Source organism: Burkholderia catarinensis (assembly GCF_001883705.2).
Taxonomy (GTDB): domain Bacteria; phylum Pseudomonadota; class Gammaproteobacteria; order Burkholderiales; family Burkholderiaceae; genus Burkholderia; species Burkholderia catarinensis.
In genome coordinates, this window is record NZ_MDEQ02000011.1 from 169,273 (window position 1) to 225,292 (window position 56,020).

At 66.7% G+C, this 56,020-nt stretch carries 56 protein-coding genes and 1 tRNA gene (2 of these 57 running past the window's edge); 23 read left to right on the forward strand and 34 right to left on the reverse strand.

What is annotated here, in order from left to right:
- Window positions 1–205: the start of a transketolase gene (gene tkt / locus BFF94_RS19495; protein WP_128851432.1), read on the reverse strand. 1,823 nt of this gene lie to the left of the window's left edge; 205 of the gene's 2,028 nt are visible here — the first part of the coding sequence; the start codon lies at window positions 203–205; its stop codon lies off the left edge, out of view.
- A 262-nt stretch (window positions 206–467) separates the two neighbouring features.
- Here tkt and speE point away from each other — a divergent pair, with 262 nt between their 5' ends.
- From speE to BFF94_RS19510, 3 genes are all read left to right on the forward strand, one after another.
- Entirely contained in the window at window positions 468–1,325 is an 858-nt protein-coding gene (gene speE / locus BFF94_RS19500) for a polyamine aminopropyltransferase (protein ID WP_128851434.1), read from the forward strand.
- A gap of 325 nt (window positions 1,326–1,650) precedes the next feature.
- Window positions 1,651–2,067, forward strand: coding sequence for a VOC family protein (locus BFF94_RS19505; protein ID WP_128851437.1), 417 nt, complete (start codon window positions 1,651–1,653; stop codon window positions 2,065–2,067).
- 17 nt (window positions 2,068–2,084) lie between these two features.
- On the forward strand, window positions 2,085–2,852 hold the full coding sequence (locus BFF94_RS19510; protein WP_219139687.1) for a 16S rRNA (uracil(1498)-N(3))-methyltransferase: 768 nt from the start codon (window positions 2,085–2,087) through the stop codon (window positions 2,850–2,852).
- Window positions 2,853–3,212: 360 nt separating this feature from the next.
- Here BFF94_RS19510 and BFF94_RS19515 read toward each other — a convergent pair whose 3' ends face one another.
- From BFF94_RS19515 to BFF94_RS19525, 3 genes are all read right to left on the reverse strand, one after another.
- Entirely contained in the window at window positions 3,213–3,776 is a 564-nt protein-coding gene (locus BFF94_RS19515; protein WP_128851440.1) for a barstar family protein, read from the reverse strand.
- Window positions 3,777–3,792: 16 nt separating this feature from the next.
- On the reverse strand, window positions 3,793–4,224 hold the full coding sequence (locus tag BFF94_RS19520) for a guanyl-specific ribonuclease (protein ID WP_034182701.1): 432 nt from the start codon (window positions 4,222–4,224) through the stop codon (window positions 3,793–3,795).
- Window positions 4,225–4,602: 378 nt separating this feature from the next.
- Window positions 4,603–6,945, reverse strand: a complete 2,343-nt coding sequence (locus tag BFF94_RS19525) for an NADP-dependent malic enzyme (protein ID WP_281426159.1) — start codon at window positions 6,943–6,945, stop codon at window positions 4,603–4,605.
- A 135-nt stretch (window positions 6,946–7,080) separates the two neighbouring features.
- Between BFF94_RS19525 and thiL the strand changes: the two genes are divergently transcribed.
- From thiL to BFF94_RS19540, 3 genes are read left to right on the forward strand one after another with little or no spacing between them, the layout of a single operon-like run.
- Window positions 7,081–8,079: a thiamine-phosphate kinase gene (thiL, locus tag BFF94_RS19530; protein ID WP_219139688.1), complete on the forward strand. Its 999-nt coding sequence runs from the start codon at window positions 7,081–7,083 to the stop codon at window positions 8,077–8,079.
- Window positions 8,069–8,614 carry a phosphatidylglycerophosphatase A family protein gene (locus BFF94_RS19535; protein ID WP_219139689.1) on the forward strand — a complete coding sequence of 182 codons (546 nt, stop codon included), beginning with the start codon at window positions 8,069–8,071 and terminating at the stop codon, window positions 8,612–8,614. Before thiL ends, BFF94_RS19535 begins: the two co-directional genes overlap by 11 nt.
- A gap of 31 nt (window positions 8,615–8,645) precedes the next feature.
- Entirely contained in the window at window positions 8,646–9,146 is a 501-nt protein-coding gene (locus BFF94_RS19540; RefSeq protein WP_111015333.1) for a CinA family protein, read from the forward strand.
- Window positions 9,147–9,464: 318 nt separating this feature from the next.
- On the opposite strand, the gene pyrF is transcribed toward BFF94_RS19540, so the two are convergent.
- From pyrF to mpl, 17 genes are all read right to left on the reverse strand, one after another.
- A complete protein-coding gene (gene pyrF / locus BFF94_RS19545; protein ID WP_128843770.1) occupies window positions 9,465–10,292 on the reverse strand; it encodes an orotidine-5'-phosphate decarboxylase in 828 nt (275 codons plus the stop codon).
- 39 nt (window positions 10,293–10,331) lie between these two features.
- The gene (locus BFF94_RS19550; protein WP_219139690.1) at window positions 10,332–11,393 is read right to left on the reverse strand and encodes an aldose 1-epimerase; all 1,062 of its coding nucleotides are present in this window, start codon (window positions 11,391–11,393) and stop codon (window positions 10,332–10,334) included.
- A 50-nt stretch (window positions 11,394–11,443) separates the two neighbouring features.
- Window positions 11,444–12,268, reverse strand: coding sequence for an SDR family NAD(P)-dependent oxidoreductase (locus BFF94_RS19555; protein WP_128843769.1), 825 nt, complete (start codon window positions 12,266–12,268; stop codon window positions 11,444–11,446).
- Window positions 12,269–12,297: 29 nt separating this feature from the next.
- The gene (araH, locus tag BFF94_RS19560; RefSeq protein ID WP_128843768.1) at window positions 12,298–13,314 is read right to left on the reverse strand and encodes an L-arabinose ABC transporter permease AraH; all 1,017 of its coding nucleotides are present in this window, start codon (window positions 13,312–13,314) and stop codon (window positions 12,298–12,300) included.
- Window positions 13,315–13,390: 76 nt separating this feature from the next.
- Window positions 13,391–14,902, reverse strand: coding sequence for an L-arabinose ABC transporter ATP-binding protein AraG (araG, locus tag BFF94_RS19565; RefSeq protein WP_128843767.1), 1,512 nt, complete (start codon window positions 14,900–14,902; stop codon window positions 13,391–13,393).
- A 70-nt stretch (window positions 14,903–14,972) separates the two neighbouring features.
- Window positions 14,973–15,968 (reverse strand): arabinose ABC transporter substrate-binding protein, encoded by a 996-nt coding sequence (locus BFF94_RS19570; protein WP_128843766.1) that lies wholly within the window; start codon window positions 15,966–15,968, stop codon window positions 14,973–14,975.
- Window positions 15,969–16,070: 102 nt separating this feature from the next.
- Window positions 16,071–16,850, reverse strand: coding sequence for an SDR family oxidoreductase (locus tag BFF94_RS19575; RefSeq protein WP_128843771.1), 780 nt, complete (start codon window positions 16,848–16,850; stop codon window positions 16,071–16,073).
- A complete protein-coding gene (locus BFF94_RS19580) occupies window positions 16,850–17,527 on the reverse strand; it encodes a 2-dehydro-3-deoxy-6-phosphogalactonate aldolase (RefSeq protein ID WP_219139691.1) in 678 nt (225 codons plus the stop codon). The genes BFF94_RS19575 and BFF94_RS19580 overlap by 1 nt, the downstream gene beginning before the upstream one ends.
- A gap of 23 nt (window positions 17,528–17,550) precedes the next feature.
- Window positions 17,551–18,576, reverse strand: coding sequence for a 2-dehydro-3-deoxygalactonokinase (locus tag BFF94_RS19585; RefSeq protein ID WP_219139692.1), 1,026 nt, complete (start codon window positions 18,574–18,576; stop codon window positions 17,551–17,553).
- Entirely contained in the window at window positions 18,573–19,472 is a 900-nt protein-coding gene (locus tag BFF94_RS19590; RefSeq protein ID WP_128848126.1) for an IclR family transcriptional regulator, read from the reverse strand. The genes BFF94_RS19585 and BFF94_RS19590 overlap by 4 nt, the downstream gene beginning before the upstream one ends.
- Before the next feature lie 350 nt (window positions 19,473–19,822).
- Window positions 19,823–20,221 (reverse strand): EF-hand domain-containing protein, encoded by a 399-nt coding sequence (locus BFF94_RS19595; RefSeq protein WP_219139693.1) that lies wholly within the window; start codon window positions 20,219–20,221, stop codon window positions 19,823–19,825.
- Between the two features lie 82 nt (window positions 20,222–20,303).
- Entirely contained in the window at window positions 20,304–21,914 is a 1,611-nt protein-coding gene (locus BFF94_RS19600; protein ID WP_128847574.1) for a S10 family peptidase, read from the reverse strand.
- A gap of 426 nt (window positions 21,915–22,340) precedes the next feature.
- Window positions 22,341–23,078: a monofunctional biosynthetic peptidoglycan transglycosylase gene (gene mtgA, locus BFF94_RS19605; protein ID WP_219139694.1), complete on the reverse strand. Its 738-nt coding sequence runs from the start codon at window positions 23,076–23,078 to the stop codon at window positions 22,341–22,343.
- Window positions 23,079–23,092: 14 nt separating this feature from the next.
- Window positions 23,093–23,959, reverse strand: a complete 867-nt coding sequence (gene aroE / locus BFF94_RS19610; RefSeq protein WP_219139695.1) for a shikimate dehydrogenase — start codon at window positions 23,957–23,959, stop codon at window positions 23,093–23,095.
- Complete coding sequence (locus BFF94_RS19615) at window positions 23,956–26,049, reverse strand: RNB domain-containing ribonuclease (protein ID WP_219139696.1); 2,094 nt, start codon at window positions 26,047–26,049, stop codon at window positions 23,956–23,958. The genes aroE and BFF94_RS19615 overlap by 4 nt, the downstream gene beginning before the upstream one ends.
- An 80-nt stretch (window positions 26,050–26,129) precedes the next feature.
- Window positions 26,130–26,699 (reverse strand): YqiA/YcfP family alpha/beta fold hydrolase, encoded by a 570-nt coding sequence (locus tag BFF94_RS19620; protein ID WP_128843091.1) that lies wholly within the window; start codon window positions 26,697–26,699, stop codon window positions 26,130–26,132.
- Window positions 26,696–28,081, reverse strand: coding sequence for a UDP-N-acetylmuramate:L-alanyl-gamma-D-glutamyl-meso-diaminopimelate ligase (gene mpl, locus BFF94_RS19625; RefSeq protein ID WP_128843090.1), 1,386 nt, complete (start codon window positions 28,079–28,081; stop codon window positions 26,696–26,698). The genes BFF94_RS19620 and mpl overlap by 4 nt, the downstream gene beginning before the upstream one ends.
- 245 nt (window positions 28,082–28,326) lie before the next feature.
- Between mpl and BFF94_RS19630 the strand changes: the two genes are divergently transcribed.
- The 10 genes from BFF94_RS19630 to BFF94_RS19675 all read left to right on the forward strand — a co-directional run bounded on the left by BFF94_RS19630 (window position 28,327) and on the right by BFF94_RS19675 (window position 36,609).
- Window positions 28,327–28,971, forward strand: coding sequence for a UDP-N-acetylmuramate--alanine ligase (locus tag BFF94_RS19630; RefSeq protein ID WP_128843089.1), 645 nt, complete (start codon window positions 28,327–28,329; stop codon window positions 28,969–28,971).
- A 7-nt stretch (window positions 28,972–28,978) separates the two neighbouring features.
- The gene (locus BFF94_RS19635; protein WP_128843093.1) at window positions 28,979–29,530 is read left to right on the forward strand and encodes a TlpA family protein disulfide reductase; all 552 of its coding nucleotides are present in this window, start codon (window positions 28,979–28,981) and stop codon (window positions 29,528–29,530) included.
- Window positions 29,531–29,724: 194 nt separating this feature from the next.
- The gene (gene aroQ / locus BFF94_RS19640; protein WP_128843088.1) at window positions 29,725–30,177 is read left to right on the forward strand and encodes a type II 3-dehydroquinate dehydratase; all 453 of its coding nucleotides are present in this window, start codon (window positions 29,725–29,727) and stop codon (window positions 30,175–30,177) included.
- A 66-nt stretch (window positions 30,178–30,243) separates the two neighbouring features.
- Entirely contained in the window at window positions 30,244–30,717 is a 474-nt protein-coding gene (gene accB / locus BFF94_RS19645) for an acetyl-CoA carboxylase biotin carboxyl carrier protein (protein ID WP_128843087.1), read from the forward strand.
- An 84-nt stretch (window positions 30,718–30,801) separates the two neighbouring features.
- The gene (gene accC, locus BFF94_RS19650) at window positions 30,802–32,169 is read left to right on the forward strand and encodes an acetyl-CoA carboxylase biotin carboxylase subunit (RefSeq protein ID WP_128843086.1); all 1,368 of its coding nucleotides are present in this window, start codon (window positions 30,802–30,804) and stop codon (window positions 32,167–32,169) included.
- 2 nt (window positions 32,170–32,171) lie between these two features.
- Window positions 32,172–33,074: a 50S ribosomal protein L11 methyltransferase gene (gene prmA / locus BFF94_RS19655; protein ID WP_128843085.1), complete on the forward strand. Its 903-nt coding sequence runs from the start codon at window positions 32,172–32,174 to the stop codon at window positions 33,072–33,074.
- A 45-nt stretch (window positions 33,075–33,119) separates the two neighbouring features.
- A complete protein-coding gene (locus BFF94_RS19660) occupies window positions 33,120–34,502 on the forward strand; it encodes a zinc-ribbon and DUF3426 domain-containing protein (RefSeq protein WP_128843084.1) in 1,383 nt (460 codons plus the stop codon).
- Between the two features lie 73 nt (window positions 34,503–34,575).
- Window positions 34,576–35,079: a thiol peroxidase gene (tpx, locus tag BFF94_RS19665; protein WP_128843083.1), complete on the forward strand. Its 504-nt coding sequence runs from the start codon at window positions 34,576–34,578 to the stop codon at window positions 35,077–35,079.
- A gap of 98 nt (window positions 35,080–35,177) precedes the next feature.
- The gene (locus BFF94_RS19670) at window positions 35,178–36,116 is read left to right on the forward strand and encodes a carbohydrate kinase family protein (protein WP_128843082.1); all 939 of its coding nucleotides are present in this window, start codon (window positions 35,178–35,180) and stop codon (window positions 36,114–36,116) included.
- A gap of 19 nt (window positions 36,117–36,135) precedes the next feature.
- Window positions 36,136–36,609 (forward strand): outer membrane lipoprotein, encoded by a 474-nt coding sequence (locus BFF94_RS19675; RefSeq protein ID WP_219139697.1) that lies wholly within the window; start codon window positions 36,136–36,138, stop codon window positions 36,607–36,609.
- A gap of 212 nt (window positions 36,610–36,821) precedes the next feature.
- On the opposite strand, the gene BFF94_RS19680 is transcribed toward BFF94_RS19675, so the two are convergent.
- The 7 genes from BFF94_RS19680 to BFF94_RS19710 all read right to left on the reverse strand — a co-directional run bounded on the left by BFF94_RS19680 (window position 36,822) and on the right by BFF94_RS19710 (window position 44,786).
- Window positions 36,822–37,508 (reverse strand): histone H1-like DNA-binding protein, encoded by a 687-nt coding sequence (locus BFF94_RS19680; protein ID WP_128844960.1) that lies wholly within the window; start codon window positions 37,506–37,508, stop codon window positions 36,822–36,824.
- 28 nt (window positions 37,509–37,536) lie between these two features.
- Complete coding sequence (locus BFF94_RS19685; RefSeq protein WP_075122923.1) at window positions 37,537–37,863, reverse strand: hypothetical protein; 327 nt, start codon at window positions 37,861–37,863, stop codon at window positions 37,537–37,539.
- A gap of 82 nt (window positions 37,864–37,945) precedes the next feature.
- Window positions 37,946–39,157 (reverse strand): ribonucleotide-diphosphate reductase subunit beta, encoded by a 1,212-nt coding sequence (locus tag BFF94_RS19690; protein ID WP_219139698.1) that lies wholly within the window; start codon window positions 39,155–39,157, stop codon window positions 37,946–37,948.
- A 363-nt stretch (window positions 39,158–39,520) separates the two neighbouring features.
- Entirely contained in the window at window positions 39,521–42,523 is a 3,003-nt protein-coding gene (locus BFF94_RS19695; RefSeq protein WP_128844965.1) for a ribonucleoside-diphosphate reductase subunit alpha, read from the reverse strand.
- Between the two features lie 451 nt (window positions 42,524–42,974).
- On the reverse strand, window positions 42,975–43,565 hold the full coding sequence (gene ampD, locus BFF94_RS19700) for a 1,6-anhydro-N-acetylmuramyl-L-alanine amidase AmpD (protein WP_219139699.1): 591 nt from the start codon (window positions 43,563–43,565) through the stop codon (window positions 42,975–42,977).
- Window positions 43,562–43,879: a PP0621 family protein gene (locus tag BFF94_RS19705; RefSeq protein ID WP_219139700.1), complete on the reverse strand. Its 318-nt coding sequence runs from the start codon at window positions 43,877–43,879 to the stop codon at window positions 43,562–43,564. Before BFF94_RS19705 ends, ampD begins: the two co-directional genes overlap by 4 nt.
- A gap of 13 nt (window positions 43,880–43,892) precedes the next feature.
- Complete coding sequence (locus BFF94_RS19710; RefSeq protein WP_128842157.1) at window positions 43,893–44,786, reverse strand: cytochrome C assembly family protein; 894 nt, start codon at window positions 44,784–44,786, stop codon at window positions 43,893–43,895.
- An 89-nt stretch (window positions 44,787–44,875) separates the two neighbouring features.
- Here BFF94_RS19710 and ffh point away from each other — a divergent pair, with 89 nt between their 5' ends.
- Together ffh and BFF94_RS19720 are read left to right on the forward strand one after the other, a co-directional pair.
- Window positions 44,876–46,243, forward strand: a complete 1,368-nt coding sequence (gene ffh, locus BFF94_RS19715; RefSeq protein ID WP_128842158.1) for a signal recognition particle protein — start codon at window positions 44,876–44,878, stop codon at window positions 46,241–46,243.
- Window positions 46,244–46,337: 94 nt separating this feature from the next.
- Window positions 46,338–46,889 (forward strand): hypoxanthine-guanine phosphoribosyltransferase, encoded by a 552-nt coding sequence (locus tag BFF94_RS19720; protein WP_128842159.1) that lies wholly within the window; start codon window positions 46,338–46,340, stop codon window positions 46,887–46,889.
- Window positions 46,890–46,974: 85 nt separating this feature from the next.
- On the opposite strand, the gene BFF94_RS19725 is transcribed toward BFF94_RS19720, so the two are convergent.
- The gene (locus BFF94_RS19725) at window positions 46,975–47,577 is read right to left on the reverse strand and encodes a MarC family protein (RefSeq protein ID WP_128842160.1); all 603 of its coding nucleotides are present in this window, start codon (window positions 47,575–47,577) and stop codon (window positions 46,975–46,977) included.
- Between the two features lie 21 nt (window positions 47,578–47,598).
- Window positions 47,599–49,335 carry a proline--tRNA ligase gene (locus BFF94_RS19730; protein ID WP_219139701.1) on the reverse strand — a complete coding sequence of 579 codons (1,737 nt, stop codon included), beginning with the start codon at window positions 49,333–49,335 and terminating at the stop codon, window positions 47,599–47,601.
- Between the two features lie 218 nt (window positions 49,336–49,553).
- On the opposite strand from BFF94_RS19730, the gene BFF94_RS19735 reads away from it, so the two are divergent.
- Both BFF94_RS19735 and BFF94_RS19740 read left to right on the forward strand, forming a co-directional pair.
- Complete coding sequence (locus BFF94_RS19735) at window positions 49,554–50,201, forward strand: RNA pyrophosphohydrolase (RefSeq protein WP_128842161.1); 648 nt, start codon at window positions 49,554–49,556, stop codon at window positions 50,199–50,201.
- A gap of 13 nt (window positions 50,202–50,214) precedes the next feature.
- Window positions 50,215–50,823, forward strand: a complete 609-nt coding sequence (locus BFF94_RS19740; protein ID WP_128842162.1) for a CNP1-like family protein — start codon at window positions 50,215–50,217, stop codon at window positions 50,821–50,823.
- A gap of 96 nt (window positions 50,824–50,919) precedes the next feature.
- On the opposite strand, the gene proB is transcribed toward BFF94_RS19740, so the two are convergent.
- The 4 genes from proB to rplU form a co-directional block, all read right to left on the reverse strand.
- A complete protein-coding gene (gene proB, locus BFF94_RS19745) occupies window positions 50,920–52,038 on the reverse strand; it encodes a glutamate 5-kinase (protein WP_128842163.1) in 1,119 nt (372 codons plus the stop codon).
- An 88-nt stretch (window positions 52,039–52,126) separates the two neighbouring features.
- Window positions 52,127–53,236: a GTPase ObgE gene (gene obgE / locus BFF94_RS19750; RefSeq protein WP_128842164.1), complete on the reverse strand. Its 1,110-nt coding sequence runs from the start codon at window positions 53,234–53,236 to the stop codon at window positions 52,127–52,129.
- Window positions 53,237–53,424: 188 nt separating this feature from the next.
- Complete coding sequence (gene rpmA / locus BFF94_RS19755) at window positions 53,425–53,688, reverse strand: 50S ribosomal protein L27 (protein ID WP_006476999.1); 264 nt, start codon at window positions 53,686–53,688, stop codon at window positions 53,425–53,427.
- Window positions 53,689–53,712: 24 nt separating this feature from the next.
- Window positions 53,713–54,024 (reverse strand): 50S ribosomal protein L21, encoded by a 312-nt coding sequence (rplU, locus tag BFF94_RS19760; RefSeq protein WP_006025184.1) that lies wholly within the window; start codon window positions 54,022–54,024, stop codon window positions 53,713–53,715.
- A 210-nt stretch (window positions 54,025–54,234) separates the two neighbouring features.
- Between rplU and BFF94_RS19765 the strand changes: the two genes are divergently transcribed.
- The 3 genes from BFF94_RS19765 to BFF94_RS19775 form a co-directional block, all read left to right on the forward strand.
- A complete protein-coding gene (locus tag BFF94_RS19765; protein WP_128842165.1) occupies window positions 54,235–55,230 on the forward strand; it encodes a polyprenyl synthetase family protein in 996 nt (331 codons plus the stop codon).
- 177 nt (window positions 55,231–55,407) lie between these two features.
- A tRNA-Pro gene (locus BFF94_RS19770) sits at window positions 55,408–55,484 on the forward strand.
- A 143-nt stretch (window positions 55,485–55,627) separates the two neighbouring features.
- Window positions 55,628–56,020, forward strand: the 5' end (the start) of a protein-coding gene (locus BFF94_RS19775) for an HlyC/CorC family transporter (RefSeq protein WP_128842166.1). 900 nt of this gene lie beyond the right edge of the window; the window shows 393 of its 1,293 coding nt (coding positions 1–393); it begins with the start codon at window positions 55,628–55,630; its stop codon lies off the right edge, out of view.

The window sequence follows — 56,020 nt, forward strand, 5'->3', positions numbered from 1 at the left end:
TCGACAGCACGAAGCGGTCGCGGTCTGCCCAGTGCGGGTTCGTCGGGTTGTGCTTCAGATGACGCGACCAGAGCGCAACGCCGATTTCGGCCATGCCCATCGGCATGCCGGGGTGGCCGGAGTTTGCTTGCTGGACGGCGTCCATCGCGAGCGCACGGATCGCGTTGGCCATCAGGGTGGTGGAGGCGGGAGACGAAGTCGTCATGTCGAGTCCGGAGAACGAGTCGAGGAAACGGGGAGCACGGCGGCATCCGGAAGCTCGAGCGTCAATCGTTCCCGGCGCGCGGTGCGGCGCCTGACGGACGCGAAGCGGACGGAGCCTACGGACGGGGCTGCAAAGCTCGTCATTTTAACAGATGGGCTGACATTTCCCTTGTCGGCGCGCGGTGTTCCGGCACGGTTTTCCGCCAAACCGCCCGCCTCCTATAATTCAGGCGTCGGAACTGCCTGCCCCTAGGGGCCCGCCCGTGAGCACCACACTTCTCTTTCACCCTACGCCCGACGCCACTTACGGCTTCCCGAATGCGCGGCGGCTCGCGCGCGTCGCGTCCCCGCACCAGCAGATCGAAGTCTGGGAAACCCCGCAGCTCGGCCGCCTGTTTACGCTGGACGGCCGGCCGATGACGTCGGTCGGCGACGAGTACGTCTATCACGAGTGCATGACGCACCCGGCCGCGCTCGCGCATCCGTCGCCGCGCAAGGCGCTCGTGCTGGGCGGCGGCGACGGCGGCGCAGCCCGCCAGTTGCTCAAGCACGCGTGCATCGAGCGGATCGTCGTCGCGGAACTCGACGACGAGGTGGTCGGGATGGCGCGCCGCTATCTCGACGACGTGCACCAGGGCGCGCTCGACGACCCGCGCGTCGACGTCGTGATCGGCGACGCCGCGCATTTCGTCGAGTCGACCGTCGAGCATTTCGATCTCGTCGTGTTCGATCTCACGCCGCCCGATTCGCCGGCGGCCGGCCTCTATACGCGCGCGTTCTACGCACGGCTCAAGCGGATCCTCACGCCGTGCGGCGCGATCTCGATGCACCTCGGCTCGCCGCTGTTCCACGCATCGCGCATCGCCGCGCTGCTCGACGACCTGCGCGCGAGCTTCGCGGTCGTCGATCCGCTGTCCGCGCACGTGCCGCTGTACGGCTCGCAGTGGCTGATGGCGATCGCGAGCGACACGCTCGATGCGGCCGCGCTGTTCGCGCACGACATCGACGAACGGCTCGCCGACCGGCACGTGCAGGGCTTGCGCTACTACGACGCGCGGCTGCATGCGTCCCTCTTTGCCCTGCCGCACGCGCTGCGCGATACACTGGGCGTTCGCCGCTGAGCGCCCGGGAGGCCGCATCGCTCCGTGTTCCATCGTGTTCCATCGCGGCTTCGCAGGATTCGTCATGCGCAGCACAGGGCCGGAATGGCCCGAACGCAGCGCCGCCACGCTGAACGAACGTCGAAGCATCGGATCAGAGCAGGCGCTGCAGCGCCAACACTGTTCGACCGCGAAGCATGGGACCAGAGCAGGCGCTGAAGCGCCAACACTGTTCGACCGCGAAGCATGGGATCAGAGTAGGCGCTGAAGCGCCAACACTGTTCGACCGCGAAGCATGGGACCAGAGTAGGCGCTGAAGCGCCAACACTGTTCGACAGGAGATTTTATGACCGATCCACGTCCGGCCAACGTGCCTTGGTTGACGCCCTACCTGGCCGTACGCAACGCGCGCGCGGCCATCGATTTCTTCAAGGCCGCATTCGGCTTCGAGCTGCGCGACATGCACGACGAGGACGGCGCGATCATGCACGTCGAGATGGCCTACCGCGGCCAGCTGATCGTGATGTTCGCGCCCGAGGGCGCGTTCGGCTCGACCGCGCTCACGCCGAAAAGCGCGAACGCCATCGCGCCGCAATCGTTCTATCTGTATGTCGACGATGTCGACGCCACCTGGCAGCGCGCGCTCGACGCGGGCGCGAAATCACTGAGCGCGCCGCAGGACCAGTTCTGGGGCGACCGGTTCGCACAGATCGAGGATCTCGACGGCTACCGGTGGGCGCTCGCGCGCCGCCTCGACACATGAGCACAACCGCCACACGCATGACCGAAACCACCACCACCGCGGCCGTGCCGCGCTTCTTCATCGACGCGGCGCTGCGCGCCGACGCCACGTTCGCACTGCCGGCCGACGTCGCGCGCCACGTACAGGTGCTGCGCCTGCAGCCCGGCGATGTGCTCGCGCTGTTCGACGGCACGGGCGGCCAGTACCGCGCACGGCTCGTCGAGATCGACAAGCGCAGCGCGATCGCGCAGATCGATACGTTCGAGCCGGCCGAGGCCGAGCCGCCTTACCGCGTGACGCTCGCGCAAGGCATCGCCGGCGGCGACAAGATGGATTGGGTGATCGAGAAGGCCGTCGAGCTCGGCGTCGCGGCGGTCGTGCCGCTGTCGACCGCGCGCGGCGTCGTGAAGCTGTCCGGCGAACGCGCGGACAAGCGCGTCGCGCACTGGCGCGGCGTCGTGCGCGCGTCGTGCGAACAGTGCGGGCGCAATCGCGTGCCCGACGTCGCGCAGGTAGCCGGCTTCAACGCGTGGCTCGAGGCGCTGCCGGCCGCGCCGGCCGACGGCGAACTGCGGCTGCTGCTGTCGCCGCGCGCGAGCATCCCGTTCGCGTCGTTGCCGGACGCGCCGCCCGCGGCCACCGTCACGCTGCTGATCGGACCCGAAGGCGGGCTGTCGCCCGACGAGGAAAACGCGGCGCGCGCACGCGGGTTCACCGCGCTGTCGCTTGGCCCCCGCGTGCTGCGCACCGAGACGGCAGGCGCGGCCGTGCTCGCGGCGCTGGCGGCACGCTGGGGCGGGTGGTGACGAGACGGGCGTGCCGCCCGCGCAACGCGGCACGGACTGCCCGGCCCGCGCGGCAATCGGCCGCGACGTGATGCGCGGCCGGCGTCACCGCAGGCATGCGGCGCGTTTCAACGCAGCGGCTCATCGCGACTTGTCGCTCGACGAACCGTGCGGCATCGAATCGGACAACGTGTCGAGGGCCGGCGTCAGCACGTCTTGCGGGCTGCCGGTCATCCAGCCGCCGTCATTCAAGCTGAGGTGCCAGATAAAAGGCCCGTGTCGGCGAGCGGCGTGCAGCGCCGGCCTTTACGTATCGCGCGGACGCAAAAAAGCCCGCTCGAAGCGGGCTTTTCGACGGATCAGCCGCTGGCCGATGCGCGCTTACGCGAACGAGTAGAACACGCGGAACGCGACCTTGCGCTCGGCCCAGAATTCGGCCGCCTCGCGGAACACGTCGAGCAGCGTCTCGCGCCCTTCCTTGTCGAATTTCTGCGCGATCGGCAACCCTTCGAGGACGATCACGAAACCGGGCTGCGCGCCGGCCTTCGCGACGAGGTCGGTCAGGCAGTCGTACAACGCGTCGTAGTTCTTCCCGAAATGCTTCGGGAACAGGAACGACGTCGCGATCGTTTCCATCACTTCCTGCTTCGACTGCGCGGCGCCGCAATACGCGTACAGAAAGTGCTGGCCGAGCCGGCTGGCTTCGTCGGCGAGATCCTGCACGCGGAACGCGCGGATCGACTGCACGAGATTGGGTCGCACGGTCGTGAAAAGGCTCATAGGCTCCTCGTTCGATGAAAGCCCGGGCTCGGCTTCCTGTTGCTCCGGCGTGCCGCCAGCCTGTGCCGCCGCGTGCAGTTGAATCACGCGCTGAAACAGATTGCCGTCGCCGGCCGCGAACAGTTCCGCCGCCGCCGTATCGTGCGCGTAGATGGAGTCGCTCATGCCATTCGTCCCGAAGTCATTCAACAATACGTTTAAAACTGTTGTAGTGGTCGCCCGTGTAATAACAGTTGTCGATCCGGCGCAATGGCCCGCCACAGACGATCCGGCGCGCACCGCGATTGCGGGCACGCGGCGTCGGCACCGTGTACTCATGGTAGTAGCCGCGCTTCGCCTTTGGCAGGATCCGCTCGCGGTTGCCAAACACGACGCCGTCTTTCTCGTACGGATAGGGGCCGCCGGCGCCGATCAGGCCCAGCGTGGTCACAGCCTCGCGCGGAAGACGGGCGGTCGGAATCGTATCGAGCCCGCTCGCCGCCACGTCGGCCGAAACGGCCTCCCGTGCGTAAGCGGCGGAAACCAGACTGCCCGTCGGCGTGCCGACGATACCCATCGCGAACATCGCGAAGACGGACGCGAGCGCGCCGTTGCGGAGCCACTTGCGTGCCATGAACCAGGGTTCCCGCTGTTAAATCAAGTAGTTGACGACCAACAAAGGCGTTAGCGTAGCGTTATTGTCCGCGCGAATCAATGTCCGTTTGGGAATCGAAAGTCTCCCGATACCCGGAATCGCGTATTTCTTACCGAATTTACACTACATTTATCCTACATGAGATAAAATGCAGGCCGCATCTCTCGAATGGCAAGACCCTGCCTCCTTGCCACGCTCGCTACCCGGAGTGGAGAGATGCTGCTGTTGCTTTGAGGGAAGCGCGTTTGCGCCCTGCCCGGCGGCGTGCCCATTGCGGGCACGCCTCTTTTTGCTTTTGTTTACAATTTCGCCCGACGCGCCACGCCGGTTCGACCGGCCTGGCGCGTTCGTTTTTGCTCAGCGCGCGGCGTTCACGTCGGCAACCAGCAGCGCTGCCATGTTGACGATGCGGCGAACGGTCGCTGACTCGGTCAGCACATGCACCGGCTGGGCGGCGCCCAGCAGGATCGGCCCGATCGCGATATTGTTGCCCGCGGCCGTCTTCAGCAGGTTGTACGCGATGTTCGCGGCGTCGATGTTCGGCAGGATCAGCAGGTTCGCATCGCCTTCCAGCGTCGATTCCGGCAGGATTTCCTTGCGCAGCGCCGCGTCGAGCGCGACGTCGCCGTGCATCTCGCCATCGACCTGCAGCTCCGGCGCGCATTCCTGCAGGATTGCGAGCGTATCGCGCATCTTCTTCGCCGAAGGGGCGTTGCTCGTGCCGAAATTCGAGTGCGACAGCAGCGCGACCTTCGGCTCGATGCCGAAGCGGCGCACCTCTTCCGCCGCCATGATCGTGATCTCGGCCAGTTGCTCCGGGGTCGGATCGACGTTCACGTGCGTATCGACGAGGAAAATCTGGCGGCCCGGCAGCACGAGGCCGTTCATCGCCGCGTACACGCTGCAGCCCGCGCGCTTGCCGATCACCTGGTCGATGAAGTGCAGGTGACGGTGCGTGGTGCTGATCGTGCCGCAGATCATCCCGTCCGCCTCGCCCTTCTTCACCAGCATCGAGCCGATCAGCGTCGTGCGGCGGCGCATCTCGACGCGCGCGAGCTGCTCGCTGATGCCCTTGCGCGCCATGAGCTTGTGGTACGTCTGCCAGAAGTCGCGGTAGCGCTCGTCGTGCTCGGTGTTGACGACCGTGAAGTCGGTGCCCGGCGTCAGGCGCAGGCCGTAGCGCTGGATACGGTGCTCGATCACCGACGGGCGGCCGATCAGGATCGGCTTCGCGAGTTTTTCGTCGACGATGATCTGAACGGCGCGCAACACGCGCTCTTCTTCGCCTTCCGCGAACACGACGCGCTTCTTCTCTTCCGGCGCGGCGCGCGCGATCTGGAAGATCGGCTTCATCGTCGTGCCGCTGTGATACACGAACTGCTGGAGGTGAACGCGATACGCGTCCATGTCCTCGATCGGGCGCGTCGCGACGCCGCCGTCCATCGCGGCCTGCGCGACGGCCGGCGCGATCTTCACGATCAGGCGCGGATCGAACGGCTTCGGAATCAGATAGTCGGGCCCGAACGACAGGTCCTGGATGCCGTACGCGGTCGCGACGATGTCGCTCTGCTCGTGCTGCGCGAGCTCGGCGATCGCGTTGACGGCCGCGATCTCCATTTCACGCGTGATCGTCGTCGCGCCGACGTCGAGCGCGCCGCGGAAGATGAACGGGAAGCACAGGACGTTGTTGACCTGGTTCGGGTAATCCGTACGGCCCGTGGCCAGCACGGCGTCCGGACGCACTTCGAGCGCGAGCTCCGGCAGGATCTCCGGCGTCGGGTTCGCGAGCGCCAGGATCAGCGGGCGCTCGGCCATGCCCTTCACCATGTCCTGCTTCAGCACGCCCGCGGCCGACAGACCGAGGAAGATGTCCGCGCCGTCGATCACTTCGGCCAGCGTCCGCGCTTCGGTTTCGCGGGCGAAACGCTCCTTGTCCGGATCCATCAGCTCGGCACGGCCCTTGTAGACCACGCCGGCCAGATCGGTCACCGTGATGTTCTCGAGCGGCAGGCCGATGTCGACGAGCAGGTCGAGACACGCCAGCGCGGCCGCGCCCGCGCCGGACGCGACGAGCTTCACCTTCTTGATGTCCTTGTTCACGACCTTCAGGCCGTTCGTGACGGCCGCGGCCACGACAATCGCGGTGCCGTGCTGGTCGTCGTGGAACACCGGAATCTTCATCCGCTTGCGCGCCTCGCGCTCGACGATGAAGCAGTCCGGCGCCTTGATGTCTTCCAGGTTGATCCCGCCGAAGGTCGGCTCCAGCGCGGCGATCACGTCGACGAGCTTGTGCGGGTCCGACTCGTTCAGCTCGATGTCGAACACGTCGATGCCCGCAAACTTCTTGAACAGCACGGCCTTGCCTTCCATCACCGGCTTCGACGCGAGCGGGCCGATGTTGCCGAGACCGAGCACCGCCGTACCGTTCGTGACGACGCCGACCAGATTGCTGCGCGCGGTGAAACGCGCCGCGTTGAGCGGATTCTCGACGATCTCCTCGCACGCGTACGCCACGCCCGGCGAGTATGCGAGCGCGAGGTCGCGCTGGTTGATCATCTGCTTGGTCGGGGCGATCGCGATTTTCCCGGGGGTCGGGAATTCGTGATAGTCGAGCGCGGCTTCGCGGAGCTTGGCTTTGGAGGAGGCTTGGGTGGACATGTGTCTCGTGGCGGGCGGATTAGAATGACTGTTCGACGGCATTGTAGCGCCAATCACCGGCCGCCAGACCGGCGATTCGGGTGCAACAGCCGCGACAAAAATGCGCCGAACGGTGCAGGAACGTCGCCGTTCGCCTCGTACAATGCCGTTCCCTCAATCGTTTCGGATCCATCCGCCGTGCCAGCCGCCCTCTCCGAGTTTTCGCTGATCGAACGCTTCTTCACGCGCCGCGCCGCGCAGGGCGCGCGCACGTCGACGCTCGGCATCGGCGACGATTGCGCACTGATCACGCCCCGCCCCGGGAAATTGCTGGCCATTTCGACGGACATGCTGGTGGAAGGCCGCCACTTCTTCCCCGACGTCGCGCCCGGCGCGCTCGGCCACAAGACGCTCGCGGTCAACCTGTCCGACCTCGCGGCGATGGGCGCCGAGCCGCGCGCGTTCACGCTCGCATGCGCGCTGCCGCGCGCCGACGCGGCGTGGCTCGAGGCGTTCAGCAACGGGCTGTTCGCGCTCGCCGACCGGTTCGGCTGCGAGCTGATCGGCGGCGACACGACGAGCGGGCCGCTGAACCTGTGCGTGACCGTATTCGGCGACGTCGCGCCCGACGCGGCGCTGCGGCGCGATGCCGCGCGCGACGGCGACGACGTCTGGGTGTCCGGCACGCTCGGCGACGCGCGCGCCGGCCTCGGCGTCGCCCGCGGCGAATGGGCGGCCGGCACGAACGAAGCGACCGCGTTCCGGCACGCGCTCGAGCGGCCCGAACCGCGCATCGCGCTCGGCCTGGCGCTCGCGGGCGTCGCGCACGCGGCGCTCGACATCTCGGACGGCCTCGCCGGCGACCTTCAGCACATCCTGACGCGCTCGAACGTGCGCGCCGAAATCGACGCCGACGCGGTACCGCGCTCGGCCGCGCTCGCGACGCTGCCGCCCGACGTGCAGCGCCGCTGCACGCTGGCGGGCGGCGACGACTACGAACTGTGCTTCACCGCGCCGGCTGCGGCCCGCGCGGCGGTCGAAGCGGCCGGCGCAACGGCCGGCGTGCCGGTCACGCGAATCGGTACAATACGCGCGTTGTCCGCGCCGTCGGCGCAGCCCGCGATCGCGTGGCGCGATGCCGCCGGCGCGCCCCTGGCTCTCACGTTGCACGGCTTCGACCACTTCCATGCAGACTGACCCGACGCCCGCGCACGCCGCGGCCGAGCCCGGCGCCGCGCCGAACACGCCGAAGCGCGCGACCGCGCGCTTCATGCTGTCGCATCCGGCGCATCTCGTGTCGCTCGGCTTCGGCAGCGGGCTCTCGCCGATCATGCCCGGCACGTTCGGCTCGCTGTTCGGCTGGCTGACGTTCGTCGTGCTCAGCCGCTACCTGACGGTGCCCGAATGGTGGGCGCTGATCGCCGTCGGCTTGGCGGCGGGCACGTGGATCACCGGTTTCACCGCGAGGAAGATGGGCACGTCCGATCCGGGTGCCGTCGTCTGGGACGAGATCGTCGCGATCTGGCTCGTGATGCTGTTCGTCACGCCGGCGACCTTCGTCGGCCAGTTGTGGGCGTTCGTCGCGTTCCGCTTCTTCGACATGCTCAAGCCGCCTCCGATCCGCTATTTCGAGCGCCGCCTGAAAGGCGGGCTCGGCATCATGGCCGACGACCTGGTCGCCGCATTCATGACGCTGCTCGTGATCGCCCTGTGGCGCTCCGTCGTCAGCTGACCGATTTCCCGACTCCCGTTTCCCGACGCGCATGCCAACCGATTCCGTCGTCCACCAGCTTGCGATCCGCGCAGGCAACAAGCTGCGTGACGAGCACCTGACGCTCGCCACCGCCGAATCCTGCACCGGCGGCATGATCGCCGCGGCGATCACCGACATCTCGGGCAGCAGCCAGTGGTTCGAGCGCGGCTTCGTCACGTACTCGAACCAGGCCAAGATCGAGATGATCGGCGTGCCGCCCGACCTGATCGACAAGCACGGCGCTGTCAGCGAGCCCGTCGCGCGCGCGATGGCCGAAGGCGCGCTGCGCAACAGCCGCGCGCAGGTCGCGCTGTCCGTCACGGGCATCGCGGGCCCGGCGGGCGGCAGCGAGAAGAAGCCGGTCGGCACCGTGTCGTTCGGCTGGAGCAACCGGCTGCATACCGACGTCGAGACGCTCGTGTTCAAGGGCGACCGCGAACAGATCCGCACGCAGGCGGCCGTGCATGCGCTGCGCGGGCTCCTGAAGCTGCTCGACGAGCGCGAGCGCTGAACGAGCGTCGATTCGCGGGCGCCCGCGGCGCCCTCGCATGCACAACGACGCGGCGAACGCGCTCAGAAGACGGCGGGGCAGTTTGGGCATGGCGTCGCTCCCTTTCTTGACATTCTGGTGACGGATCGATGACAAGCAGCATCGCGCGATTGCCGTGCGGGCATGCGGCGCGGAAGCGACGGGAAGTTGTTATTGCGCGCCAGTGCGGCGGCAATGAATGCAGGGGAAACAGCGGCAACGCGGAGAAAGCGGCACGGGCCCACGGGTGCGGGCCTGCCGGCACCGGCCGCCTGCGCGGGCGGCCGGTGCGATCAGCGATCAGCGATACGCGTTGATCGTATCGCGGGTCTTTTGCGCGGCGAGCGCCGCGGCTTCGGCGAAATCCTCGCCCTTGCTCGCGTACAGGATCGCGCGCGACGAGTTGATCATCATGCCCGTCGAGTCGGCCGTGCGGCCCGCGTTGACGGTCGCCTGCACGTCGCCGCCCTGTGCGCCGATGCCGGGGATCAGGAGCGGCATGTCGCCGACGATCCCGCGCACGATCTCGATTTCGTTCGGGAACGTCGCGCCGACCACGAGGCCGAGCTGGCCGTTCTTCGCGTTCCACTTGTTCGCCGCGAGATCCGCGACGACCTGGTACAGCGGGCGACCGTTCGTTTCGAGGAACTGCAGGTCGGAGCCGCCCGGGTTCGACGTGCGGCACAGCACGATCACGCCCTTGCCTTCGTGCTCGAAGTACGGCTCGACCGAGTCGTAGCCCATGTACGGGTTCACCGTGACGGCGTCCGCGCGATAGCGCTCGAACGCTTCACGCGCGTACTGCTCGGCCGTGCTGCCGATGTCGCCGCGCTTCGCGTCGAGGATCACGGGCAGGCCCGGATGCTGGAGGTGGATGTGCGCGATCAGCCGCTCGAGCTGGTCTTCCGCGCGATGTGCGGCGAAATAGGCGATCTGCGGCTTGAACGCGCTCGCGTATTCCGCGGTGGCGTCGACGATCTGCCGGCAGAATTCGAAGATCGCGTCGGGCTGGCCGTCGAACTGCACGGGAAAGCGCGACGGCTCGGGATCGAGGCCGACGCACAGCAGCGAATTCGTACGCTGCCACGCGGCGCGCAGCGATTCAATGAAAGTAAGCGGGGAAGACATGGCGGGTACTCGCGGCAAACCGTTGGTAGACCGCGTATTTTACCCGCGTCGCCGGCGTCCCTCGCGTGTCGCGGCATTGCCGCGCGCATCGGCGCGCTCGACGGTGAACGCGAAACGCCGCGTGAGCCGCTCGCCTGGCGCGAGCAGCGTCATTCCGTGCGCGGTCGCGCCGCCCGGCAGGTTCACCGCATTGATCGGATGATCGACCGGCTCGAAGCAGAAGAAATCCTCGCCGGGCGGCGTATAGAGCACGTACGCGTCGGTGTCGGCCGCGACGGTCAGCGAAAGCCCGCGGCGCGGCCAGCTCACCGCCGCATGGCCGCCCCAGCCGGTGAATGCATGATTGACGAGCGTGGCCGGCAGCGGATACGCGACGCCGAACTGCCAGGCCGGCGGCACGCTCACGTGCCGCACCGGCAGGAAATCGGCGCCCGACAGCCACAGCCCGCCGGCCGCCGCGGCCAGCTCGGTCGCGGCATCGCGCACGAGGAACGGATGCACGCCGAGCCCGAACGGCAGCCGGGCGCGCCCGGCGTTCTCGATCGTCAGCGCGATCGACAGCGTCGCCCCGTCGAGTTCGAACGACTGGATCGCGCGGAACGCATACGGCGCGCCGCCGGTGCGATCGAGCGACAGCTGCAGCGACATGTCGGTCGCATCGTCCACCTGCCACGGCGCGAGCCAGCCGTCACCGTGAATCGGCAACGGCTCGTCGCGACGGTTGCGCGGCACCGCGACGCTGCGCCCGTCGCATTCGAAGCGCCCGTCGCCGATCCGGTTCGAGTAAGGCAGCAGCGGATAGCACGCGAGCTCGTTCGGGTCCGTCGCCGTCTCCGGGTGCTCGCAGCGGCGGAACACCGGCATCAGCGCGCCGTTGTCGCCGCGCCAGTCGAAGCGCGCGATGCCGCCGCCCAGGTGCGGCAGCACATCGAGCCGCAGCGACGTGTTCGACAGCGTGACGGCCGCCGCATGCGCGGCGCCGATGCCCTGCGCGAAGGCAGCCGTCTGCGGGCCGGGGCTGACCGGCTGCGCGGCGGCGGCCAGGCGCGCGCGGCGCGACTGGCTGGTGGACGACGATGCTTGCGAGGACGTGGCGGTCATGATGAGCTCCTTTCCTTCGTCGAAGAAACGATGCAGGTCGGTGCGAACGGTCAGGCCCAGCCGCCGTCGACGATCACGTCCTGCGCGGTGATCATCCGGCTGTCGTCGGCTGCGAGGAACAGCGCCATCCGTGCGAGATCGGCGGGCAGCAGTTCGGCGTCGATGCACTGGCCGGCCTTGATCGTCGCGCGGCCCGCGTCGTCGAGCCACAGCCGGCGCTGCTTGTCGGTCATCACCCAACCGGGCACCAGCGAATTCACGCGGATGCCGAACGGGCCGAGGTCGCGCGCGAGGCCGCGCGTCAGGCCCTGCACGGCCGCCTTCGCCATCACGTAGACGGGGTAGCCGCCGTTCTTCAGCATCCAGCTGATCGAGCCGAGATTGATGATCGCGCCGCCGCCCTGCTGCTTCATGTCGTCGATCACCGCCTGCGCGGCGAAGAACTGGTGGCGCAGGTTCACCGCGATGCCGGCGTCGAACGATTCGGGCGTCACGTCGCCGATCGCATGGCGCGCGTCGTTCGCCGCGTTGTTCACGAGCACCGCGATCGCGCCGATCCGTGCGCGGATCGCGTCGATCGCATGGCGCAGCGCGTCGATATCGGTCAGGTCGCACTGGATGAACAGCGGCGCATGACGCACGTTCGGCACGTGCGCGAGGCTTTCCGCCAGCGCGGCGCCGGCGTCCGCGTCGAGGTCGACGAACGCGACGCGCGCGCCCTGCTGCGCGAAGTGCTCGACGAACGACGCGCCGATGCCGGTCGCGCCGCCCGTGATCAGCACCGCGCGATCCTCGAGGCTCGGGTAGCGCGCATAGCGCGCATGGCTCGCATGGCTCACGGCGTGCGGGTCGTGCGCGGAAGGGTCGATGGTCATGCGGTTCGTCTCCGTGGAAGCAGATCGGGTCAGTCGCGTACGCCGCGGTTCTTCAGCTGGTCGAGCAGCACGGCCGCGAGCAGGATCGCGCCGCGCACGAGGTACTGATAGAACGCGTCGATGTTCATCAGGTTCATCACGTTCTCGACGGTACCCATGATCAGCACGCCGATCACGACGCCCGAGATCGTCGCGCGGCCGCCCATCAGCGACACGCCGCCGAGCACGCACGCGGAGATCACGTTCAGCTCGAAGCCCTGCGCCGCGTTCGGCTGGCCCGACGTGATGCGCGACGCGAGGATCACGCCCGCGAGCGCCGTCACCGCGCCCTGGATCAGGAAGATGGTCACGCGCGTGCGTTCGACGTTGATCCCCGCGAGCCGCGATGCCTCGGGGTTGCCGCCGATCGCGAGCGTGTTGCGGCCGTACACGGTCTGGTTCAGCAGCACGCCGAACGCGATGAAGCACAGCAGCGTGACCCAGATCGGCAGCGACACGCCGAACAGCGACAGCCCGCCGAGCGCGATGAACGTGTCCGACGACACGCCGACCGCCTGCCCCTTCGACACGATGAAGCCGAGCCCGCGCACGATCTCCATCGTCGCGAGCGTCGTGATCAGCGCGTTGATGCGCAGGTACGCGATCACCGCGCCGTTCACGAAACCGATCGCGGCGCCCGCCGCGACCGCCGCGACGATCGCGACGAACGTGTTGTCGGTCGCGTTCAGCACCATCGCGCACAGCACGCCCGAGAACGCGACGGTCGAGCCGATCGACAGGTCGAAGTCGCGCGACGCGAGACAGAACATCATCGTGCACGCGACCATGCCGATCTGCGAGATCGACAGCGCGAGACCGAGCATGTTGTCGATCGAGAAGAAGTGATCGACCGTCAGCGACATCGTCACGAACATCACCGCGAAAATCGCGATCAGGCTGTATTCGGTGAGGTGCTGCCACCATTTCTGGCGGTCGTTCTGCTGCGGTACCAGCGCATCGGCCGACGACTTCACGGCAGCGCTGGCGAGGTTTTCCCTGACTTGCATGATTGTGTCTCCTGCTCCTTCCTGCATCGCGCGGCCCGCGCCGCGCCTGGTCGATTCAATATTGTCGCGCGCCGCGTCAGGCCGCCTCGACGGCGCTCGTTTGCGGCAGCGCGAGGTTCAGCACCGCGTGCTCGTTCGCCTGTTCGCGCGGCAGCTCGCCCGCGATCCGCCCTTCGCGCATCACGACGATGCGGTCGGACACGCCGAGCACTTCCGGCAGCTCCGACGACACCATCACGATCGCGCAGCCGCGCTCCGCGAGCCGGTAGATCACGTCGTAGATCTCGTGCTTCGCGCCAACGTCGATCCCGCGCGTCGGCTCGTCGAGGATCACGACCTTCAGGTCGGGCTCCGCGAGCCAGCGCGACAGGATCGCCTTCTGCTGGTTGCCGCCCGACAGGAAGCGGATCTTCTGGCGCCGGTTCGGCGTCTTGATCTTCAGCCGCTGGATGAAGCGGTCGGCCGTTTCGCTTTCGGCCTTGCGATTGATGAAGAGCCCCGCGCGCAGCGAATGGCGGCGGCAGCTGATGTTGATGTTCTCCGCGACCGACGCGATCGCGATGATTCCTTCCTCCTTGCGATCCTCGGGGCACAGCACGATGCCGTGGCGGATCGCGTCGCCGGTGCGCTTCACGTCGATGCGCGCGCCGTCGAGCGTCAGCACGCCCGCGCGCCGGTGGTCCGCGCCGTACACGAGCCGCATCAGTTCGCTGCGGCCCGCGCCGACCAGCCCGAAGAAGCCGACGATCTCGCCCGCGCGTACCGAGAAGCTCGCGGGTTCGCGCAGCGCCGGGCCGTCGACGCCTTCGGCGGAGAACCGCACGTCGCCGAGCGCGCGCGGCGCGTAATGGTAGATGTCCGAGATCTCGCGCCCGACCATCTCGGCGACGAGCCGTTCGCGCGGCACGTCCTCGAGCGACGCGTGCGACGCGATCTTGCGCCCGTCGCGGAAAATCGTGCACGCATCGCACAGCCGGTAGATCTCGTCCATACGGTGCGAGATGTAGATCAGCGCGCGGCCTTGCGCGCGCAGGTCCTCGACCAGCTTGAACAGCACCTCGGTCTCGCGATGCGACAGCGAGCTCGTCGGTTCGTCGAGCGCGATCACGCGCGCATTGCGCATCAGCGCCTTGCAGATCTCGACCATCTGCCGCTGCGCGATCGACAGCCGTCCGAGCTTCGCGTCGGGATCGAGATCGACGCCCATCGCCGCGAGCCGCTCGCGCACGTAACGCTTCGCCTCGCGCTTTCTCACCCAGCCGAACGCGTTCGGCAGGCGGCCGAGCAGCAGGTTTTCCGCGACCGTCAGGTCGGGCACGTACTGCAGCTCCTGGTGAATCACCGCGATGCCGGCGGCGATCGACGCCGCCGCGCTCGCGAACTGCACCGGCTGGCCGTCGACCAGCACGCTGCCCGCATCGGGCTGGTATTCGCCGCCGAGAATCTTCAGCAGCGTCGACTTGCCCGCGCCGTTCTCGCCCATCAGGCCATGCACCTCGCCCGCGTGCACGTCGAACGAGATGCCGTCGAGTGCGCGCACGCCGGGAAATACCTTGCCGATATTGTCAAAACGCAGTGCCGCTGACACGTCGTCTCCCTACTTCCGAATCGATCGACCGCCGGCCGCCGCCGCATCGCCGCGGCAGCCGACGGGCCGCTTACTTCGATGCGAGCCCCATCTCGTCGCGCACCTTCGACACGTTGTCGCGCGTCGCGAGCATGCCCGTCGTCAGCGTCAGCGGCGGCGGTGCCTTGCCCTGCGTGATCCACGCGTACATCAGGTCCGAGGTTTCCTCGCCGTGACGCTTCGGGCTGATGATCACGGTGCCGTAGAAGCCGGTCGGCTGCGGCTTCTTGAACTCGTTCAGCGCCGAATCGGAACCGCCGATACCGATGCCGATCATGTTGTCGGCCTTGAAGCCGCGCCCTTCGGCCGCGCGCACCGCGCCGAGCACGGCCTCGTCGTTCAGGCCGTACGCGACCCAGTGCTTGAACTGCGGGTTCTTCGTGAGCGCGATGTTCGCCGCGTTGAACGCGTTCTCGGTGTCGGTCTTCGCCTGCGGCGCCGCGATCACGTTCGCCTTCGGAAAGCCGGCGGCCACCAGCGCGTCGGTCGCGCCGCTCGTGCGGTCGTGCGCGGTCGGCAACTGCTCGTAGGTGATGTCGATCGCGCCGACGTCCTTCATGTCCCAGCCGCGCTTCTTGATCTCGGCCGCGATGCCGTCGCCGACCTGCTTGCCGATGTTGTACGCGGAGATCCCCATGTGCGGCACCGCCTCGATCGGCTTGCCCGCGCCGTCGACGAGGCGGTCGTCGACCGTCATCATCTTGAGGTTGTGCGACTTCGCCTTCGCGACGATGCCCGGCCCGAGCTTCACGTCGGGCGTGCAGATGATGAAGCCCTGCGCCTTCTGCGCGGACAGGTTGTCGATCGCGCTCATCACCTTCTCGCCCGACGGCGCGCCGATCTTCACGAGCGCGAAGCCCTTTGCCTTCGCCGCCATTTCGGCGAACTTCCACTCGTCCTGGAACCACGGCTCTTCCGGCTGCTTCACGAGAAAGCCGATCTTGACCGGATCGGCCGCATGCGCAACCGGGCTCCCCATCACCACCGCGGCCGCGGCGGCCAGCGTTACGAACGTTCTGCGTTTCATCTCCAGTGTCTCCTTGTCTTCATCGAACAGGATGCAGCCGCTTGTTGGGTTCGACGCAGCGTGCGCGCGGCCGTCGCACGTGCGGTCTTTCGAATCGTTGCGTCAGTCGTGATACAGCGCCGCGCGCCCGCCGTCGACGGTGATGCACGCGGCATTGATGAACGGCGCCTCGTCCGACGCGAGGAACACGGCCGTCATCGCGACCTCCTCCGGCCGGCCGATCCGTTTCATCGGCTGCAGCGCGAGCGTCTCGGCGCGCGCGGCGGCCGGATCGGGCTGCGCATCCCACCAGTCGCGCGTGAGCTGCGTCTCGATGTAGCCCGGCGCAATCGCGTTCACGCGCACGTTGCGCGCCGCGTATTCGATGCCGAGCGCGCGCGTGAGCCCCAGCACGCCATGCTTCGCGACCGGGTACGGAAAGCAGCCCGGAATAATCCTGAATGCGTGCGTCGACGCGATGTTCACGATGCTGCCGCGACCGCGTTCGACCATGCCCGCCAGCGCCGCGCGGCAGCCGTGCCACACGCCGTCGAGATCGACCGCGAAGCAGCGGCGCCAGTCTTCGTCGGTCATCGTCAGCGGATCGGCGAACACGTTGATGCCCGCGTTGTTCACGAGCACGTCGAGCGGGCCGAATGCCGCCTCGGTCTGCGCAAGCGCATCGCGCACCGCATCCTGCCGCGCGACGTCCGCCTGCAGCGGCAGCACGCGCGCGCCATCGGTGTCGCGCGCAATCGCTGCGGCCGTGTGCTGCGCCTGCGGGAAGTCGAGATCGACGAGCGCGACAGCCGCGCCCTCGCGAGCGAACGCACGGGCGATCGCGGCGCCGATTCCGCGGCCCGCGCCCGTCACCATCGCGACCTTGCCCGCGAGGCGGCCCATCATGCGGCTCCGCCGCGCGCCACGCGCAAGCCGGCCTGGAACGCGCGCGCGTTCGCCGCGGTCGCGTCGGCCGGCTGGCCGGGCCGGTACAGCGCCGAGCCGAGCCCGAAGCCGTTCGCGCCGGCCGCGAGGAACGGCTGCATGTTGTCGGGTGAAATTCCGCCGACCGGGATCAGCGGCACCGCGCGGTCGATCACCGCGCGCCACGCCTTCACGACGGGCACGCCGAGCTGCTCGGCGGGGAACATCTTCAGCACGTCGGCGCCGTTCGCGAGCGCCGAGAACGCTTCGGTCGGCGTCGCGACGCCCGGTGCGCTCGCGAGGCCGCGCTCGCGTGCGCGGCGGATCACGGCCGCATCGCTATGCGGCATCACGATCAGCGCGCCGCCCGCGTCCTGCACGCGATCGACATACTCGGCGCGCAGCACGGTGCCCGCGCCGACGATCGCGTCGTCGGGCAGCGCGCGCCGCAGCGCCGCGATGCTGCCGAACGGATCCGGCGAATTGAGCGGCACCTCGACGATCCGGAAGCCGGCTTCATAAAGCGCACGGCCGTGGTCGGCCGCTTCGGCGGGCGTGATCCCGCGCATGATCGCGATCAGCGGGCACGCATCGAACGCGCGCATCAGCGCGGCGTGGGGGGTGTACGGCGCGGGCAACGTTAGGTCGGACGGCATGACGGGGTTCCTCTGCAAGCGGTTCATTGGTCGGCGAAGACGGGCTCGCCGTCCGCGCGCACGAGCCCGGCGCGCGACGCGATCCGCCACAGGCCGCGCTCGGTCGCATGCGCGACGACCCGCGCGTGCACGTGGCCGAATTCGTGGAGCGCATCGACGTAGCGCGCACACAGGCCGTCGTCGCCGATCAGCAGCAGCGGCTGGTCCGCGAGCGCGATGCCGCGCTCCGCGAGCATCGCGTCGAGCGCGTTGAGCTCATGGCCGATCAGCAGGCCGGACAGATAGTCGCCCTGCGCATCGGGCGCGAGCCGGTCGGTCAGGCCGAGCGTGCGCGTGCTGAAAATCGTCGCGAGCAGCCCCGTGCGCTGCGCGCCGCGCGCGACCGCCACGCCGCGCACGAACGCCACGCGGTCGGGTGACGCGCCCGCGCGCATCGTGCGGCCGAGGATCGTGTGGTCGCGCAGCACCGCGAACAGCTCGCCGGTCATGAAAGTCTGGAAGCGCTCGATCAGCCCGTCCTTTACCCATGCCCATTTCGCATGGGTGCCCGGCAAGCCGATCAGTAGCCCTGAACGATCGGCGCCAAGCATCGGGTCGCTCGCGAGTGCGCCGACTATCTGCGTTTCTTCGCCGCGCATCACGTCGGGCAGTTCGCCCGTCGCGATCACGCCCGGCACGATCGATACCGTTGCGCCGCGCGACGTCGTCACCGTGATGAGACCCGCGACGAGCGCGTCGGCGCCGGCCGGCACCGCGACGTACGGCGCTTCGCGCCAGCCCTGCGCGCTGCCGACCATCCCGGCGGCGAGCACCGGCAGGCCGGGCGTGCGGTCGAGCCAGTCGCCGCACGCTTCCTCGAACACCGCGTCGAACGCGCGCGCGCCGCCGCCCGGCACGTGCATCACGCCCGCCGCACGGCTGCGCGTGTCGATCAGCGCGCCGTGCGCGTCGTACAGATATGCGCGCAGCGACGTCGTGCCCCAGTCGAGCGCGATCAGCGACGGGGTGGCGGAACTGGCATCCGGAACGGGCCGGGTCGAAGTCGTCATCGTTTGATCCTGCGGGTACCCTGCGGCGGGCTCCAGCCCAGTTCCGCGGAAATGGCTCGCGCTTCGCGCTGCACGAGCGGAATCAGTTCGTCCATCCGGTCGTGCGGCATGTACGGAATCGTGCTCGCGACCGACACGGCCGCGACGATCGCGCCCGACGCGTCGCGGATCGGCGCGGCCACGCAGCGGATCGACGCCTCGTTCTCCTCGAGATCGAACGTATAGCCGCCGGCCGCGTAATGGGCCATGCGCTGCAGGAACGCACTGGTCTCGGGCCGGTTGTCGGGCTTGAAATTGACGCCGGCCAGCGCGCGCCGCGCGGCCTCGAACAGCGAGCGCCACAGGTCGGGATCGAGGTCGAGCATCATCGCCTTGCCGATGCCCGTCGACGCGAGCGGCATCCGGTGGCCGACGCGCGAACGCATCTCGAGGCCGCGCGTGCCGGGAATCTTGTCGATGTACAGCACGTCGTCGCCGTCGCGCACGCCGAGATGAATCGTGTCGAGCGTCGCTTCCGCCAGCGCCTCGAGATGCGGCCGCGCCACCGCGGTGAGCGGCATCTGCTCGAGCGCAATCGTGCCGAGTTCGATCAGCTTCGGGCCGAGCAGGTAGCCGCCCTGCACCTGGCGCAGGTAGCGCGCCTGCACGAGGCTGCTGACGAGGCGATGCGTGGTGCTGCGCGTCGTGCCGAGCGCGGCGCCGATCGCGCGCATGTCGCGCGCACCGTTCGCGATCGCCTCGAGGATCGCGAGGCCGCGCAGCAGCGTCTGCGTGCCGGCCTGCTGCGCGGCGAGATCGAGCGGCGTGCTGGTCGCGCCGATGCTGTCGGTCAGCGACACATCGTCCGGCGTCGCGCGCCGGGCGTCGAAGGCAAGGGAGTCGGGCATCTTGGTCATGGGACGGGCTTCTTCAACGGAATCGGTGTAGCCGCTCGCGCGGCGCCGGAACTGCGTCCGGTGCTGCGGCGTGGCGGCGGTCGATGCACCGAGTAAAGCGCCCGGCGAACTTCATGGAAGGTGTCTCCGTGTGCGTCGGGCGCCGCGCGATGCGTGGGTCCGAAGCTGTTGATGTGCTTCGGATTGTAGGAGCGCACGCACTCGTCTCCAATATTTGAATGCGTTGCCCAGATAATGAGAATTCAGCCAGAATCCGCCGCGTGCGCGACGTAACGGGCGCGCCATGTACACGGGGGCGGAACCCGCCATGCCGCAGGTTCCGCCCCCGTTTGCTCACAACGCGCCGCGCTTTACTGCTGGCTCGTGCTGCGTGCCTGCATGTAGCGCTGCACGTCCTCGAACGACACGCGGCCGTTGCCGCCCGCGTCGATCTGCCGGAAGTGGTTCGCGACATAGCCGAGGCCTGCCGCGCGCGCCTGCGACTCCGTGATCGAACCCGTGTTCTGCGTGTCGGCCACGCCGAACTGCCGCGCGAGCTTGCGCACCACTTGCGCATGCAGCGCGGCGCCCGTCGTCTGCGTGCCGGCGGTCGCCTTGCGCGCGGCCGGCGGCACGTACGGATCGCCGAGCTGCGCCTGGCGCGCACGCGCCGGTGCGGCGGCGTCGCTCGCTTGCGCGAACGCGGATACGGAAGCTGCGGCGCCGGCGCATGCGAGCGCCGCGGCAACGACAATTAAACGGTTCTTCATATCAGGCTCCAGTCTGGAATGAGGTCGTCGACGGCCGGCGAGGCGCCACCGGGGGCGCCCGTCGCCGGCCTCGCGCATCGCATCAATGCGCGGCCGCGTTATAGAAGGTCACGAGGTCGGCTTTCTCCTGCGGACGCGACGTATCGTCGAGATAGACCATGTGTCCGCCCTGATAGTCCTTGATCGTCAGGTTCGGTTGCGTTCCCAGCCGCGCGAGGTCGAGCTCGGTCTGGTAGAACGGCGTCGCGATGTCGTGATACCCGTTCAGCGACAGCACCTTCAGCGACGGATTCAGCGTCAGCGCCGCGGCGAGATCGGGAATCGTGTCGGGCATCGCGAGGCCGTCGTGCGTCCAGTCCCACGTATTGATCGCATTGCTGCTCACCGAGTAGGCCGACTGCGCGGTGTACTTCAGCTCGTTCGGCAGGTAGCTGCCGATCGTGTCGGTGAACGGCTTCGTGATGAACGAGCTCGACGGATCGCCGTCCGCCGCGAGCGGGCTCGACACGGGCACGTTCACGCGCGCGTCGTAGCGGCCGATCAGCGTGCCCGGGACCAGCGACAGCTGGAAGCTGTTGTCGAAGAAGGTCGGGACCACGTTGAAGTTCGCATTCCACAGCGACTGCTTCACGCCGGTCGAGTTCGCCATCGTCGTGACGAGATTCGGCGGCGGCGGCGTATGGCTCGCCAGGTACGCGTTCACGGCAGGCGCGTAGCTGCCGGCCGTCAGCAGGCGCATCTGGTCCGCATACTGCGGCATGCTCGACGGGTTCGGATTGTCGAGCTGGTAGTACGCGCCGACGGTGCCGTAGGACGGCACGAAGCCCGCACAGCTCACCGGGCTCGACCCGTTGTTCGAGTTGCCGACATAGTCGCTCGCCATGTCGCAGTTCGTGTTGTAGTTCAGGATCGACGACTGCAGTACGATGCCGTCGAGCTTCACGCCGGCCGTCTCGAGCAGGTTCGCGAGCACGTCCGTGCGCGGCGTGCCGTACGACTCGCCGAACAGGTATTTCGGTGAATTGTTGCGCTGGTTCACGGCCAGGTAGCGCGTCACGAAATCGCGGAATGCGCCGCCGTCCTGGTCGACGCCCCAGAACGTCTGGTTCGTGTTCGGCGCGATCGCTTCGGAGAAGCCGGTGCCGATCGCATCGACGAACACGAGGTCGGTCGTGTCGAGCAGGCTTTCCTGGTTGTCGACGAACGGGAACGTCGACGCGTTCGCGTTCGGGTCGCCCGTCTGGACCCGCCGCGGGCCGAACGAGCCGAGGTGCAGCCACACCGATGCCGAGCCGGGGCCGCCGTTGTACAGGAACGTGACGGGCCGCTTCGCCGCGGGCTGGTTGTCGGCCGTGTAGGCGACGTAGAAGAACGATGCTTCGGGCGCGCCCGTCTGCGGATTGTGCGCGACGAGGTGGCCGGCCGTGGCCGTGTAACGGATCGTCTTGCCGTTCAGCGTGATCTGGTGATGCGTGACGGCCGCCTTTTCGACCGCGGCGGACGCGTCGAGCGACGCGGTCGCGCTCGACGAATAACTGTTGGGATCGTTGTACGCCCTGTCCACCTGGCTGGCGGGATCGGCTGAATTGTCGGCGCTCGCAGCAGCGGACGACGTCACGTCGTCGTTGCAGGCCGTCAGAATCAGCGAAGAAAACACTACCCCCAACAACAGCTTCGCTTTGCTCGCTGGCATCGTTGCGTTCCTTCTCTCGGATGTTTTTTGTGTCGAGCAGCTGGATAAGCCGCCCCCCGCCTCGATTGCGGCCGATAAGCCGAGGCGCTGGCCAATATACGCGAGGCCGTCAGCTTTGAAAAATTTTGAAATATTTGGCTGGCGGCCGGTGCGGCGCACACCTTTCAGGAATGCTTCGATTCGTGAAACGTTGCATTTCACGTGCCTTTCACCGGCTTTCGCGTTTACCCGGAAGGACTAAAAAAGCGCGGATTTCGTGCCATATCGGCAAACAAATTCGCGCGACCGCGGGCATTGCTCAGCAAAGCGAAATAGACGAATTCGTCTAAAGGATGTGGCCCGAAATGCGCGCGACACGAATGCGCTGCAGCGCACCAACGGCGCATGGGCGGCGGAACGGACAATGCAACGACGCGAGCGCGCCGGTCACTCCGATTGCGGAAGCGCGGCCGCGCCCATCCGGCGGGCGATGACCGCCGCGCGCTGCGCCTGGTAGGCCGAACCGCGGTGCGCGTCGAACCAGCGCGGCTTCGGCAGCATCACCGCGAGGCGCGCCGACTGCCACGCACCGAGCCGGCTCGCGGGAATCTTGTAGTAATAGCGTGCGGCCGCCTCGGCGCCGTACACGCCGCGCCCCCACTCGACCGAATTCAGGTAGATCTCGAAGATCCGCTCCTTGTCGAGCACCGTTTCGAGCATCCACGTGATGATGAGCTCCTGCCCCTTGCGGATGTAGCTCTTCTCGCGCGACAGGAACAGGTTGCGCGCGAGTTGCTGCGTGATCGTCGAGCCGCCCGCGACGATCCGGCCGCGCGCCTTGTTCTTCTCCCACGCCTGCAGGATCGCGTCGACGTCATAGCCGTTATTGGTCGCGAAGGTCGAGTCTTCCGACGCGATCAGCGCGCGCTTCAGGTTGCGCGAGATCTGGTCGTACGGCACCCACTGGTGCTGGATCTGCGCGGGCGGCTTGTCGCGCGACAGCCACCACGCGTCGGTACGCATGAACGCGGTCGAGCCCGGGTTCACGAACGACCACAACGCGATCTGCGCGAGATAGAACAGTTGCGTCGCGAGCCACGCGCCCGCGAACACCGCCCCCGCATAGACGATCCAGCGTGTCGGACTGACCGTCCGCGTGCGCTGCGTGCCGCTTACCGCCACCACGTGCCGCGCTCCGTTCAGCTCGCCGCGAGCGCCTGGCGCAGCGCGGCAAGCACCGGCGCACCATCGGGTCGCACGCCGCGCCAGATGAAGAACGATTCGGCCGCCTGCTCGACGAGCATCCCGAGCCCGTCGGCCGTGCGTGCGCCGAGCGATGCCGCGTGCTGCATGAACACGGTCGGTTGCGCGCCGTACATCATGTCGTACGCGAGCGTGCCCGTGCCGAACGCGGCCGCGTCGCACACCGGCAGCGCGGCGTCCAGGCTGCCGGCCGTCGCATTGATCACCACGTCGTACGGCTCCGCGCTCACCACGTCGGGGCCGCCGCCCGCGAACGTGCAGCCCGCATCGTGCGCGGCCTGCATGAACTGGCCGACCAGCGCCTCGGCCTTGCTCGCGGTGCGGTTCACGATCGTGATCGACAGCGGCGCGCGGTCGAGCAGCGGCAGCACGACACCGCGCGCGGCGCCGCCCGCGCCGAGCAGCAGGATGCGCGCGCCCGCGAGCGACACGCCGAGATTCGTTTCGATATCGCGCACGAGGCCGACGCCATCGGTGTTGTCGCCATGGATGCGGCCGTCGGCATCGATCCGCAGCGTGTTCACCGCGCCCGCCGCCGCGGCGCGCGGCGACAGCGTATCGGCGAGCGCATGCGCTTCGAGCTTGAACGGCACCGTCACGTTCGCGCCGCGACCGCCTTCGGCGACGAATGCCCGCACGGCCGCCTCGAAACCGTCGACCGGCGCGAGCCGGTGCGCGTACGCGATCGGCTCGCCCGTCTGCGCGGCGAACTGCGCGTGGATGAACGGCGACTTGCTGTGCGCCACCGGGTTGCCGAACACCACATAGCGGTCGGCGCCGCTCGTCGACGCGACCGCATTCATGATGCGCGCCCCTCTTCGCCGTCGTCGCCGTTGCCGCCCGCGGCGTCGCCGCCGGCGCCCGCCGCCGCGCCTTCCGCTTCGGCCAGCGCTTCCGCCTCGGTTTCGGCCGTGGCGTCTTCCGCGTCGATCAGCGTGTCGTCGCCGCCCTCGGCGTCATCCTCTTCCTCGGCCGCGTCGCCGCTTGTCACGGTCGGCGCGTCGAGCACGTTCAGCAACCGCACCGACGCCTCAATCGTCAGCTCGTCGAGCGACATCACGTCGAGCAGCACGCGCGTGCCGCGCGCATGCACGCCGAGCCCGGGCACGTGCAGCAGCAGCGGGATTTCCTCGAGGCGCACGAGATCACCCTTCACGACGCTCGCGACGACCTGCTTCTTCTGCTCCTGCGCGAGCCAGCGCAGGCACCAGAAGTACTCCATCCGGCGCTGGTAATCGGCGTAGGCCGTATAGGTATCGTCGAAGCCCTGCACGACCGCGTACAGATCGGCGTCCTTCGGCTTGAACGGCGCGGCGAGCTTCGCGGTGACGCCATGCTGCACGCACGCGAGCAATTGCCACTGGTTCACGAGGTCGACGTAGCGGCGCAGCGGCGACGTGCTCCACGCGTACTGCGGCACGCCGAGGCCTTCGTGCGGCGCGGCCGTCGTCTGCATCCGCGTGCGCTTCGGGCCAGGCGCGCCGAAGCCGCGCTGCGAGCGATAGATGCCGGGCACCGTGTGGTCGTGCAGGAACGCGCCCCAGGTCGAGTTCGCGAGGATCGCGAGCTCCGACACGATCAGGTCGAGCGGCGAACCGCGGCGGCGCGGCGTGATCGACACGTGCTCGCCTTCGACGTAGAAGTTGTAGTCGGTGTTGCGCTGCACCTCGCGCTTCAGGCCGTAGCCCGCGCGCGCGACCTGGCGCTTCTCGAACAGCGCCTGCGCGAGCGGCCACAGCACGGCGATGTCTTCCTTGTGCGGATAGTCGCCGGTGCCGGCCGCGAGCGTCTCTTCATTGACGAGCTCGTCGAGCGTGTTGTGGCGCAGGTTGTTCTTCACGAACACGAGTTCGGCACGCGTCTCGTTCGCGACGATGTCCTGCGTTTCACGGTTGACGATGATGTACAGCGACAGCGCCGGGCGGTAATCGCCCTCCTTCAGCGTGAACACGTCGACGACGTCGTCCGGCAGCATCGTGATCTTGTCGCCCGGCATGTAGACGGTCGACAGGCGCGTGCGCGCGATCGCATCGACCGCGTCGCCGCGCACGATGCCGAGCGCCGGCGCCGCGATGTGCACGCCGATCCGCACCCGGCCGTCGGACAGGTGCTCGACCGAGAACGCATCGTCGATTTCGGTTGTCGTAACGTCGTCGATCGAGAAGGCCTCGACGTCCGCGCGCGGCAGGTCGTCCGGCAGCGCGCCGACCGTGACGGGCGGAAAGCCCGTGCCGTGCGGGAAGAATTCCGCGAGAAAGCGCGCCTCGTGCAGTGCACGCGGCGACGCGACGCCGCCGCAGTCGAGCATCAGCCGCGCCGGCGACACCCCGCGCGCGCCGGCCGCCGCTTCCATCGCCTTGTATTCGATCGCGTTCTTGTCCGGCCGCGTCAGCAGCCCGAGCACCTTGCCCGCGAACGCTTCCGGCAGCTTGCCTGCCTTCAGCTCCTCTTCATACTGCACCTGGACGAGCGCCTGCTGGCGCTTGCGCTCGAGCGACGCGAGCGCCATCTTGAGCTGCTCTTCCGGCGCGCGCTGGTACTGGCCGCGACCCTTGCGGCGGAAGTAGACGGGCGAGCCGTGCAGCCGCAGCACCAGCGCCGCGCGCTCGACCGGGCCGTACGCCGCGCCGAAGTATTCCTCCGCCAGCGCCGTATAGGCGAACTCGTCGGACGGCGCGCATTCCCACAGGAAATCCAGATCGATCTGCTGCGCGGCCGTATCGGCCTCCTGCATCAGTTCGCTCGCGGCCGGCTTGTCGAATTCGATCAGCACGTCTTTCGCGCGCACCTTCGCCCGCCGCCCGCCGGGCAACTCGACCTGAAATGCGTCGCCCTGGCGCGACAGCACGCTGCCCGCCTTGAAACTGCCCGATTCCTCGAAGAAAACGTTCACTCAGTACTCTCGTTTCAGACTGCCGGACGCCGCGTGGGCGGCGCCGCATGATGATGGGATTCGATCGGCACGCGGCCGGTTTATGACGTTTTTCCGTCGCAAAACGCGAGAACGTCGTCGACATAGTCGGCAAATTCGCTGATCCCGTGATCGCTGCCTTCGATCACGCGCGTCTTCGCGCCCGGGTAATGGGCAAGCATCTCGCGGTAGTCGAGCACTTCGTCGCCGGTCGCCGCGAACAGATAGTAGCGTTCGGCACGCGTGATTGCCGGCACGCGCAGCGCATCGAGCTCATGCAGGTGACGGCGCTCGACGACGATCGTGCCGCCGCCATGCCACAGCGGCTGTTCGCCCAGATGCTGCTCGAGGTCGCGCTGCGGCACGATGGCCGGATTCAGCAGCACGGCCTTCCAGCCGTGCTTTTCGGCCAGCCAGGTGGCGTAATAGCCGCCGAGCGAGCTGCCGATGACGGTCACGTCGCTTGCGCCCGCGACCTCGGCCTCCGCGACGGCGATCGCGTCGAGCGGCGACACCGACAGCGACGGGCACCGCCACTCGTCGGTGCGGCCGAGTTCGGCCATGCGCGCGGCGAGCAGCCGCGACTTCTGCGATTCCGGCGACGACCGGAAGCCGTGCAGATACAGGATCACGTGCGGCTCCCGAGCGCTTCGAGCAGCTTCTGGTGCACGCCGCCGAAGCCGCCGTTGCTCATCACGAGCACATGGTCGCCCGGGCGGGCGGCCTCGACGACGGCCTTCACCAGCATGTGGAGATCGTCGAACGCGCACGCGTTGCTGCCGAGCGGCGCGAGCGCCTCGGCGAGATTCCAGCCGAGCGCGTCGCGCCCCGTCGGCGCGCCGTAGCCAAACACGAGATCGGCGTCGGCCAGGCTCGCCGGCAATTGCGACTTCATCACGCCGAGCTTCATCGTGTTCGAGCGCGGCTCGAGCACGGCGAGGATGCGGGCATTCTGACGGCCGATGCGCGCACGAAGGCCGGCGATCGTGGTTTCGATCGCGGTCGGATGGTGCGCGAAGTCGTCGTAGACGGTCACGCCGTCCACGCTGCCGCGCACTTCCATGCGGCGCTTCACGTTGCGGAACGACGCGAGGGATGCGGCCGCTTGCGCAGGCGGCACGCCGACGTGGCGCGCGGCGGCGATCGCAGCGAGCGCATTCATCCGGTTGTGATCGCCCTGTACCTGCCACGCGACTTCGCCGACACGCCCGGCGTGGCGATACACCGCGAAGCGCTCGTCGACCGGCACGCCGTCCTCGGCCGGCAGCGCCTGCCAGCCGCCGTCGACGCCGAACCGCTCGACCTCGCTCCAGCAGCCGCGCGTCAGCACGCGCTCGAGCGCGTCCGAGCGGCCGTTCGTGACGATCCGGCCGACACCCGGCACCGTGCGCACGAGGTGATGGAATTGCGTCTCGATCGCGGCGAGATCCGGGAAGATGTCGGCGTGATCGAATTCAAGATTGTTCAGCACCGCGGTGCGCGGCCGGTAATGGACGAACTTCGAGCGCTTGTCGAAGAACGCCGTATCGTATTCGTCGGCCTCGATCACGAAGAAGCTCGAATCGGTGAGCCGCGCCGACACGCCGAAGTTCAGCGGCACGCCGCCGATCAGGAAGCCCGGGTTCAGGCCCGCGTCCTCCAGCAGCCACGCGAGCATCGACGACGTGGTCGTCTTGCCGTGCGTGCCCGCAACCGCGAGCACCCATTTGCCGGCCAGCACGTGCTCGCCGAGCCACTGCGGGCCCGACACGTACGGCAGGCCGCGATCGAGGATCGCCTCCATCAGCGGATTGCCGCGCGTGACGACGTTGCCGATCACGAACAGGTCCGGCTTCAGGTCGATCTGTTCGGCGCCGTAGCCCTCGGTCAGCGTGATGCCCTGCGCCTCGAGCTGCGTGCTCATCGGCGGATAGACGCCCGCGTCGCAACCCGTCACCGTGTGGCCCGCCTCGCGCGCAAGTACGGCAAGACCGCCCATGAAGGTGCCGCAGATGCCAAGAATGTGGATGTGCATAGATGAATGCTTTCGCGCCGCCGGGCGCCGTCGATTCGGAAAAGATGCGTGTGCGGCGCGCCGGACAGGCCGTGCGGCCGGCGCCCAGCCAACGACTTTGCCGCGACACAAAGAGCAGTATTGTAACTGACGGCCTGCCGTGCCCGGCGGCCCGAACGATGCGCGCGAACGGCGCCGGCGCGCCGGGCGGCAGGCCGCCGCACCCGGGCTCGGGCGCCGCGGCGATCGAGTATGATTGCTGGATCATGTCTCGCAAATCTCTTGTCGACCCGCGGCGCGTCCGCGAGGAAATCGCCCAGTCCGCCGCCCGCCTGATCGCGGAGGACGGCCTGGACTATGCCGGCGCGAAACGCAAGGCCGCACGCCAGTTGCTGGGCGATTCGCGCATTGCCGGCGAATGGCTGCCGGATAACGACCAGATCGAGGAAGAACTGCGCGAGTACCTCGCACTGTTCCAGAGCGACACGCAGCCGGACGAACTGCGCCGCCTGCGCGAGGTCGCGCTCGACTGGATGCGCCGGCTCGCCGAGTTCCATCCCTATGTGACGGGCGCCGTGCTGAACGGCACCGCGAACGCGCATTCGGATATCTATCTGCAAGCATTCACCGACAACCCGAAGGACGTCGCGATCTACCTGCTGAACCAGAACGTCCAGTACGACGTATCCGAGACACGGCACTTCGCGGGCCGCGGCGATGTCGAGACGCTGAGCTTCCTGTGGCGCCCGCGGCGCGACGTCGATGCGATCGGCATCCACCTCGCGCTCTATGCGAGCGACGACCTGCGCGGCGCGGTCAAGGCCGACGCGCGCGGCCGTGTCGCCCGCGCGGATGCCGCCGTGCTGCGCACGCTCGTCGAAGCAGGCAAAGCCCCTTCCGAACCGGAATGATTCAACGATGATGATGAAACGCATGTTGGCGCTCGCGGTCGTCGCGGCCGCCGCCGTTGCCGGCGGGATCACCGCCGGCCATTGGTTCCGTGGCAGTGCCGGCGACGGTGTCGCCGTCGCCGCACCCGCCGCACAGGGCAGCCCGGTCGACCAGCTGTGGGCGTCGTCGCTGACGGATGTCAACGGCAAGCCGGCCACGCTGGCCGCCTTCAAGGGCCAGAAGGTCGTCGTCAATTTCTGGGCGTCATGGTGCGGCCCGTGCGTCGAGGAGATGCCCGAGCTCGTCGCGCTGTCACATCAGTACAAGCAGAAAGGCATCCGTTTCATCGGGATCGGCGTCGATTCCGAACAGAACGTGAAGAACTTTCTGCAGAAAGTGAAGGTCGATTACCCGGTCTTCGTCAGCGGTTATGCGGGCGCAGATCTGGCCCGTAATTTCGGAAATACCGCCGGCGCGTTGCCGTTTACGATCGTCATCGACGAAACCGGCAAGATTCGCGAGACAAAATTGGGACAAATCCAGCCGGCCGAGCTGAAAAGGACGCTCGACGCGCTGTAACCTGCCCGAACGGCGGTCCGCACGTTGGCGGCGATTTGTCCGTCGATCGCCGCAATTTCGCGTGAATTCGCCGATACTTTGAGCCCACACCGGTAATTCTTGCAGGTCTGGCGCGCTCAGCCGTTCGGCAAAACTAGACAAATTTCTCTAAATAGCGCTAAAGTTCGCGCAATTCCGCAGAAATAGAAGCGACCATGACACGATTGCTGGTGTTGCACGGCCCCAACCTGAACCTTCTCGGCACCCGGGAACCGGAGGTGTACGGCCGCGTCACGCTGGCGCAGATCGATCAGGCGCTTGCCGCGCGCGCCCGGGAAGCCGGCGCCGAACTGTCGTCGTTCCAGAGCAACCATGAAGGCGCGCTGGTCGACCGCATTCAGGCCGCGCGGGAGGAACAGACCGATTTCATCCTGATCAATCCGGCCGCGTATACGCACACGAGCGTCGCGATCCGGGACGCGATCGCCGGCGTTGACATCCCGTTCGTCGAGGTTCACCTGTCGAACGTGCATCGCCGCGAAGCGTTCAGGCACCACTCCTACTTTTCCGACCAGGCCGAAGGCGTCATCTGCGGGCTGGGCTGGAAAGGTTATCTGTACGCGCTCGAGTACGCGCTGGACAAGCTGCAAGGCACGTCGCGCGGCTGATTTCGCGATCTAGATTCAGCGCCGGCCCCTAACCGGCGCTTTCACGTATTGAAAGGGGAATTCCCGATGGATCTTCGTAAGCTGAAAACTCTGATCGACCTCGTCTCCGAATCCGGCATCTCCGAGCTGGAAGTGACGGAAGGCGAAGGCAAGGTGCGCATCGTCAAGAACGCGCCGCCGGTCTACGTGCAGCAGACGGCTGGGTTTGCCCCGCAGTTCAGCGCACCTGCTCCGTCGGCCGCGCTGCCGACCGAAGGCGCCGCTGCCGCACCGGCCGCTGGCGCCGCTGCGCCCGCCGTCCCGCAAGGCCATGTCGTGACGTCGCCGATGGTCGGCACGTTCTATCGCGCGCCGTCGCCGGGCGCGGACCCGTTCGTCCAGGTCGGCGACACGGTCAAGGAAGGCCAGACGATCTGCATCATCGAAGCGATGAAGCTGCTCAACGAGATCGAGTCGGACAAGGCCGGCGTGATCAAGGAAATCCTCGTCGAGAACGGCCAGGCCGTCGAATACGGCCAGCCGCTTTTCGTGATCGGCTAAGCCCGCCGCGCGGCCTGCCGGCCGCGCGCCGCCGATGCTCGCCAGGCGCCACTCGCGCGCCCCTCGAAGAGACGAATACTCGCTATGTTTGAAAAAATCCTCATTGCCAACCGCGGTGAAATCGCGCTGCGCATCCAGCGCGCGTGCCGCGAGCTCGGTGTCAAGACGGTGGTCGTCTACTCCGAAGCCGACAAGGAAGCCAAGTACGTGCGCCTCGCGGACGAAGCCGTCTGTATCGGCCCGGCCCCGTCGAACCTGAGCTACCTGAACATGCCGGCGCTGATCAGCGCCGCGGAAGTCACCGACGCCGAAGCGATCCACCCTGGCTACGGCTTCCTGTCGGAAAACGCCGATTTCGCCGAACGCGTCGAGCAATCGGGCTTCACGTTCATCGGCCCGCGCCCGGAAACGATCCGCATGATGGGTGACAAGGTCACCGCGAAGCAGACGATGATCAAGACCGGCGTGCCGTGCGTGCCGGGCTCGGAAGGCGCGTTGCCGGACGATCCGAAGGAGATCGTCAAGATTGCCCGCGCGATCGGCTATCCGGTCATCATCAAGGCGGCAGGCGGCGGTGGCGGGCGCGGAATGCGCGTCGTGCACACCGAGGCCGCGCTCGTCAACGCGGTCAACATGACCCGCGAGGAAGCCGGCCGTGCGTTCGGCAACCCGCAGGTGTACATGGAGAAGTTCCTCGAGAACCCGCGCCACATCGAGATCCAGGTGCTGTCCGACGCGTACAAGAACGCGATCTGGCTCGGCGAGCGCGACTGCTCGATGCAGCGCCGCCACCAGAAGGTGATCGAGGAAGCGCCGGCGCCCGGCATTCCGCGCCGCCTGATCGACCGCATCGGCGACCGCTGCGCGGACGCCTGCAAGAAGATGGGCTACCTCGGTGCGGGCACGTTCGAATTCCTGTACGAAAACGGCGAGTTCTACTTCATCGAGATGAACACGCGCGTGCAGGTCGAGCACCCGGTATCGGAGCTGATCACGGGCGTCGACATCGTGCAGGAACAGATCCGCATCGCGGCCGGCGAGAAGCTCACGCTGCGCCAGCGCGACATCCAGTTCCGCGGACATGCGATCGAATGCCGGATCAACGCCGAAGATCCGTTCAAGTTCACGCCGTCGCCGGGCCGGATCACGTCGTGGCATACGCCGGGCGGCCCCGGCGTGCGCGTCGACTCGCACGCCTACAATGGCTATTTCGTGCCGCCGAACTATGATTCGATGATCGGCAAGCTGATCACCTACGGCGCGACGCGCGAGCAGGCGATCCGCCGGATGCGCATCGCGCTGTCTGAAATGGTCGTCGAAGGCATCCATACCAACATTCCGCTGCACCGCGAGCTGATGATCGACGCGAAATTCGTCGAAGGCGGCACCAGCATCCACTACCTCGAAAACCGGCTGGTGCAGAAGCAGCAGGTCGCACCGGAAGAAGCGTAAGCATGAGTTATCGCGAACTCGTCGTCGAACTGGCCCGTGAGCACGCGGAGGCGCTGTCCGACGCGCTGCTCGAACTCGGCGCGCTGTCGGTGTCCGTCGAGGACGCCGACGCCGACACGCCCGACGAACAGCCGCTCTTCGGCGAGCCGGGCCTCGTGCCCGATCGCACCGCGTGGCAGCACTCGCGCGTGGTCGCGCTGCTGTCGGCCGACCACGAGCCGGCCGTGCTGCTCGCGGCGGCCGCGAACGAGATCGGCGTCGCCGAGACGCCGAACTTCACCGTCCGCGAAGTCGAGGAGCAGGACTGGGTGCGGCTCACGCAATCGCAGTTCGAGCCGATCCCGATCGGCGAGCGGATCTGGGTCGTGCCGTCGTGGCACGACGCGCCCGATCCCGATGCGCTCGTACTCGAACTCGATCCGGGCCTCGCGTTCGGCACCGGCAGCCACCCGACCACGCGCCTGTGCATGGAATGGCTCGAGCAGTCGGTGAAGCCCGGCCAGTCGGTGCTCGACTACGGCTGCGGCTCGGGCATTCTCGCGATCCTCGCGAAGAAATGCGGGGCGAACCCCGTCATCGGCATCGACATCGATCCGCAGGCGGTCGAATCGGCGCGGCAGAACAGCGAACGCAACCGTGCGGAAGTCACGTACGGGCTGCCCGATGCATGCCCGGACGGCGAATTCGACATCGTCGTCGCGAACATCCTGTCGAACCCGCTGAAGCTGATGGCGTCGATGCTCGCGTCGAAGGTCAAACCGGGCGGGCGCATCGCGCTGTCGGGCGTGCTCGCGCGCCAGGCGGACGAAGTCGCGGCCGTCTACGCACGCTATGTCGACATCTCGGTCTGGCGCGAACACGAAGGTTGGGTATGCCTCGCCGGAACCCGGCGGGAAAGCCATTAGAATAGCGCTGTCCTTCACTCTGGCCAGCAGGCCGCCCGGCTCGACATGCTTCTTGCGACGCGCTGCCCTCATTGCGAAACCGTCTTCCGACTGCAGCAGGAACAGCTCTCGCTGCATCAAGGGCTCGTGCGCTGCGGGCATTGCCACGAAGTCTTCAACGCATCCGAATCGCTCGTTCCCGAGCACGCGCAGCAGCCCGAGCCGGCATTGACCGAGCCGGCTGTCGCGCCGGTCAACGGCGACGCACGCCATCAGGCCCTGCCTGCCCGGCTGTTCGCCGCCGACGCACCGGCCGGGTCGCCGTCCGACACCGATTACAAGCCGGAAGGCTGGGACATGTGGGCGCCGTGGCTCGACGGCGGCGTCGATCCGTCACTGCAGCACAGCGTGCAGACCTTGCGCACCGAGCCGCTGGTGCCGCTCGCGCTCCCGTCCACGGAAGCCGGCGTCGTTCACCTGTCCGGCACGCCCGCGCCGTTCGCACCCTCCCCGGTCGAACTGGCCCCCTCTGCTGCCGTCGCGCAACCGGCCGAATCGCATTCGACGCAAACGCAGCGCGAAACCGAAGCATCGGCCGCGCCCGCCGTGTCGCCCGTCGAGCGCGACCCGCGCGAGCCCCGTTTCGTCGCCCATACCCCGTCGGACGCAGATACCGCTACCGGTGACGCCGAACCCGCCGGCAACGCGCACTTCGCCGTGCCGGACGACGAACGCGCGCCGCGCGAACCGCGCTTTGCGTTCATGCCGGCGCCGGCCGTCACCGAAGCCGAAGCCGGATCCGAACCTGACGCCGGCATCATCCGGCACGACAAGGCGCCGTCCGCGACCGCCGACGAGCCGGCCGCCCAACCGGTCGTCCAACCGGCCATACCGTTCCCGGCCGCGCCGACCGACGACGATCGCCCGCACTTCGCCGTCACGCGCGAGACGCGCGCGCCGCAGCAGCGCGGGGTGCTCGGCGGCTTTTTCGGCGGCCTCGCCGCCGCCGTGCTGGCCGTGCTGCTCGTCGCGCAACTTGCGTGGTGGCAGCGTGAAACGCTGATGATCTACTGGCCCGTCACACAGGGCTGGTTCCGGCAGGCCTGCGCGCCGCTCGGCTGCACGGTCGCGCCGCCGCGCGCGATCGACGGCCTGCGGCTTGACGCAACCGACCTGCGCCAGCTCGACGGCCCGCGCGAGCTCGAACTGAAGGTACCGCTGACGAACCGCTACCGCGTCGCGCTCGCGTACCCGTCGCTCGAACTGACGCTGCTCGACGATACCAATCACGTGACCGTGCGCCGCGTGCTCGCGCCGCGCGACTACGTGCGCCCGGGCACGCCGATCGACGCCGGGCTGCCGCCCGGCACGACGCAGACGATGGTCGTCCGCCTCGAAACGAACGGCGCGCCCGCCTCGAATTTCCGCGTCCAGATCTTCTATCCGTGACGCGCCGCGGCGCGCCCTCGCGCGTCCGTCTCAACCCGCGCGCCCGAGCGGCGCGCTATTTCGGAGCACGAACATGAGCAAAGTTACGCTGGGTGGCAACCCGATCGATCTCGCCGGCACGTTCCCGGCCGCCGGCGCGCAAGCCGCCGATTTCAAGCTGGTCGGCAAGGACCTCGCCGATCTGTCGCTCGCCAGCTTCGCCGGCAAGCGCAAGGTGCTGAACATCGTGCCGAGCCTCGACACGCCGACCTGCGCGACGTCGACCCGCAAGTTCAACGAAGCCGCGTCGTCGCTCGACAACACGGTCGTGGTCGTCGTGTCCGCCGACCTGCCGTTCGCCGCCACGCGCTTCTGCACGACCGAAGGCCTCGCGAACGTCGTGACGGCTTCGACGTTCCGCACCGGCCGCGCCTTCGCGAACGCCTACGGCGTCGACGTGACGAGCGGCCCGCTGAACGGCCTGACCGCACGCGCGGTCGTCGTGCTCGACGAGCAGGACAAGGTGATCCACGCGGAACTCGTCGGCGAGATCAAGGACGAGCCGAACTACGACGCCGCGCTCGCCGCACTGAAGTAACCCGCTGCCGCCCGGCCCTGCCGCGCGAGGCCCGACGACGGGCCCTCCGCGCGCCGGCCGGGCGGTCGCTCCCTTTGCTCTCTACAGGAACGCACGCCTTGACTACGCTGATTTGCGGCTCGCTCGCCTACGACAACATCATGACCTTCGAAGGTCGCTTCCGCGAGCACATCCTGCCCGACCAGGTTCACCTTCTCAACGTGAGCTTCCTCGTGCCGACGATGCGACGCGAATTCGGCGGTTGCGCAGGGAACATCGCCTACGCGCTGCACATGCTCGGCGGCGACGCGCGCATCATGGCGACGGTCGGCGCGAACGACGCCGACCGCTATCTCGAACGCCTCGACAGCCTCGGCCTGTCGAAGGCAAGCGTGTGCGTGGTGCCCGATACGCACACCGCGCAGGCAATGATCACGACCGATCTCGACAACAACCAGATCACCGCATTCCATCCGGGCGCGATGATGCAGTCGCACCTGAACCGCGCAGACGAAGTGCCGGGCGTGAAGCTCGGCATCGTCGCGCCGGACGGCTTCGACGGAATGGTCCAGCACGCCGAACAATTCGCGAAGGCCGGTATCCCGTTCATCTTCGATCCGGGCCAGGGCCTGCCGCTGTTCGACGGTGCGACGCTGCGCCGCATCATTGAACTCGCGACGTTCGTCGCGGTCAACGACTACGAAGGCAAGCTCGTCAGCGACAAGACGGGCTGGTCCGAACAGGAAATCGCCAGCCGGGTTCAGGCGTTGATCATCACGCGCGGCGAGCACGGTTCTACCATTCTTCACAAAAACGGCGAAGAACAGATTCCGGTCGTAGGTGCCGAGCGCATCGTTGATCCGACCGGCTGCGGCGACGCCTTCCGGGGCGGCCTGCTGTACGGCATCGAGAATGGCCTCGACTGGGCAACCACGGGCCGCCTCGCGAGCCTGATGGGCTCGCTCAAGATCGCCCACCAGGGGCCCCAGACTTACGCACTGACGCGCGCCGAAATCGACGCGCGCTTCGAGGCTGCATTCGGTTACAGTCTCAAATGAACATTGTGGGAGAGCAAAGATGTTGACGAAGAAAACCCTCACGTTCGCGGCCATGCTGACGGCCACGCTGACCCTCGCCGGCTGCTTCACGGCACCCGGTTCGGCGGATGTCTATAGCGTCGGCCAGGCGCAGCGCGAGCAAACGGTCCGCATGGGCACGGTCGAAAGCGTCCGTGCGGTGCGTATCCAGTCCGACGGCGGCGGCAGCGCGATCGGCACGCTCGGCGGCGGCGCACTCGGCGCGGTGGCAGGCAGCGCGATCGGCGGCGGCAAGGGGTCGATCCTGACGGCGATCGCCGGCGGCCTCGTCGGCGCGGTCGCGGGCAATGCAGTCGGCGAAAACCTCAGCACGGCGAACGGTGTCGAAATCACCGTGCGCCTCGACAACGGCGATCTGCGCTCGATCACGCAGGCAGCGAGCGGCGAAGCGTTCCGCGCCGGCGAGCGCGTGCGACTGCTGTCGAGCGGCGGCGTCACGCGCGTCACGCACTAACGAGTACCTCAGCACGCGGCGCAAGCCGCGGTCGAACGCATGTGCGAAGCTGCACATGCGTTTTTTTTCGTCCGTGCTCGGCGTGATCGGAACATGGGCGAATACGGACGAAAAAAATCCCGCCACCTGAGCCAGATGGCGGGACTGATTGAGTAGCGCTACTCAACCCACGGACACCACGTGAGTGCCCGGGTGGTGCTGGTCAGCCGCGATTACGGACGGCTGCCGGTCGGGAACGGCCATGCCGCTGCCGGGTTGAGCGCGGTCTTCGCGCCCGATGCCGGCGCGACCGATGCGGTCGACGCGGTCGTTGCCGGCGCAGCCTTCTTCACGACGGCCTTCTTCGGTGCAGCGGCCTTCTTCGCGGGAGCAGCAGCCGTCTTCGCCGGAGCAGCAGCCTTCTTCGCAGGGGCAGCCTTCTTGGCGGGCGCAGCCTTCTTCGCAGCAGCCTTCTTGGCAGGCGCGGCCTTCTTCGCAGCAGCCTTCTTCGCCGGCGCGGCCTTCTTCGCAGCAGCCTTCTTCGCCGGTGCGGCCTTCTTCGCAGCAACCTTCTTCACCGCAACTTTCTTCGCTGCGACCTTCTTGGCTGCAACCTTCTTCGCAGCGGCCTTCTTAGCCGGTGCCGCCTTCTTCGCAGCAACCTTCTTCACCGCAACTTTCTTCGCTGCGACCTTCTTGGCTGCAACCTTCTTCGTTGCGACCTTCTTCGTTGCGACCTTCTTTGCAGCGGCCTTCTTCGCCGGTGCTGCCTTCTTCGCGGCAACCTTCTTCACCGCGACCTTCTTCGCAGCAACCTTCTTCACTGCAGCGGCCTTCTTCGCCGGAGCAGCAGCCTTCTTCGCAACGGTCTTCTTGGCAGCAACCTTCTTAGCAGCCGGTTTCTTCTTGGCAGTAGCCATGTTGTTCTCCTTCAGGTTCAGATGAGAGTCAGTTCAAACTACACCCTTCGTCAAAACCCGCTTCCCGCGGACGCTGTTCAGGACGTGCGCTTCGAAGCGGGCTATTCATCGGCGTACGCGGATACCACGCGCTTACGCTAATGAATACGGTATGGCGCGCGTGACCACCCGGCCTCGCGCGCCAAATCAAGTCGGTAGCCGGCGCACCTCGCGCCGCTACCCCTAATCGCTTGATCAAGCGGACCGCCACACGGCCGTCCGCTTTTTCCGGAGGGAAGTTTGCCCATCCCACTGAAGGGTTCGCAAAGTGCCGGTCGTATCGTTGGGCCGTTAAGGCACCGGGCATGCTTTGCATCAGGCGTTCTTGCTCCTAAACCTTGGGCCGGGGCCGAGAGGCCGCCGGCTGCTCCATCATGTAACGGGTTCGCTGCTGCGGGTTATTCCCAGGACAGCGCGCCCCCCGTCTGATACTCGATCACACGCGTCTCGAAGAAGTTGCGTTCCTTCTTCAGGTCGATCATCTCGCTCATCCACGGGAACGGGTTTTCCTCGTTCGGATACAGCGGGTCGAGGCCGATCTGCTGGCAACGGCGGTTGCTGATGAAGCGCAGATAGCTCTTGAACATCGACGCGTTCAAACCCAGCACGCCGCGCGGCATCGTGTCCTCGGCGTAGCGGTATTCGAGTTCGACAGCCTGCTTGAACAGCTCGCGGATCTCGGCGCGGAATTCCGCGGTCCAGAGATGCGGATTCTCGAGCTTGATCTGGTTGATCAGGTCGATGCCGAAATTGCAGTGCATCGACTCGTCGCGCAGGATGTACTGATATTGCTCTGCAGCACCCGTCATCTTGTTCTGGCGGCCGAGCGCGAGGATCTGCGTGAACCCGACATAGAAGAACAGGCCTTCCATGATGCAGGCGAACACGATCAGCGACTTCAGCAGCTTCTGATCCGCTTCGAGCGTGCCGGTCTTGAAAGCCGGATCCGTCAGCGTGTGGATGAACGGGATCAGGAATTCGTCCTTCGCGCGGATCGACGTAACCTCGTGGTACGCGTTGAAGATCTCGCCTTCGTCGAGACCGAGCGATTCGACAATGTATTGGTACGCGTGCGTGTGGATCGCCTCTTCGAACGCCTGGCGCAGCAGGAACTGCCGGCACTCGGGCGCCGTGATGTGGCGGTACGTGCCGAGCACGATGTTGTTCGCCGCGAGCGAATCGGCCGTCACGAAGAAGCCGAGGTTGCGCTTCACGATGCGGCGCTCGTCCTCGGTCAGACCGTTCGGGTCCTTCCACAGAGCGATGTCGCGGGACATGTTGATTTCCTGCGGCATCCAGTGGTTCGCGCAACCGGCCAGATACTTTTCCCACGCCCACTTGTACTTGAACGGCACCAGCTGATTGACGTCAGTCTGGCCGTTGATGATGCGCTTGTCGGCGACATTGACCCGCGCTTCCGAACCGCCGGCGGGAACAGCCGATGCTTGCGGCGGCACCGCAAGATCGCCTTCGAAAATGTCGCGGACCTGATGGGCGGCAGGTGCTGCGACCTGCATTCCGACAGCCGTTCCGGCGGACGTGCGCATCGCGTTTTGCTGCGCTCCGCTCGCGGGAGTTACGGCAGTCTTCTCTTCATCCCAGTTGAGCATAAATTCTCACCATCAATTTAGAACGGTTTGTACCATCTTTTCCTGAGCGATAAAAGGGTTCGCTCACGAAAAATCCTTTTTTCGATTCGCGTTGCGACCTCGATACAACACTTTGAGCAACGCATCGTCGTTCATGCAGAGCGCGACGTGTGTCGCGCTTGTATCGCGAGGTGCGCTCGACGCATCGAACGCTGATCGAAACGCGACGCCGTCGGGGATGTTTCGATCGCTTGTCACTGCCTGCAACGCAGGTGCCGCGTTACAGATTCCTTATCATTTTTTTAGTTGAGAGCGGCGCACACTTCAACCTCGATCGGTCGTCGTGTGCGCCGCCCGAACCTTCTTCAGGTCAGGCGCGTTGCGTTACTGGCACGCTTCGCACTCGTCGAAGCCAGGATCGCCCGGACGCATCGTGCACACCGGACCGTCTGCCTCGACCGGCGCGAGTGCCGGCGCCGCATTGATCGCGCCCGACGACGCAGCGCCGCCCGCCGCACCGAAACCGCCTGCCGCGCCTTGCGCGCCGCCGCTGCTCGAACCGCCACCTGCACCGCCGCCCGTCGGCACCGCGTTCAGCGCGCCGTGTGCGACCGTCGACTTCTCCACGTGCGTCGCGGCCATCGTGCGCAGGTAGTAGGTCGTCTTCAGGCCGCGCAGCCATGCGAGCTTGTAGACCTCGTCGAGCTTCTTGCCCGACGCGCCGCCCATGTAGATGTTCAGCGACTGCGCCTGGTCGATCCACTTCTGGCGACGCGATGCCGCTTCGACCAGCCACGTCGGGTCGAGCTCGAACGCGGTCGCGTAGATCGCGCGCAGGTCGGCCGGGATGCGGTCGATGCGCGACAGCATGCCGTCGAAGTACTTCAGGTCGGCGACCATCACTTCGTCCCACAGGCCGCGTTCCTTCAGGTCGCGAACCAGGTACTCGTTCACCACCGTGAATTCGCCCGACAGGTTCGACTTCACGTACAGGTTCTGGAAGGTCGGCTCGATGCACGCCGACACGCCGATGATGTTCGAGATCGTCGCCGTCGGCGCGATCGCGACGCAGTTCGAGTTGCGCATGCCGTGCGCGGCGATCCGCGAACGCAGCGTCGTCCAGTCGAGCGACTCGGACGTGTCGACCTCGACGTAGCCGCCGCGCGCTTCCGTCAGCAGCTTCAGCGTGTCCTGCGGGAGGATGCCGCGATCCCACAGCGAGCCGCGATAGCTCGAGTAGCGGCCGCGCTCTTCGGCCAGCTCCGTCGACGCGTAGTACGCGTAGTAGCAGACCGCTTCCATCGAACGGTCGGCGAACTCGACCGCCGCTTCCGACGCGTACGGCGTGCGCAGCAGGTGCAGGCAGTCCTGGAAGCCCATGATGCCCATGCCGACCGGGCGGTGCTTCAGGTTCGAGTTACGCGCCTTCGGCACCGCGTAGTAGTTGATGTCGATCACGTTGTCGAGCATGCGCATCGCGACGCTGATCGTGCGCTGCAGCTTGTCGTGGTCGAGCGCGTAGCTGCCGTCGGCCTGCTTCACCAGGTGGGCGACGAGGTTCACCGAGCCGAGGTTGCACACCGCGATTTCGGTGTCGCTCGTGTTCAGCGTGATTTCCGTGCACAGGTTCGACGAATGGACGACACCGACGTGCTGCTGCGGCGAGCGGATGTTGCACGGATCCTTGAACGTGATCCACGGGTGGCCCGTCTCGAACAGCATGCCGAGCATCTTGCGCCAGAGCTGCTGCGCCGGGATCTTCTTGAACAGCTTGATCTCGCCGCGCGCGACCTTGTCTTCGTAAGCCGTGTAAGCTGCCTCGAACTCCGCGCCGAACTTGTCGTGCAGGTCCGGGCAGGTCGACGGCGAGAACAGCGTCCAGTCGGTGCCTTCCATCACGCGCTTCATGAACAGGTCGGGAATCCAGTTCGCCGTGTTCATGTCGTGCGTGCGGCGGCGGTCGTCGCCCGTGTTCTTGCGCAGCTCGAGGAACTCCTCGATGTCGAGGTGCCACGACTCGAGGTACGCGCAGACCGCGCCCTTGCGCTTGCCGCCCTGGTTGACCGCGACGGCCGTGTCGTTCACGACCTTCAGGAACGGGACCACGCCTTGCGACTTGCCGTTCGTGCCCTTGATATGCGAGCCGAGTGCGCGCACGCGCGTCCAGTCGTTGCCCAGACCGCCGGCGAACTTCGACAGCAGCGCGTTTTCCTTCAGCGCCTCATAAATGCCGTCGAGATCGTCCGCGACCGTCGTCAGGTAGCACGACGACAACTGCGAACGGTGGGTGCCCGAGTTGAACAGCGTCGGCGTCGAGCTCATGAAGTCGAAGCTCGACAGCACGTTGTAGAACTCGATCGCGCGCGTTTCGCGGTCGATCTCGTTCAGCGACAGGCCCATCGCGACGCGCATGAAGAATGCCTGCGGCATTTCGATGCGGGTGCCTTCGACGTGCAGGAAGTAACGGTCGTACAGCGTCTGCAGGCCGAGGTAGCCGAACTGCATGTCGCGGCTCGCGTCGAGCGCGTCACCGAGGCGCTTCAGGTCGAACTGCAGCAGCTTGTCGTCGAGCAGGCCGGCGTCGACGCCGCGCTTCAGGAACTGCGGGAAGTATTCCGTGTAACGGTCCGACATCTCGGACTGGAGCACTTCCTCGCCGAGGATCTCGCGGCGAATCGTGTGCAGCAGGATGCGGGCCGTGACCTGGCTGTATGCCGGATCCTTCTCGATCATCGTGCGCGCAGCGAGGATCGCCGAGTCGTAGACCTGGCTCATCGGCACGCCGTCGTACAGGTTCTTCACCGTCTCCGCGACGATCGGCTCAGGGTTAACCGCAGCGCCGAGGCCGTCGCACGACGACACGATCAGCGCGCGCAGCGCGTTCATGTCGAGCGGACGCGAGACGCCGTTGTCGACGACGTTGATGCCGGTGCTCGCCTCGCCGCCCGCCGTCGCTTCCTCGCCCGCATGCTGGCGCTCGAGGTGACGCTTCTCGCGATACAGCACGTACGCACGCGCGACGTTGTGCTCGCCGCCGCGCATCAGCGCCAGTTCGACCTGGTCCTGGATGTCTTCGATATGGAACGTACCGCCGTTCGGGCGGCTGCGCACGAGCGCGCGCACGACGTTGTGCGTCAGTTGCTCGACCTGCTCGCGCACGCGCGCCGATGCCGCGCCCTGCCCGCCGTTGACGGCCAGGAAAGCCTTCGTCACCGCGATCGCGATCTTCGAAGGCTCGAACGACACCACGCTGCCGTTGCGGCGGATCACCTTGTAGTCGGCGAACGTGGCTTGCGGCGCGAGCGCCTGCGCGCCCTGTTCGGTCCCGCCGAGCGGACGGCTCGAGGCGCTCTCGTACTGGGACGTCGCGTTGTCGGTGGTTTGCATGTGCAAAGCTCCTGGTGTTGGATGGTGCGGAGAGAACCGCGGATTAAAACGAACGCTGCGCAACGCGGTGCGCGAGCGGTAAGAGGCGAGCGATGCGCCGGGGAAGCCGGTTCGGTCGATGCGCGACAACCGATCCGGTCGTGTGCTTCATCATGTATACCCTGCCCCGTCGAAGTTCGCTGCGCTGATCGCGACGCCCGGACCGCCCGGCCTGACGCGCCGCCCTGAGAACCCTGTCCGCCGGCGTTGCCCGCCGGCCGGTGCCGCTCGGGTTTCCCCTGCGACACACACTATATCTAGTGCAGAACTGCTCAACTGGCACCAAGTATAGTGGACATTCGGAGGACGTCCAAACGGATAATTTGCGATAGAGGCCTTGACATCGCTCACGCGCCGACACGACAAGGCATTGGTCGGAGAAAAAACTTTCTCCGGTCAAAAATCCCCGCGATCAGTGCTGACGGAAAGGAAAGTATTCGGCGGAAAAACCGGCATCGCTCGCGAAGCGTTGCCAATCGAAGTGCGGGCCCGGGTCGGTCTTGCGGCCCGGCGCGACGTCCGAGTGCCCCGCGAATGCGTCGACCGGGTAGCGCGCGGCGAGCGCGCGGGAGAGTGCGGCGAGCATCGCATATTGCGCGTCGTCGAACGGCACGTCGTCCGCGCCTTCGAGCTCGATGCCGATCGAGAAGTCGTTGCAGCGCGACCGGCCGAAGAATTCGGACGAGCCCGCATGCCACGCGCGCTCGTCGCACGACACGAACTGCACGAGTTCGCCGCCGCGGCGGATCAGGAAGTGCGCGGACACGCGCACGCCGCGCAGGTGGCTCTGGTAATAGGGGTGCGCATCGCAGTCGAGACGATTCAGGAACAGCGCCTCGATCGCGTCACCGCCGAATTCGCCGGGCGGCAGGCTGATGTTGTGGACGATCACGAGCGTCGGCACCGCGCCCGCGGGCCGCGCCTCGAGGTTCGGCGACGGCGCATGGCGCGCTGCGCGCACCCAGCCGTTCGCGTCGACCGACAGCGGCGGCGCGTCGCTCATCGTGCGTCGTGACCGCTCGCGCGCGCTGCGTGGCGCCGGGCGTGCTCGGCGCTGCAGAAGTATTCGCTGTTCGCGGCGACGGCGTCGCCCTTCGGCGCATGCACGCCGCATTCGGCACAGCGCACCATCGGCTCGGGCAGCGACCGCATGTCGCCGTCCGGGCGCGCGGCACCAGCGCTGCCGGGGCCGGGCGCGCCGTCGTGACCGGCGCCGCGGCCGGTGCGCGCCTGCGCTTGCTCCTGGGCCTGGCGCAGCTTGCGCGCAGCCCACGAACCAGCGAAGAAGAGAAGAATCAGGAGAAGAATCTGTCGCATCGGAAACCTGCGGTCAAACCACGGAACGGTGCAGCAGCACCTCGAAAACGAACCGGCTGCCGACATATGCGAGCAGCAGCGCGGTGAACGACACGAGCACCCAGCGCGCGGCGCCGCGCCCGCGCCAGCCCGACGTCTTGCGGGCGACCAGCAGGCCGCCGAACATCAGCCACGACAGGATCGCGAACACGGTCTTGTGGTCGAGCCGCAGCGCGCGCGCGTCGACCTGCTCGCTGAACAGGATGCCCGACGCGAGCGTCAGCGTAAGCAGCACGAAGCCTGCGCCGATCAGGCGGAACAGCAGCTTCTCGAGCGTGAGCAGCGGCGGCAGCGTTTCGAGCCAGCTCGCGATCCAGCCCGTCGAGCCGCCGTGCCCGCCGCTGCGCAGCGACTGCAGGCGCCGCTCGACCATCAGCATCAGGATCGCGTGCAGCGCCGCGATCGCGAACAGGCCGTACGCGATGTTCGCGATCAGGAAGTGCAGCTTGAACAGCGGCGCTGCGGCATAAGGAAGCACTCGCACGCCGCCGAACACGAGCGGCAGCAGCGACGCGCCGCACGCGAGCGGCAGCACGAGCAGGCGCAGGCTGTCGAGCGGGAAGAAGAAGCTCTCGATCCAGTAGATGCCGGCGCCGAGCCAGAACATCGCGGACAGCGCGAACGCGAAGCCGAACACCATCGCGTCGTTCGGGAAGATCGTCGTATGGAGCAGCACGCCGTGCGCGACGAGCGCGGCGAACAGCAGCGCGCGGCCGGCCCCGCTCATCCCGGACGCGGCGGACGCGGGAACCGGCACGGCCGGCACGCTCGCGACGAGCGGCGTCGCGCCCTGACGGTGCGTGCGCCAGCCTGCGACGGCGAGGCCGCCGTACAGGAATGCGGTGAGGGCATACAGTACAATATCCATGTTCGAAGTTTACACTAGGCCCCCTTCCCGCGACGGCTCCCTTTGTTCGGTTCCGCCGCGCCTTCGGGCCCCACTGTCCATCGCTCCCCATGCTCGACAATCTCACTCAACGGATGGCGCGCGTCGTCAAGACGCTGCGCGGCGAGGCCCGGCTCACCGAGGCGAACACCCAGGAGATGCTCCGCGAGGTGCGTCTCGCGCTGCTGGAAGCCGACGTCTCGCTGCCGGTCGTCCGCGAATTCATCGCCAAGGTCAAGGAAAAGGCGCTCGGCGAAGACGTGATCAGCAGCCTGTCGCCGGGTCAGGCGCTCGTCGGCGTGGTCCAGAAGGAACTGACCGCCGTGATCGGCGGCGACTACGAAGGCAAGGCCGCCGAGCTGAACCTCGCGGTCACGCCGCCCGCCGTGATCCTGATGGCCGGCCTGCAGGGCGCGGGCAAGACCACGACCGCCGGCAAGCTCGCGAAGCTGCTGCGCGAGAAGTACAAGAAGAAAGTGCTGACCGTGTCGTGCGACGTGTATCGCCCGGCCGCGATCATGCAGCTGAAAACGGTGAGCGAACAGGTCGGCGCCGACTTCTTCCCGTCGACGCCGGACCAGAAGCCCGTCGACATCGCGCTCGCGGCCGTCGACTGGGCGAAGCGTCACTACCATGACGTGCTGATCGTCGATACGGCCGGCCGTCTCGGCATCGACGAGGCGATGATGCAGGAAATCGCCGCGCTGCACGACACGCTGAAGCCGGCCGAAACGCTGTTCGTCGTCGACGCGATGCTCGGCCAGGACGCGGTCAACACCGCGAAGGCGTTCAACGACACGCTGCCGCTCACCGGCGTCGTGCTGACCAAGCTCGACGGCGATTCGCGCGGCGGCGCCGCGCTGTCGGTACGTCACATCACGGGCAAGCCGATCAAGTTCGTCGGCGTCGCCGAGAAGCTCGACGGCCTCGAGGTGTTCCACCCGGACCGGATGGCGAACCGGATCCTCGGCATGGGCGACATCCTCGCGCTCGTCGAGGAGGCGCAGCGCGGCGTCGACGTGCAGGCCGCGCAGAAACTCGCCGACAAGGTCAAGAAAGGCGGCGACTTCGACCTGAACGATTTCCGCGCGCAGATCTCGCAGATGAAGAACATGGGCGGCCTGTCGTCGCTGATGGACAAGCTGCCCGCGCAATTCCAGCAGGCGGCGGCCGGCGCCGACATGGGCCAAGCCGAAAAGCAGATCCGCCGGATGGAAGGCATCATCAGCTCGATGACGCCCACCGAGCGAGCGAAACCCGAGATCATCAAGGCGACGCGCAAGCGCCGCATTGCAGCCGGCGCGGGCGTGCCGGTGCAGGAAGTCAACCGGATGCTGAACCAGTACGACCAGATGCGTACGATGATGAAGAAGCTGAAGGGCGGCAACATGCAGAAGATGATGCGCGGCCTGAAGGGCATGATGCCCGGCATGCGCTGATTCCGCCCGTCGGCCGGCGCGCGGGTTTTTGCTGTAGCGCGCGCCGTCCGTTCTGCTTCATTCTTATTTGTATACCGACTGCCCGCCAGAACACATGAACCGCGAAGAAGCCCTCCATATTTTCAACCACTCCGAAGAGATCGTCTCGTCCGACGCCGTCAACGCGTCGATCTCCCGGATGGCCGACGCGATCCGCGCCGAGATCGGCGACGCGTTCCCGCTCGTTCTCTCGGTGATGGGCGGCGCCGCGGTGTTTACCGGGATGCTGCTGCCGCATCTCGATTTCCCGCTCGAATTCGACTACATCCACCTGACCCGCTACCGCAACACGACGCAGGGCAGCCCGGAAATGCACTGGCGCGTCGCGCCGCGCGAATCGGTGAAAGACCGGATCGTGCTCGTGCTCGACGACATCCTCGACGAAGGCGAGACGATGGCCGCGATCCGCGACCGCATCCTCGACATGGGCGCGCAGCGCTTCATGTCGGCCGTGCTGTGCGAGAAGACGCTCGCGAAGGCGAAACCGCTGCACCCGGACTTCTGCGGCTTCCCGGTGCCGGACCGCTACGTGTTCGGCTGCGGGATGGATGCGAAGGGCTACTGGCGCAACCTGCCGACGATCCGCGCGCTGACCGCGAACGTCTGAGCACCCCGCTCCGCACGATATAAACAGAAAGCGGCGCTCCGGTTTCCCGGAGCGCCGCTTTTTCATGGGCGCGCGCCGCCCAGCCCTACAGCTGGTGCACGAACGCCCGGATGCCGCCCAGCATCATTTCGACCGAAATCGCGACGAGCACGAGGCCCATCAGCCGCTCGAACGCCGCGACGGTCCGCTCGCCGATCCATTGCTGGATCCGCTCGGCCAGCACCAGCGTGACCGCGCAGACGATCATCGTGACCGTCAGCGCGCCAATCCACTCGAGCATCTTGCCGGGCGCCTGCGACGTCAGCAGCATGACCGTCGCGAGCGCGGACGGCCCGGCGAGTGCCGGAATCGCGAGCGGCACGATGAACGGTTCGCCGCCCGCGCGCGGATCGCTGCCGAGCGCGCCGTCCGGATGCGGAAAGATCATCCGCAGCGCGATCAGGAACAGCACGATCCCGCCACCAAGCCGCAACGACAGGTCGGTGAGGCTCATCATCCGCAGGAAGCGGTCGCCGACCACCATGAAGAACAGCAGGATCACGAATGCGATCCCCACTTCGCGCAGGATCAGCTTCACGCGCCGCTCGCGCGGCACATCCCGCATCGCCGAAATGAACAGCGGGATGTTGCCGAGCGGATCGGTGATCAGCACGAGAAGCACGGTGGCCGACAGGAACGTGTATTCCATCGTGTCCCCCGGTCGCCGCGCTTAGTGCGCGAGCGCGGCGCGGATCTTCTCCGCGACCGTCGCCGCGGCAGCGTCGGCCGGCAGCAGCGTCGCTTCGGCGTCGCGGCGGCCCTGGTACTCGATCTTGCCTTCCTTCAGGCCGCGCTCGCCGATTACCAGGCGATGCGGCACGCCGATCAACTCCCAGTCGGCGAACATCACGCCCGGGCGCTCGCCGCGATCGTCGAGGATCACGTCGATGCCGGCCGCGGCGAGTTCCGCGTACAGCTTGTCGGCAGCCTCGCGCACCATTTCGCTGCGGTCATAGCCCATCGGGCACAGCACGACTTCGAACGGCGCGATCGATTCGGGCCAGATGATGCCCTTGTCGTCGAAGTTCTGTTCGATCGCCGCACCGAGAATGCGCGTGACGCCGACGCCGTAGCAGCCCATCAGCATCGGCTGCGGCTTGCCCGATTCGTCGAGGAACGTCGCGCCCATCGCTTCCGAATACTTGGTGCCGAGCTGGAACACGTGGCCGACCTCGATGCCGCGGCAGATGTCGATCACGCCCTTGCCGTCCGGCGACTGATCGCCCTTCTTCACGTTGCGCACATCGGCGACGTCCGGCTCGGGCAGGTCGCGGCCCCAGTTCACGCCGGCGATGTGATAGTCGACCTCGTTCGCGCCGACGACGAAATCGCTCATGTTCGCGACCGTGCGGTCCGCGATCACCTTCACCGGCTTCTTCGTGCCGACCGGGCCGAGATAGCCCGGCGGCGTGCCGAACCACTCGACGATTTCCTGCTCGGTCGCGAAGCGATGGTTATTCAGGCCCGGCAGCTTCGACACCTTGATCTCGTTCAGGTCGTGATCGCCGCGCAGCATCACGAGCCAGATGGTCGGCTCGGCGCCTTCGTTGTCGGTCGCGAGCACGATCGACTTGATCGTGCGCTCGAGCGGGATCGCCAGCAGCTCGGCGACGGCCTCGCACTTCGCCTTGCCGGGCGTCGCGACCTTCTCCATCGCTTCGGCCGGCGCCGCGCGCTCGGGCGTCAGCGGCAGCGCTTCGGCGGCCTCGACGTTCGCCGCGAACTCCGACGTCGGGCAGTAGGCGATCGCGTCCTCGCCGGTATCGGCGATCACGTGGAACTCGTGCGAGAAGTTGCCGCCGATCGAGCCGCTGTCGGCCGCGACCGCACGGAATTCGAGGCCGAGGCGCGTGAAGATGCGCACGTACGCGTCGTACATCTTGCGATACGACTCGTTCAGGCCCGCCGCGTCCTTGTCGAACGAATACGCGTCCTTCATGATGAATTCGCGGCCGCGCATCACGCCGAAGCGCGGGCGGATCTCGTCGCGGAACTTCGTCTGGATCTGGTAGAAGTTTACCGGCATCTGCCGGTAGCTCTTGATCTGGTTGCGCGCGATGTCGGTGACGACTTCCTCGTGCGTCGGCCCGATCACGAAATCGTTGTCCTTGCGGTCCTTGAAGCGCAGCAGCTCGGGACCGTACTGCTCCCAGCGGCCCGACTCCTGCCACAGCTCGGCCGGCTGTACGGCCGGCATCAGCAGCTCGATGGCGCCCGCCCGGTTCATTTCCTCGCGCACGATCGCCTCGACCTTGCGAATCGAACGCAGGCCGACCGGCAGGTAGTTATAGATGCCGCCGGCGACGCGACGGATCATGCCGGCGCGTACCATCAGCTTGTGGCTGACGATCTCTGCGTCGGCGGGTGCTTCTTTCAGGGTGCCGATAAAGAAACGGGAAGCTTTCATGCGGACGGTTCCAAAAACGGCGCCCCCAGGCGGGGGCGCCCGAAAAAGTTTCAAGGTGAAAAAGCTGCGCGCGACGAACGACGATGGCGCAGATGACATAGCAGACTAATCAGGGACAATTCAACCGGCACGCCCGTGCGGATTCGCTCCGTCACGGTGCGCAGCGCCCGTTATCTGTTTATAATCAAAGCAATTTTAAAGGATTCGAAGGTGGTTGTATGCTGGATCGTGAAGGCTTTCGCCCGAACGTCGGCATCATCCTCTTGAACGCGCACAACGAGGTGTTTTGGGGCAAGCGGCTCCGCGAGCATTCCTGGCAGTTTCCTCAAGGTGGGATCAAGTACGGCGAGACCCCCATGCAGGCGATGTACCGGGAACTGCACGAGGAAACGGGCCTGCATCCGGAACACGTCAAGATCATCGGCCGCACTCGCGACTGGTTGCGTTACGAGGTGCCTGACAAGTTCATCAAACGCGAAGTACGCGGTCATTACCGCGGCCAGAAGCAGATCTGGTTCCTGCTGCGGATGGTTGGACGCGATTGCGACATTTGCTTGCGCGCGACCGATCACCCGGAGTTCGATGCGTGGCGCTGGAACGAGTACTGGGTGCCGCTCGATGCGGTGATCGAGTTCAAGCGGGATGTCTATCAGTTGGCGCTGACGGAACTGTCGCGCTTCCTGCGCCGCCCGGCGCAGCGAGCCGAAAAGCCGCGCGGGCCGCGTCTGTCGCGCTATCCGCGCGTCATTGGCGTACAGGCCCAGCAGACGCTGACGATTGTCGACACATCGGTAGTCTGTTCGGAGATTGAAGTGGAAGCGAGCACGCTCGACGAGATGCCGCCCCACGTGATCGTCGGCAAATGACGAGTCGGACTGCATGACCGGGCGCGACCTTGGTGTCGCGCCCTTTTTTTACGAGGAATGCATATTGAAAGCGATTGCTCTCGCGCTCGCATCGATTGTCGCGGCGGCCACGCTGGCTGGTTGCGCGAATTCGAAGACGCCGACCAATAAGGATGACAGCGAGTTCGTGTATCTGCTGGACCGCCAGGGCACCTGGAAGGAAAACACGGTCGACTCGCTGCCGCCGCTACCGCAGACAGGCGACCTGCTGCCGTTCAACGTGTCGCAGAACACGCCGCTCAAGTTCTTCGTCGATGCGAAGTCGCTCGCGGTCGGCACCGATGGTGTCGTGCGCTACGCGGTCGTCATCACGAGCCCGGCCGGCGCGCGCAATGTGAACTACGAAGGCATCCGCTGCGATACCTACGAATGGCGCCAGTACGCCGGCCTGAATTCGGACCACGACGGCTGGGATCGCACGGTCGAGAACGACTGGCGGCGCATCGAGAATGGCGAGCTGAACGCCTACCACTCCGCGCTCTACCAGGACTACTTCTGTTCGAACAAGATGCCGCAGGGCACGACCCAGCAGATCCTGGAGAACATCCGGTTTCACCGCACCGCGATGACGCAGTTGCGCTGACGGCGCGCGGTGCGGGCCATCCAGCCGTTCCGCCGAATGAGAAAAGCCCGCTTCACGCGGGCTTTTTTATTTGACCACCCGAACCAGGACGGTTGGTCACACCAGCACGAGGTTGTCGCGATGGATCAGTTCGGGCTCCAGCATGTAGCCGAGCACGGACTCGATCTCGCCGCTCGGCCTGCGGTGAATCAGTTTCGTCTCCGCGCTGCTGTAGTTCGTGAGCCCGCGCGCCACTTCTCGCCCGTCGGGGCCGACACACGCGATCACCTCGCCGCGTGCGAACGCGCCCTGTACGCCGATCACGCCGATCGGCAGCAGGCTCTTGCCGCCGGCCGTCAGCTTCTCGACCGCGCCCGCGTCGATCACGACATGGCCGCGCACCTGCAGATGGTCGGCCATCCATTGCTTGCGCGCCGCCATCCGCGCGGTACGTGCGATCAGTTGCGTGCCGATCGCCTCGCCGGCCGCCAGACGCACGAGCACGTCGGACTCCCGGCCGCTCGCGATCACCGTATTCGCGCCGCTGTGCGCCGCACGCTTCGCCGCGAGGATCTTCGTCAGCATCCCGCCGCGTCCGAGGCTCGAACCCGCACCACCCGCCATCGCCTCGAGCTCCGGCGCGCCCGCGTTGGCCTCGGCGACGAGCGTCGCATTCGGGTCCTTGCGCGGATCGGCCGTGAACAGCCCCGACTGGTCGGTCAGGATGATCAGCGCGTCGCCTTCGATCAGGTTCGCAACGAGCGCGCCGAGCGTGTCGTTGTCGCCGAACTTGATTTCGTCGGTGACGACCGTGTCGTTCTCGTTGATGATCGGCACGACGCCAAGCCGCAGCAGCGTCAGCAGCGTCGAACGCGCATTCAGGTAACGCTCGCGGTCCGCCAGGTCGGCATGCGTGAGCAGGATCTGCGCGGTACGGATATCGTGCTCGGTGAAGCGGCTCTCATAGACCTGCGCGAGCCCCATCTGGCCGACTGCGGCGGCGGCCTGCAATTCGTCGATTTCCCGCGGACGCTTGCTCCAGCCGAGCCGCTGCATCCCTTCGGCAATCGCCCCCGAACTGACGAGCACGACTTCCTTGCCCTGAGCGCGCAGTGCGGCGATCTGGGCCGCCCAGCGGCCGATTGCGGCATGATCGAGCCCCTTGCCGTCGTTGGTCACGAGGCTGGAGCCCACCTTCACCACCAATCGCTTCGAATCCGCGATGATCGAACGCATCCTGCACTGTCTCCTGTATCTGAGCCTGCCCGGCCGGGCGCGATTGAAGCCGACGCCGGGCGGCACGCCCGGCGCGTTCCGGAACCGCTCAGGCGTCGTCGCCCGGCACTGCGCCGCCCACCGGCGGCGCATCACGGAAACGCACGTCCGCCGCGAGATCTTCCGCCTCCGACGCGCGATGCGCGTCCGAATGTTCGGTGAGGTAGTCGTAGATCGCGTAGCACAGCGCTTCGCAGCCTTGGCCCGTCAGCGCCGAGATCTCGAACACCGGGCCGTCCCAGCCGAAGCGGTCGACGAAATCCGCGACGCGCGCCTTGCGCTCGTCTTCCGGCACCATGTCGAGTTTGTTGAGTACGAGCCAGCGCGGCTTCTCGAACAGCGCCTCGTCGTACTTGCGCAGCTCGCCGACGATCGCGGTCGCTTCCGCGACCGGATCGACGCTTTCGTCGAACGGGGCGAGATCGACGAGATGGAGCAGCACGCCGGTACGCTGCAGGTGGCGCAGGAACTGATGCCCGAGGCCTGCACCTTCGGCGGCGCCCTCGATCAGCCCCGGGATGTCGGCGATCACGAAGCTCTTGCTCGGGCCGACGCGCACCACGCCGAGATTCGGCGCGAGCGTCGTGAACGGGTAGTCGGCGATTTTCGGCTTCGCGTTCGACACCGACGAGATGAACGTCGACTTGCCCGCGTTCGGCATGCCGAGCAGGCCGACATCGGCGAGCACCTTCAGCTCGAGCCGCAGCATGCGCCGCTCGCCGGGCTTGCCGTCCGTCTTCTGCCGCGGCGCACGGTTCGTGCTCGACTTGAAATGCAGGTTGCCGAGCCCGCCGGTGCCGCCCTCTGCGAGCATCACCTGCTGGTCGTGCTCGGTCAGGTCGGCGATCAGCTCGCCGGTATCCATGTCGCTGATGATCGTGCCGACCGGCATGCGCAGCGTGACGTCGTCGCCACCCTTGCCGTAGCAATCCGAGCCGCGACCGTTTTCGCCGTTGCGCGCGAGGTGCTTCTTCGCGTAACGGTAGTCGATCAGCGTGTTGATGTTGCGATCGGCGATCGCGTAGACGCTACCGCCCCGGCCGCCATCGCCGCCGTCCGGCCCGCCGAACGGGACGAATTTCTCGCGTCGCATCGACGCACTGCCATCGCCTCCGTCGCCGGCGATGACTTCGATTCGTGCTTCGTCAATGAACTTCATTCGTCACTCCGCCCAGTATTTCCGCTATTGTGCCGCGCGCCGGCGCGCTTGAACAATCTGCCATTCGGCCGATCGTACGCCGGTTGCACGACGGCCGCCCGAACGCACAGGCGCCCGGCGGCCAAATAAAAAAAGGCCCCGCGAAGACTGCGGGGCCTTTCGGCTACGAAGCCCGTGGGTGCCTGAATTTAGGCAGCCGCCGGGACAACGATGACCAGATGCTTCTTGTCCGCGCCCTTCGTCGCGAACTTGACGTGACCGTCGACCAGCGCGAACAGGGTGTGATCCTTGCCCATGCCGACGTTCTCGCCAGCGTGCATGCGCGTACCGCGCTGACGCACGATGATGCCGCCGGCATTGATTGCCTGGCCGCCGTACACTTTCACGCCGAGACGTTTCGACTCGGAGTCGCGGCCGTTCCGGGAAGAGCCGCCTGCCTTTTTGTGTGCCATCTGATTGCTCCTTTACCGAGGCGCTTACGCGTTGATCGCGTCGATGCGCAGCTCAGTGTAGTTCTGGCGGTGGCCGCCGTGCTTTTGGTAGTGCTTCCGGCGACGCATCTTGAAGATGGTGACCTTGGCATGACGACCGTGCGACACAACGGTGGCCTTGACGGAAGCCCCACTGACCAGCGGCGTACCGAACTTAATCGATTCGCCTTCGCCCACTGCGAGAACCTGGTCGAGCGTGATTTCAGCGTCAATGTCAGCCGGTATCTGTTCTACTTTGAGTTTTTCGCCAACGGCAACCTTGTACTGCTTGCCGCCGGTTTTTATGACCGCGTACATTGAGAACCTCACTCTGGATCCAATTTTTCCGCACACCACGCGCGGAAAACACGTGACTATACATGGAGTTAGCGCCAAAGTCAAAACCGATCGACGATTGCCGTGCGCCGGCCTCGGCCGGACGGCCAAAATCGCGGCTGCGGCGCGTCCGACAGACCGGGATATGCCGGATTCGACTTATAATCCGCCGCATCACCCAATTCCATCATCATGTCGTCGTCCACCGCCTCCCCCACCCTCAGCGCCGCCCACCTGCTCGCCCCGATCACCAGCGACATGGAGCAGGTGAATCGCGTTATCCGGCAAAGCCTCGCGTCCGACGTGCTGCTGATCAACCAGATCGCCGAGTACATCATCGGCGCGGGCGGCAAGCGGCTGCGTCCGGCACTGCTGCTGCTCGTCGCCGGCTCGCTCGGCGAGACGTCGCACCAGCGGCACGTGCTGGCCGCCGTCGTCGAGTTCATCCACACGGCCACGCTGCTGCATGACGACGTCGTCGACGAATCCGAGCTGCGCCGCGGCCGCCAGACGGCCAACGCGCTGTTCGGCAACGCGGCGAGCGTGCTGGTAGGCGATTACCTCTATTCGCGCTCGTTCGAGATGATGGTCGGCGTCGGCAAGATGCGTGTGATGGAGATCCTGTCCGAAGCGACGACGATCATTTCCGAAGGCGAAGTGCTGCAGCTCCTCAACATGCACGACGCGGACGTCGACGAAACGCGCTACATGCAGGTGATCCGCTACAAGACGGCCAAGCTGTTCGAGGCGTCGGCGCGCCTGGGCGCGGTGCTCGCGGGCGCCGATGCGCCGACCGAGGCCGCCGCAGCCGAATACGGCCGCCGGATCGGCACCGCGTTCCAGATCATGGACGACTGGCTCGACTACGCGGGCACCGTCGAGGCAATGGGCAAGAATGCCGGCGACGACCTGCGCGAAGGCAAGCCGACGCTGCCGCTCATCTATCTGATCGAACGCGGCACGCCCGAACAGTCGGCGCTTGCACGCGAGGCGATCGAACAGGGCGGCACCGATCGCTTCGACACGATTTTCGATGCGATCACGCGCTCGGGCGCACTGGATCACACGCTCGAATGCGCGCGCCAGGAAGCGCAGGCGGCAGCGGCAGCGATCGCCGCGTTCCCCGATTCGGTCTACAAGGAGAGCCTGCTCGCGCTGTGCTCGTACTCGACATCGCGGCAGTCGTAAGCACGTAACGTGCGTCGCCCTCGCGGCGACGACGCACGTTCGACACGGGGCGATCATCTGTCTCGAAAATTTTCTTCGCCAAGGTATTCCATTTTCGAAGAAACGTCGTTATAGTTACGTTCTTGCTCGACGACGCAGCGGTCTTGAAGAAGACTGCGAAATCGGAAGAGTAAAAATCGGGGTGTAGCTTAGCCTGGTAGAGCGCTACGTTCGGGACGTAGAGGCCGGAGGTTCGAATCCTCTCACCCCGACCAGATTTGTAAAAAAAACCGTGCCTATGTGCACGGTTTTTTTTCGTCCGGCCGTTGCGGGCCCATCGTGTCGCGCACGACACATCGCGGTCGCCGGCCTCTGCTATATTCCCTCCATCCCTGTCCTTCACTGCCCTTTCCGACGCGTGGACCAAATTCCCTTATGGGCGCAAATCGGCGCCGTCTTCCTGCTTCTCCTCTGTTCCAGCTTCTTTTCCATTTCCGAGACCGCGATGATGGCGCTCAACCGCCATCGGCTGAAGCATCTTGCCGGCCAGGGCGTGCTCGGCGCGAAAACCACGCAGGGGCTTCTCACGCGGACTGACTTGCTGCTCAGCGTGATCCTGATCGGCAACAACCTGTTCAACACGATCATCCCGGTCCTGACGACCTCGCTCGCGCTCCATACGTTCGGCCGCAACAATCTCGCGCTGTCGATCGCGACCGGCATCGTCGCGTTCCTGATCATCGTGTTCGCGGAAATCGCGCCGAAGATCGTCGGCGCGACCTTCCCCGAACGCATCGCACTGCCCGCGAGC

Coding starts and splice junctions, on each gene's coding strand:
- BFF94_RS19505 (WP_128851437.1), top strand. CDS start 1,651: ATGACCGATCCACGTCCGGCCAACGTGCCTTGGTTGACGCCCTACCTG.
- BFF94_RS19510 (WP_219139687.1), top strand. CDS start 2,085: ATGACCGAAACCACCACCACCGCGGCCGTGCCGCGCTTCTTCATCGAC.
- BFF94_RS19515 (WP_128851440.1), bottom strand. CDS start 3,776: ATGAGCGACTCCATCTACGCGCACGATACGGCGGCGGCGGAACTGTTC.
- BFF94_RS19520 (WP_034182701.1), bottom strand. CDS start 4,224: ATGGCACGCAAGTGGCTCCGCAACGGCGCGCTCGCGTCCGTCTTCGCG.
- BFF94_RS19525 (WP_281426159.1), bottom strand. CDS start 6,945: ATGCCGTCGAACAGTCATTCTAATCCGCCCGCCACGAGACACATGTCC.
- BFF94_RS19535 (WP_219139689.1), top strand. CDS start 8,069: ATGCAGACTGACCCGACGCCCGCGCACGCCGCGGCCGAGCCCGGCGCC.
- BFF94_RS19540 (WP_111015333.1), top strand. CDS start 8,646: ATGCCAACCGATTCCGTCGTCCACCAGCTTGCGATCCGCGCAGGCAAC.
- pyrF (WP_128843770.1), bottom strand. CDS start 10,292: ATGTCTTCCCCGCTTACTTTCATTGAATCGCTGCGCGCCGCGTGGCAG.
- BFF94_RS19550 (WP_219139690.1), bottom strand. CDS start 11,393: ATGACCGCCACGTCCTCGCAAGCATCGTCGTCCACCAGCCAGTCGCGC.
- BFF94_RS19555 (WP_128843769.1), bottom strand. CDS start 12,268: ATGACCATCGACCCTTCCGCGCACGACCCGCACGCCGTGAGCCATGCG.
- araH (WP_128843768.1), bottom strand. CDS start 13,314: ATGCAAGTCAGGGAAAACCTCGCCAGCGCTGCCGTGAAGTCGTCGGCC.
- BFF94_RS19570 (WP_128843766.1), bottom strand. CDS start 15,968: ATGAAACGCAGAACGTTCGTAACGCTGGCCGCCGCGGCCGCGGTGGTG.
- BFF94_RS19575 (WP_128843771.1), bottom strand. CDS start 16,850: ATGGGCCGCCTCGCGGGCAAGGTCGCGATGGTGACGGGCGCGGGCCGC.
- BFF94_RS19580 (WP_219139691.1), bottom strand. CDS start 17,527: ATGCCGTCCGACCTAACGTTGCCCGCGCCGTACACCCCCCACGCCGCG.
- BFF94_RS19585 (WP_219139692.1), bottom strand. CDS start 18,576: ATGACGACTTCGACCCGGCCCGTTCCGGATGCCAGTTCCGCCACCCCG.
- BFF94_RS19590 (WP_128848126.1), bottom strand. CDS start 19,472: ATGACCAAGATGCCCGACTCCCTTGCCTTCGACGCCCGGCGCGCGACG.
- BFF94_RS19595 (WP_219139693.1), bottom strand. CDS start 20,221: ATGAAGAACCGTTTAATTGTCGTTGCCGCGGCGCTCGCATGCGCCGGC.
- BFF94_RS19600 (WP_128847574.1), bottom strand. CDS start 21,914: ATGCCAGCGAGCAAAGCGAAGCTGTTGTTGGGGGTAGTGTTTTCTTCG.
- aroE (WP_219139695.1), bottom strand. CDS start 23,959: ATGAATGCGGTCGCGTCGACGAGCGGCGCCGACCGCTATGTGGTGTTC.
- mpl (WP_128843090.1), bottom strand. CDS start 28,081: ATGCACATCCACATTCTTGGCATCTGCGGCACCTTCATGGGCGGTCTT.
- BFF94_RS19630 (WP_128843089.1), top strand. CDS start 28,327: ATGTCTCGCAAATCTCTTGTCGACCCGCGGCGCGTCCGCGAGGAAATC.
- BFF94_RS19635 (WP_128843093.1), top strand. CDS start 28,979: ATGATGATGAAACGCATGTTGGCGCTCGCGGTCGTCGCGGCCGCCGCC.
- aroQ (WP_128843088.1), top strand. CDS start 29,725: ATGACACGATTGCTGGTGTTGCACGGCCCCAACCTGAACCTTCTCGGC.
- accB (WP_128843087.1), top strand. CDS start 30,244: ATGGATCTTCGTAAGCTGAAAACTCTGATCGACCTCGTCTCCGAATCC.
- accC (WP_128843086.1), top strand. CDS start 30,802: ATGTTTGAAAAAATCCTCATTGCCAACCGCGGTGAAATCGCGCTGCGC.
- prmA (WP_128843085.1), top strand. CDS start 32,172: ATGAGTTATCGCGAACTCGTCGTCGAACTGGCCCGTGAGCACGCGGAG.
- BFF94_RS19660 (WP_128843084.1), top strand. CDS start 33,120: ATGCTTCTTGCGACGCGCTGCCCTCATTGCGAAACCGTCTTCCGACTG.
- tpx (WP_128843083.1), top strand. CDS start 34,576: ATGAGCAAAGTTACGCTGGGTGGCAACCCGATCGATCTCGCCGGCACG.
- BFF94_RS19675 (WP_219139697.1), top strand. CDS start 36,136: ATGTTGACGAAGAAAACCCTCACGTTCGCGGCCATGCTGACGGCCACG.
- BFF94_RS19680 (WP_128844960.1), bottom strand. CDS start 37,508: ATGGCTACTGCCAAGAAGAAACCGGCTGCTAAGAAGGTTGCTGCCAAG.
- BFF94_RS19685 (WP_075122923.1), bottom strand. CDS start 37,863: ATGCAAAGCATGCCCGGTGCCTTAACGGCCCAACGATACGACCGGCAC.
- BFF94_RS19690 (WP_219139698.1), bottom strand. CDS start 39,157: ATGCTCAACTGGGATGAAGAGAAGACTGCCGTAACTCCCGCGAGCGGA.
- BFF94_RS19695 (WP_128844965.1), bottom strand. CDS start 42,523: ATGCAAACCACCGACAACGCGACGTCCCAGTACGAGAGCGCCTCGAGC.
- ampD (WP_219139699.1), bottom strand. CDS start 43,565: ATGAGCGACGCGCCGCCGCTGTCGGTCGACGCGAACGGCTGGGTGCGC.
- BFF94_RS19705 (WP_219139700.1), bottom strand. CDS start 43,879: ATGCGACAGATTCTTCTCCTGATTCTTCTCTTCTTCGCTGGTTCGTGG.
- BFF94_RS19710 (WP_128842157.1), bottom strand. CDS start 44,786: ATGGATATTGTACTGTATGCCCTCACCGCATTCCTGTACGGCGGCCTC.
- ffh (WP_128842158.1), top strand. CDS start 44,876: ATGCTCGACAATCTCACTCAACGGATGGCGCGCGTCGTCAAGACGCTG.
- BFF94_RS19720 (WP_128842159.1), top strand. CDS start 46,338: ATGAACCGCGAAGAAGCCCTCCATATTTTCAACCACTCCGAAGAGATC.
- BFF94_RS19725 (WP_128842160.1), bottom strand. CDS start 47,577: ATGGAATACACGTTCCTGTCGGCCACCGTGCTTCTCGTGCTGATCACC.
- BFF94_RS19730 (WP_219139701.1), bottom strand. CDS start 49,335: ATGAAAGCTTCCCGTTTCTTTATCGGCACCCTGAAAGAAGCACCCGCC.
- BFF94_RS19735 (WP_128842161.1), top strand. CDS start 49,554: ATGCTGGATCGTGAAGGCTTTCGCCCGAACGTCGGCATCATCCTCTTG.
- BFF94_RS19740 (WP_128842162.1), top strand. CDS start 50,215: ATGACCGGGCGCGACCTTGGTGTCGCGCCCTTTTTTTACGAGGAATGC.
- proB (WP_128842163.1), bottom strand. CDS start 52,038: ATGCGTTCGATCATCGCGGATTCGAAGCGATTGGTGGTGAAGGTGGGC.
- obgE (WP_128842164.1), bottom strand. CDS start 53,236: ATGAAGTTCATTGACGAAGCACGAATCGAAGTCATCGCCGGCGACGGA.
- rpmA (WP_006476999.1), bottom strand. CDS start 53,688: ATGGCACACAAAAAGGCAGGCGGCTCTTCCCGGAACGGCCGCGACTCC.
- rplU (WP_006025184.1), bottom strand. CDS start 54,024: ATGTACGCGGTCATAAAAACCGGCGGCAAGCAGTACAAGGTTGCCGTT.
- BFF94_RS19765 (WP_128842165.1), top strand. CDS start 54,235: ATGTCGTCGTCCACCGCCTCCCCCACCCTCAGCGCCGCCCACCTGCTC.